The organism is Rhizobium sp. RU36D (genome assembly GCF_900176345.1).
In the GTDB taxonomy this organism is placed as follows: domain Bacteria; phylum Pseudomonadota; class Alphaproteobacteria; order Rhizobiales; family Rhizobiaceae; genus Allorhizobium.
The window spans coordinates 55,401-113,071 of record NZ_FWXU01000014.1 but is presented as its reverse complement, the minus strand read 5'-3'; the positions used below and the strand labels follow the sequence as shown (position 1 = coordinate 113,071).

The following is a 57,671-nucleotide window of genomic DNA, read 5'->3' as shown; positions in this document are numbered from 1 at the left end:
CGGCCGCGATCACTGTGCCCCATGCGCGGCGAATACGCATCGCATGATGCCGCTTAGGTTTTGTCCGGTACTGCATTATTCGCCTCCAGCCCCGCCGCCTGTGCAGGCAGAGGCCTGGACCAATGCGCCGAAGCAGGGGGCGCCGAACAGCCACACGTCGGCGGAGGCAAAGACTGGAGCTTGTCCGCCAGCAGATGCGTCGTTGCCGCCCGTGGCGTTGGTTACCACTCCAGGTCCACCCTGCGTTACCGACTGGCGCCAGACCGGCAGGCTCGCCAGCGGCACATTGATACCATCCACCAGCGCGCTTGCCGGGATACCGGGGTCGATCGCAGGTGCCGGATTGGGGGTTGGCTGGGGATTGACCGTGGGTTGAGGGGTGACCGTAGGACTGGGGGCAGCCTGGACCATCAGCACTCCGCCGAGATAGCGGATCGCGTAATTGCGTGCGGTAAGGCCGGAGACCGTGAGGTCATAGGTGCCAGCAGCCACGGCACCCTGGGCAGAGCCGCCATAAACCAGAGAGCCGTCCAGCACCGCTGATGTCTCGCCATTGACGAAACCGGAATAAGCGACCCCATTGCCGCCGGAATAGGCAAGGCCATCATAGATCTTGCTGGCATCATTGGCGGTGATCGTCAAAGATGCCGCGTTGACGGTCAGACCGTTGGCGAGAACCTGATAGGTAATCGCATAGTTCGAGGCCGCACCGCTGGTGAAGACAGCGTTGGAGGCCGTGATGTCATAGGTGCCCACTGCCGCGCTGGCGGCCGCACCGCCACTGGTCAGAGACACCGAGCCGATCGTGTCGCCGCTGATCAATGAGCCGGCGACGGAGTAGCTGTTCAGAACAAGCGTCTGGCCATAGGTCTTGCTGGCCGTACCAGGCGTGATCGTCAAGGTGACAAGCGCGGGGGAAATGGTCAGCGTTCCCGGTGCATAGCTGATGTCATAATTGCCGGAGGTCAGACCCGATGCGGTGATGCTGTAGGACCCTGCCGCCGATGCACCCTGCGCGGTGCCGCCATAGGCCAGCGTGCCAGCGAGAACAGACGCCGTCTCGCCATTGACGAAGCCGGAATAGGTCACGCCATTGCCGCCGGAGTAGCTCACGCCGTCATAGACCTTGCTGGCGCTGTTGGCGGTCACTGTCAAAGCTGCGGCGGAAACGGTCAGCGATCCCGGTGCATAGGTGATGTTGTAATTGCCGGAGGTCAGGCCAGAACCCGTGATGGCATAGGTCCCCGCATTCACCGCACCTTGCGCAGTGCCGCCATAAGCCAGCGTGCCGCCGAGAACAGACGCCGTCTCGCCATTGACGAAGCCGGAATACGAAACCCCATTGCCGCCGGAATAGGCCACACCATTATAGACCTTGCTCGCGTTGTTGGCGGTGACTGTCAGAGCTGCGGCAGAAACGGTCAGCGCTCCCGGTGCATAGGTGATGTTGTAATTGCCGGAGGTTAGGCCAGAACCTGTGATGGAATAGGTGCCGGCATTCACCGCGCCCTGTGACGTGCCGCCATAGGCCAGCGTGCCGCCGAGGACAGAGGCCGTCTCGCCATTGACCAAGCCGGAATAAGTGACGCCGTTGCCACCGGAATAGGCCACGCCGTTATACACCTTGCTGGCATTGTTGGCCGTGACCGTCAGAGTTGCGGCGGACACCGTCAGCGTTCCCGGTGCATAGGTGATGTCGTAATTGCCCGAGGTCAGGCCGGAGCCTGTGATGGAATAGGTGCCGGCATTTACCGCGCCCTGCGAGGTGCCGCCATAGGCCAGTGTGCCGCCCAGCACCGCGGACGTCTCGCCATTGACGAAGCCGGAATATGAAACCCCATTGCCGCCGGAATAGGCCAGGCCATCATAAACCTTGCTGGCATCATTGGCGGTGATCGTCAGAGCTGCCTTGTTGACGGTCAGGCCGTTGGCCAGCATTTGATAGGTGATGGTGTAGTTCGAGGCCGAACCGCTGGAGAACACTGCGTTGGAAGCCGTGATGTCATAGGTGCCGGCACCAGCGCTGGCCGCGGTCCCGGCACTGGCCAGCGATACCGAGCCGATCGCGTCGCTGCCGATCAATGAGCCAGCGACGGAATAGCTGTTCAGCACGAGCGCCTGGCCATAGGTCTTGCTGGCGGCGTCGGGCGTGATCGTCAGCGTCACGTTTGCCGGGGATATGGTCAGCGTTCCCGGTGCGTAGGTGATTGCGTAATTACCGGAAGTCAGGCCGGATGCTGTAATACCATAGGACCCCGCGGCCGAAGCACCCTGGGATGTTCCGCCATAGGTCAGGGTGCCTCCGAGGACAGAGGCGGTTTCGCCATTGACGAAGCCGGAATAGGAGACACCATTGCCGCCGGAATAGGCCACGCCGTCATAGACCTTGCTGGCATTGTTGGCCGTGACCGACAAGGCGGCCCTGTTGATGGTCAGGCTGCCGGCATTGAGCGTGAGGTCGTAACCGAGCTGCGTGGAGTAGAGGCCGCCCAGCGTCAGCGCCGCGCCGGAGTAGCTGCCGGCATTGGCACTGGAGGCGATGTAGCCGGCCGTGCCCAGAACCTGTGCGCTGTTGTAACTAGTCGGGCTGTAGGTCAGCGTGCCGACGTTTGTGCTGGTCGCAAGGCCGTCATAGGTCTTTGTCACGGCTGCGGTCGTCGTCACGGTGAGCCCGGTCATGAAACCACGCAGCAGTGGAGCCGTCAGCCCGTCGTAGATGCGCCAGACCTTGCCGGTGCCGCCGGTGTCATCAATATCCCAACCGGCATTCGTGAACGTGGATAGACTGCTCATCTGTGCGGTGGTGAGACCCGTCACGCCGGTAGACGAACCGCGGCCCAGGCCAAGTGTTGTGCCCGAGGAGGTGGTATTCCAGAAGCTGCTGGTGAGTGTCGCGCCCGGGGTATGACTGCCGATCAGCCCGCCGACATATGAGCCTCCGGACACTTGGCCTGTCGCGTAAGAATTGCTGATCGCACCACTGGAAGCCTGGGTGCCGACCAAACCACCAGCGTCGGAATTTGCAGCTGAGACAGAACCTGTTGCATAGGAATTGCTGATCGTGCCGTACTGGTAACCAACCAGACCACCGGCGTCGGCATTGGAGGCTGTGACGGCGCCTGTCGCGAAGGAATTGCTGATCGTTCCACCGTCCTGCTGGCCGACCAAGCCACCAACCGACAGACCGCCAGAAACGGTCACAGCTGCATAGGAGTTTGTGATTGTGCCGGCTTGAGAGCCGACCAGCCCTCCGACGGCCGTACTCGCGCTCGTGACGGTGCCTGTTGCGTAAGAGTTCGTGATCGTGCCGGAAGCTTGGTGGCCTACCAGGGCTCCTACCCTTGCGCCCCCGCTGACAGATGCCCCTACGAGACCCACGCTGCGGATGGTGCCACTGGTCCGCGCGAACAGGCCGGAGTAACTGGCAGATGTCGCGATTTTCAGGTTCGAGATGGTGTGCCCCGCCCCGTCGAAACTTCCGGCAAACCCGTTGGAGGAATCACCGATCGGGTCAAAGCCGGCGCCAGAGTTCCAGTTTGCCGTTCCGCTGGCATCTATATCTGCCGTGAGAATGAAATGCCGCGACAGCAGGCTGTTCGAGCCTATTCCCTGAAGCCCATAGATATCCTCGATCTCGTAGGGCGTCGCGGCGGTGCCATCGCCACCCGTCGCCCGCAGGAAGGTGGAGCCGGTCGCCAGCACGAAATTCGTGGCCGAGAAGGTTAGCAATGTGGAGGAAAGCTGGTTCCAGGTGCCGCCAGCAAGGCGGAAAGTGCCGACATTGACGGCGTTGGATGTGGTTGCGGTGCCACTGGCATTCACGATCAGCGTGCCGTTGGTGCCCGTGACTGCGCCACCAAGGTTGATGTTGCCGCTTGATGTGGTGGCGAGGGTCACGCTCGATGCATCTGTCCACGATATGGCGTCGGCGAGGGTGAGCGCGCCCGCTGCCGAGAGGGTAGCGGTGCCGCTGACGCCCAAGGTGCCGCCACTGTCGACGGTGAGAAGGCCGGAAGAGCCGAGATTGCCGTTCAGCGTATAGTTGCCCGTGCTGTTCAGATAAACGCCGTAGCCTGCCGATGTCGTCAGCGGCGCAAAGCCGCTGGACGAGAGGAAGGACAGATCGGTATCTGCATAGCTGCCGCGCGCGGCAAGATAATTGGCCCGTGTTGCCCCCAGGGTCGACTGGCCGGTGATTACATGGGCGGCCGTGCCATAGATGGACATATTCTGGATGCCATTGGTGCCGGCGACATCGGAGAAGGCCGCGCCTTTTGCGGTCACCCCGTCGAAATATGTGAGGGCACCGGTGGCGGCCAGTTTGTCTGCGGCCGCCAGGACATAGTAATAGCCGTTCGCACCCGTGTTGGTGCTGCCGATGGCGCTGCCGCCGGATACGGCGGTGACGCCTTGTCCAGCCGCAACCGTGGTGCCGGCATCGCTATAGGCAATACCCGATACCGCCACAGGTGCCGTTGGATAGAGCCAGTTGAAGTATGGATAAAGGCCGGCGCCGGTGCCCCAGATGGACGGAGAAAAGCCCGAAGGCAATGTGCCCTGCAACTGCGTGGTGGTGAGTCCAGTCGCACCCGTTCCAGCATAAACACCGATTGACTTACCGCTGGTCTCGGTGTCCCAATAGACGTTGGATACCACCGCATTGAAGTCGAAATTCGCACCGACGAAGCCTCCGGCCCTTCCGCTTGCGACGTTGACATAGCCTGTGGAATAGGAGTTGGAGATTGAGCTAAGAGACCCATTCACACCGGCAAATCCGCCGAGCCAGTCCAGAAGGCTCAGACCGGTCACATTGCCTGTTGCATAAGAATCGGTAATCGTTGATTGAGCATTTACTCCAACGAAGCCGCCGAAGCCAATCTGGCCGCTACTGGAGGAGCCTTGGATGGTCACGTTTCCTGTTGCAAACGACTGACTGATGTTGCTCTGAACCGATTCACCCACCAGCCCGCCGACGCTTCCCAAGCCCACACTGAGATTGCTTCGGATATTTCCTGTGGCAAAGGATTGCGTGATGGTACCATTGTCCAGCTTGCCGACCAGGCCGCCGACGATGCCATCATCGGTGGTGATGGAAACACCCGAGGATGAAAGGGTCACGCTGCCGCCATAGGCAGCGCCGATCAACCCACCGACATAACGACTGCCGCGAATGCTACCGCCAGACAGCGCCACATTGCTGATGGTCGCGCCATTGGTAGCGCCGAACAGGCCGATATAGTCCGATCCGAGCCGATCGATCACGAGGCCGGTGATGGTGTGGCTCTGACCGTCAAATATGCCGGTGAAGCGCTGGCTTTGGCTGCCGATGGAAACAAAGCCGGATGCGCCCCACAGGCCGCCGTAATAGCCGTTGCTGCCGACCGCTTGGGCGCTCGTCATGTTGATATTTGCACCCAGCTTGTAGCTGGCGGTGAGATCCTGCGACATCAGTTGCAATGCTGCCGGCGTTGCAATGACGGTCGAATACTCATTGCGCAGCATCGGCCGGGTTTCCCCGTCGATCATCACCCAAGTGTTGGTGAAATCGAGGCCGGAATAGGTGGCCTGGGTCCGGGGCGCGCCGGAGACGTCGACGGCCGTGCCGGTAATGGTGGAGCTGGGGGCGGTGCCGATCGCAACGGTCTGCCCCGTTGAACTGGCGTCCCAATAGGCATTGTTGAGGAAGAACGAGGCCGGAGACGTACTATCTGCGTCCACGCCGATCAGTCCGCCGGTGCCGCTGGCCCCTGTGACCCTGCCGCTGGCATAGACATTGGTCAGGATGAGCGGACCACCCAGGGCCTGCCCCACGAGGCCGCCAGCGTTGCTGGCGGCCGTCACTGCTCCGGTGGCGTAGGAATCGGAGATCGTGACGGTGTAAATGGCATGGCCCACAAGGCCGCCGGCCCCGTTCCCCGAGACCGTGACGGACGCCGCCGAGGAGGTATTGGACAATACTGACTCAGCCAACCAACCCGCGATTCCCCCGGCTTCCTGAAATCCGGTCACACTGCCCATGACGTGGATGTTGCTCAGGTTGGAGTTGCTCACTTGGCCCACCAGCCCTCCCACTCGGCCGTTGCCGGTCACCGAGATATTGGAGAGCGTCATATCCCGCAACGTCGCGGAATCCGCCTGAGCAAAAAGGCCGATAAAGGTCGTACCGGGTCGATTGATGGTCAAACCATCAATATTATGGCCGAGGCCGGAGAAGGTGCCGGAGAAGGCTGTGGAGCGTCCGATCGGGTCGAAACCCGCACCGCCGTTCCAGCTTGCCGTCGCCGAGGCGTCGATGTCGTTGGCCACCGCATAGAAGCCCGTGCTGCCCATGGCCTGCAGAGAGGACACATCATGGATCAGCGTGTAGGATTGGCCGTTGACGGCGAGACTTGCCGACGAACCTGAGAGGGTAACCCGAGCCCCATTGTTCAGGCTATAATCCGTACCATAGGTCAGCACGAGACCGGCGCCTGCACCCGTCGCGCTGATGTCCTTGTTGATGAAGATACTGCCCGCTGCCGACAGAGTTAGCGTCGTCCCCGCCGACCAGGCAATGGGTGCTGCCACCGTGATATTGCCGGCTTCAGCGCCGCCGGAGCCCGTCGTTACGGTGACATTGGCGCCGGCGAGCGCGGTCGTCAGCGTGTTGACATTGAGGATACTGCCGCTGCCGGACGCGTCAAAGCCGCTGACATTGCTGCTGGTGGCACTCGATATCGTGATATTGTAGGGGTCGAGCAGCAGCGAACCAAAACGCCCGTTCTGGGCACTTAGATCGGAAAAGCCGGCGTAATCCAGCGCGGCCTTGCCGGAGACTTCCGCATCTCCGCCATGACCGGAACCCGCGCCGCGCGCGGTAATCAGCCCCGAAAAGCGCGTGAGGTCGTCAGACCATACAACCACAGTTCCGCCAGAGCCTGACTCGGTGGCATCAGCGCGGATAATGCTGGTCGTATCGACGCTGGTGGTGGAGGCACGCTGCGTGCCGCTCGCCCCCTGCCAATCCCCCCCGATCTTCACCTTGCCGCCGCCTGCCGCGCCCGAGGCATCGATTTCAGCGCCGTTCAGAGCCACCTGGCGGCCGGTCACTTCCACCTTGCCGCCCTTGCCGGCCGCGGCGGTGGCTCTGACCTTGCCGGACACCTTGACCGAACCGCCCGCGCCGCCACCGATGACAATGGCGCCATTGCGACCAGACACGGTTTTTGCCTCGACCACGCCGGACATGTTGATGGCCTGCCGAGACGCTTCACGCGCCGTCGCAGCACGCATAACGACCGCACCGCCGTCTGCTGAAATCGTCCCGCCGTTCTCGACCAGTGCACCCTCGCCTTCGGCGCCTTCGCGTGTTGGCACAGCCACCTGCAGGAAGCCATCGCCCGAGAGGTCGAGCGTCGCTTGCTCGCCCGAGCCCAGACCCACTTTGCCCATCGGCACGGCGATCAACCCGTCATTCCTGACGGTACCGCCGAGCAAGGCGGCATAACCGCCGCGCCCGACCGTGATGACGCCTTCATTGCGCACGCCTGCGGATGCGCCATTGCCATGAAAAGCCAGATTGCCCTCAAGGAAATCCCGATCATCGATGTCCAGCGTCGACGCCACGAAGCCGCCACCGACCTTCACCGTGCCTGTCGGCGTGATGGCGATCCCGTTTGGATTGACCAGATACACCTGGCCGTTGGCCGACAGAGAGCCGGCAATCGTGGTCGATGTGCCACCGGTCACGCGGTTGAGGATGGCCGACCCCGCATTAGGCTGGACAAAATTGACCGAATTTCCGGATCCGATCGAAAATCCGTTCCAGTTGACGATAGCCTTCTCGGAGCCCTGCATGACGGTCATCGTGGAACCGGCCGAATCGAACGTCACCGATCCCTCCAGCACCTGGCCACCGGTGGGCAGCGCTTCACCGCCAAAGGCCATCCGCACAAGCAAGGGCTGCGTCATCAAGGCCGTGGAGGTCACGAGCGCGACGTAAAGCCTCCCTTTCCGTCTGGAGTTCCGACGCGGAGACGTTAGGGTAATCGTCGAAATAAACATTGAAAATCCGATGCGTCATTCAGTTTTGCTGCGGCCCGCGCATCGGCGATCAATGCGCGACGTATGTCCCGTCGCCAAAGGTCGATCACGTTCCAAGCATGCGACAGGCACGCTACGATGGCGCCTTCGCCGTAGGGTCGACGAGACATCCCGCTGGTCTTTACATAGCTGTCCATTGAGTAACCCCATCTGTACCGCTGCTCGGGCAGTCCTTGGTAGACGGGACATCGATAGGGTGAAGCGGCAGCAAGGCGCCAGCTTTCAAATGTAACGAATGTTTCACATGTTACCAATGTTGCAGAAATACGTGGCATTTCCGCATCATCCACGATCTTTCGTGGCATCGGCCGGCCGTTGCAGGCGTACCTGCCCGCCGAACGAATAACTTCTCAACCGCTCTGCTGGCAGGTCCTTGGTCGCGTCGCACCGGAGCTCTGCCGAATAACTCCAGCGTGATCCGCACCGGACACCTGGTCACTCCCTATCGACCCGCAGGCATAAACAAAAGTGCACTTTGTTAGTTTTTTATGTGACTTAACGCACACTTCATGTCATTCCTATAATGCCTGATAATCTTGCATTATCAATCCTATTAGAATTTCGCTATCACGCTACGTGAAAATGGCGGTTTTCGCCTCCTGCGCCTCAGGATAACGCGACGCGCCGTACGCACCGCCCCGCCAGCCGCACCGGGCTGACAAGGGCAAACCACTCACGACGCTGAGCAGGTTGCGTTTACGCAGCACAAGACGGGCGCCATCTCGATTGGCGCCCGTCCGTCGTGATGCATTAGCCCCGCGTCAGCAGGCGGCTTTGCGAACATCCGCAACAGACGCCGCTTGCCGCATGTCGGTCCATTGCAGCCCGCCTGTATATCGCCAGGCCATCTGCCCCTGCTCATCAAGGGTAAACAGGCTGAGCCAGCCATTGTCGAACAGCGCCCGCACCTGGGCGTGCCGCTTGAGGATATCAGTGATCGCCTCCTTCGGTGCCTCGATGGCGACGGTGAGGCGCAGCGGCTCGTGCACGAAGCCTTCGCCGTCATGCACCGATTGCCAGGGAAGCCCGGCGCGCAGGTTGCCGCCATTGCCTTCGACAACGCCGATACCGCCGACGACATTGTGCAGCAGCTTGTTGCCCGCCCCGAACAGCGATGGCGCGACCGAGGAGCCGAAATATTGCAGGCTGATCCAGCTCGCGACCACAACAGGCGCGGTCAGGATGAGCTCGAGCACCTTGAAGCCCTCGTCCTTCTTCCAGGCATAGTCGTGCAGGAAGGCCTGGCCCTCCAGGGAGCGGCCTGACGTCCGCGTCCTTGGCGCCGCGATGAAGGCGCGGCAGCCGGCAAGCCCCAGTTCCGGCCTCACTTCCGACCAGTCCCGGCTGCGCGCGATCACGCTCTCGGCCGTCGCGCGCGGCAGGCGCAGAGCCCGCTCGGCCCGGGTCAGGCTGCCCGCCTGGGCAAGCCATTGCCGGATGCGGACGATATCCTGGGCGGCGATCTCGCTCTCAAGATCATCATCGAACAGCGTCACCGCATCGGTCGTGGTGTCGTGCAGGCCGCCGAGGAACACCGTATCGGCGGGGATGCTGATGCCCCTTGCAGCGAGCTTCTCCCGCACCGCGCGATCGTTCAACAGTGCGGCCAGCAGCCGCGCATTGACGTCGCCGGCATAGCCGCCGCAGGCGCCGCAATGCAGCGCGCTGGCATAGGGGTTGTTGACGACATTGGCGCCATGGCCGGCAATCAGCACGAAGCGGCCGAAGCCTTCCGTCAACGACATCGCCTTCAGCACGGTTTCGGCGGCCGCGGCGCGGGTCTCGAGATCGAGATGCGGCGCAAAGCGCGGCTTGGCCGCGTCAGGCCCCCTGCCCTTGCCGAAGCCGAGACCATCGCGCAGCAGCTTGCCGGCATAGACAGGCCCCATGGCCTCGACGAAGGCAAAGGACGAGACCGCCGCCAGCTTGAACCGGCCCCAGGCCCGAACGGCCCGTGCACCAAACCGCGCCTGCTGGTCGGCATCCGGGTCATGATCGACAGCGCTGCAGCTGAAGATCGAGGGCTTCAGCAGGACCGGCAGGCGATGCTCCGAAACGTCAGAGGCAAAACCCCTGTGGCTAGCGCCAAGGCCGAAGAAGCCGGCAAAACCCAGCGTGCGAACACCCGGATCCACGCGTTCAAGCGCCCGCCGGAAGACCTCGGAGCGCACATCGATGCAAAATGCCGCCTGCAGCACCGGCCGCAGCTCGGCGACCTTCACCGTCGAGGGTGCGGCCAGCGTCGCCGCCAGCCGCCGCTGTGCCGCCCGCTCGGCTGCGATCTGCAACAGCCCGTCGATGACTGTGTCAAAATCGGCTGCCACCGGCTCGGCATGCTTGCGCCTCACCTGCTGCCATTCGCTTTCGATGGCCTGTTTGTGGCGTGCATAAAGCGCCTCTTCAAAGACCAGCCGGATCGCCAAGAGTTCGAGCGCCGTCATATCCGTGCGCCCCTCGACCTCGGCCTTGAACTGGATATGGCGCGAAAATTGCGCCCAGCCACCGAGAGAAAGCAGAAGCTGGTGGAAATAGGTGCCGGGTTCGGCGCCGAGACCGAGCGAGACGGCCACCCGTTCAATGGCCCCTTGCGGCGTTTCCGGCGTTTCATCCACGTGGATGCCAAAACCCTTCAAGCCGAGGATCTCCGGCGTCAGGTCATGGGTGGCAAAGGCCCTCCAGGCGGCATAGAGCCCGTTGCGCCGGGAGGCGGCCCAGAGCGCCTGTCCCTGGTCGAAGAACCCGGCCGCAAAACTGCCGATCCGCTCGGAAACGAGGGCCGGCCAGTCCCGGCCCGTTGCCCGCGCGGCGAGATCCGCGACGGTCGGAAGTGCTGCAACGGGCTGCGGCTCCTCCGTGGCGGCGGCCTTCAGCGCCGGAAGGTCGATGCGGTTGAACACGGCGCTCGATTGCAGCGCGGCGATCAGGTCCTCGTCGGTGATCTCGCCGCGAGCGATCTTGTCGGCATAGTGCTTGCGCGGCATGGCCAGCCGCACACCGGCGATCCGGGCGAGCCGGGCCGCTGTCTGGTTCAGCGTGTCGCTGACCTGGCCAAGGAAGGGATTGACGGCGACGGTTGCCGTCAGCGGCCAGGCGGGCGGGATGGCCCGCACCGCCTGGTCTGCGGCTAACGCCAGCGCTTCACCATGCAGGGTGTCGATTGTGGTCATCTCGGTCATCGGTTCACTCCTTGATGGATGCAGGCGTTGCAGAGGCGGTCCGGGGCAGCGTCCAGCCGCCGAGCAGGCGATCGAACAGGGCATTGACATAGAGGCCGTTGGCCAGATGGACCCTCAGGCCCGCCGCCGCGGGATGATAGGCCCAGAGCGGGAAGAGCGACTGGGCTACCGCCACCACGCCGAAGGTGACGACGCCAAGCAGCATCAGCGTCCATTCCAGCGGCCCGGGCTGCGGAGTCGGCGGCAGGGTGCCGAGCATCAGCTTGTCGGAGATGCGCTGCAGGGCGAAATAGGCCGTCGCGGCGGAGGCCGAATAAAGCGAGGTCCGCCAGGTGAGCGCCCAGGGCGCGGCATCCGCCAGTCCTTGAGCGATCAGATAGGCGACGCCGAAGATCAGGATGGCGCCCAGCGCCAGCGCCTGCGGCGGCTTGTCGCCAAAGCCGAACAGCACGCCGATCACGGCATAGATGGCCAGCGCCAGCAGGAAGGCGCGGCCGACCGCCTTGGCATTGGGGATCGCGACCGGGCCGGGCCTGCGGATCGCGGCAACCGTCTCGATCGCCGAGCCGGAGGCCAGGAAGGCATGGGCCTTGTAAAGCGAGTGGGCAACGATGTGCAAAAGCGCGATCGGGAAGAGCGCGAGGCCGCATTGCAGGATCATGAAGCCCATCTGCGCCACCGTCGACCAGGCAAGCGAGGTCTTCACCGCGGACTGGGTGAGCATGACAAGGCTACCGAACACCGCCGTGAAGCCGCCGACCATCACCAGCACCGCCAGAACCACGGGCGCCTGCAGCATGACATCGGCAAAGCGGATCAACAGGAAGCCGCCGGCATTGACGACGCCGGCATGCAGCAGCGCCGAAACGGGCGTCGGCGTTTCCATCACCTCCGTCAGCCAGCCATGGGTGGGAAACTGCGCGGACTTGAGCAGGGCTGCGACCGCCAGCAGGGCTGCGGCAACAATCGTCAGCGGCAGGCCCTTACCTTCCCGTGCCGCGGCAAGGATGGTGGCGATATCGCCCGTGCCGAATGAGATGGCGATCAGGATGACGGCGCCGATCAGTGCGGCATCACCGGTGCGCGAGACGATGAACTTCTTGCGCGCGGCCCGCCGGGCGGCGATCCGCTCGGGATAGAAGAGCAGCAACTGGTGCAGCAAGAGACTGGTCGCAACCCAGCCGATGACGAGCTGCAGCAGCGTGCCGGACTGGACGAGTAGCAGGACAGCCGCAAGCGTCGCCGTCATCCAGCCGGTAAACGGCCCCTGCCGCGCTTCGCCATCGAGGAAAGTGCCGGCATAGCGCAGCACCACCCAGCCGATGAAGGAGACCAGCAGCAGCATGACCAGGCTGACGAGGTCGAGCCGCGAGGCGAGCGCGACATAGCCATAGCCGATCGCGGGGCTGGTGCCGGGCCCTTGCAGATAAAGCACGACGCCCGAGAGAATGGCAACGAGGATCGAGCCGAGCGCGGCAAATTCCGCCAGGCGGATCGCATGGCGTGGGCGAAAGGCCGGCGCCTGGAAGGCATAGAACGAGGCACCGGCCAGCAGCAGCGGTGCGAGAAGCGGCAGCATGTGGATCACGTGAGGTCTCCGGGCTTGGCCGCTGCTTGGGAGGAGGCAGCGGCGATCTCAAAGATCTGTTACCAGCCACGTGATCACAATAAAAATTCATTGTTTCTGCAAACTCGTTCTATAAAATAGAACCATGTCGGACCTGAACTATCACCACCTGCGCTATTTTCGCGCCGTCGCCCATGACGGCAACCTGACGCGAACCGCAGAGCGGCTGAACCTGTCGCAATCGGCGCTGTCGATCCAGATCAAGCAGTTGGAGGAGCGGCTCGGCCATGCGCTGTTCGAGCGCCGCGGGCGACAGTTGCATCTCACAGAGGCCGGCCGCATCGCGCTCGACCATGCCGATACGATCTTTTCCGCCGGCGAAGAGCTGGTGGAAACGCTGAAGGAGACCGGAAAAACCCGCCGCGCCATCCGCATCGGTGCGCTGGCCACATTGTCGCGCAACTTCCAGATCGAGTTTCTCCGGCCGATCCTCGGTCGACAGGACGTCGACATGATCCTGCGCTCGGGCAGCACCAGCGAATTGCTGGGCGCGCTTGAAGACCTGAACCTCGACATCGTCCTTCTCAACCAGGCGCCGATGGCCGACTCCGTCACGCCATTCATCGCCCAGCACATCTACCAGCAGCGCGTCAGCCTCGTCGGCCGGCCGTCCTATGGCAAACCGGGCGCAAGGCTTGGCGATCTCCTGGCCGAGCATCCGGTCATCCTGCCGACGCTGGAAAGCGGCGTGCGCTCGCAATTCGAGGCGCTGGTGGCACGGCTTGGACTGACACCGCAAATCGCCGCAGAGGTGGATGACATGGCGATGATGCGTCTCTTGGCGCGCGAGGGGGCAGGCCTTGCGGTCCTGCCGCCGATCGTCGTCAAGGGAGAGCTCGAGGCCGGCACGCTCCTGGAATTCGACGCGCTGCCCGGCATCACCGAATCCTTCTATGCGGTGACCGTGAAGCGGCGTTTCCCAAACGCGCTCATCGAACCCATCCTGAAAAGCGTCTCGCTGCGGTAAAGCATGTCTCCCAAAAGTGGGCACCGGTTTTGGGACAAAGACATGCGAAAACAGAAGTCTACAGCAGGGCGCATGAATCCGGATCAATGCGACCTGCTGTAGAATACGCGCGGGAGGCAATGCCGGTATCCATTGCAAATCACGCGGCAAGCGTGAATGATCTGGCCAGCCGCGACAGCGTCGCTGCGCCCAAATCAGGCATGCCACACCCACATGAAACACTATCTCGGAAAACTGGCGGCACGGGATCGCGATGAGGCGAGCGACCGGCACCTTGCCTATTACCTCACCTTCATCGCTGGCGCAGCCAATGCCGGTGGTTTCATGGCGGTGCACCAGTACACATCGCATATGTCCGGCATCGTCTCCGCCATGGCCGATAACGCTGTTCTGGGTGACGGGGCGGCCGTCGCCGCCGGTTTTCTCGCACTCATCGCCTTCATTCTTGGCGCTGCGGCATCCGCCATCATGATCAACTGGGGCCGGCGTCGCGGTCTTCATGCCCAATATGCCTTGCCATTGTTGACCGAGGCGATGTTGTTCGTCGGCTTTGCCGTGACGGGCGTATGGGATGCGAGCGGCCCACCGACAGGCGTCGCCGTCATCGCCACCGTTTCCCTGCTCTGCTTCATCATGGGTTTCCAGAACGCCATCATCACCAAACTCTCGGGAGCACGCATCCGCACCACCCACATAACAGGCCTTGTCACCGATGCCGGGATCGAGCTGGGCAAGGGCCTATATTGGAACCGTGCCGCCACCTCGCGGCATCAACCGCCCGTGCGGGCTGATCTTCCCAAGCTCCGGCTGCTTTCCTCCCTGATCGCGCTGTTCTTCATCGGCGGCGTCATCGGCGCGGTTCTGTTCAAGCACATCGGTTTTACCGCAGCCCTCACGCTTGCTGTGCCCTTGGCTATCCTTGCGGCGGCTCCCGTGATCCGGGATTTGCAGGAAAGCCGAAACAGGGGCTGAGGCAGCTCCGCAGTAATTTCGAAACCAAACCCGGCTAGGATCACGATATCAAGCCAATGGAGTGCAGCGTGTCGAACGTCATCGAATTCAAGAAACCGCCGAAGCCACCGGAACCAAAGAAACCACGTCCGGGACAGCGCAAGCTCTTGATCATCCTTGGCGTCATCGTCGCCTTCCTGGCAGCCTGGGCCTATTTCTACCTCACGGGAAGCGGCGCACCCGCCGTGTGAAACCACGCCCTTGTCGCCATCGCGCTACTCCCGAGACCGCTCCAGCGCCTGGATCATCGGATAGATGCTGAAGGCGCCGTTTTCAGCCTTTTGCGTCAGGTTCCTGAGATAGCCTCCGGGCGAGCGGATCGTGTCTGCCCGTTCCAGCATGATGGCAATCACGACAGCCGCCGCCTGGTCTCCCATGGCCTCGCGCGCCTTTCGCCAGGCATCGGGTGAAACCCCCAGCATCGAGCGCACCAGATCGGCCGTACTGACCAGATCCGCCCAGCCCGATATCCCGCCCTTGGCATAATCCAGGATTTGCGGGCAGAGTTTGCGGAATTGGCTGAGGCTGAGCGCCATCTTCCGTTCCGGGGCTGCAATAGCCGAAACTGCCGCCCGCTCTGTATTATGGTCATAGCCGTTAGATTCAGATGTCTGTTCAGTGTTTGAATTCTGATGATGGCGCTCGAAATGATGATCACTGGCGCTCATTTCTGCTTCTTCGAGAGAATTGAGATAGGCCGTTTCCACCATTGCCCGCAGTTCCATCAGGCCATCGCGCACGGGTGCAAGCTTGGCGGCATCCGCCCGGCGCGGAAGCGTTTGGCTAAGCGCTGCAAGCTGTGCGGCATAGTCCATCCAGTCGCCGACCCTTCCCTCTTCCAGGGCGATCTCGATGATCTTGGAGATATCCCGCTGGTGCAGGGTCACCTCGCTGCGCAGCAGGCTGGCAGCCTTGGCCTCGGCACGGGCGCGCTCGGCCGCGGCATAAATCTCGCCAGCCTTCAGCGCCAGTGGTGCCAGATCGAAACCAAAGGCATCCTCGACAAGGCCGCGATCATCGCGTCGGCAGAAGCGCTTGCCATTGGCGCTGTCGCGGCGAAAGATCAGCCCGGCCTCGACCAGCGCCGCCAAATGCCGCCTGATCGTCGCCGGCGCCATGCCCCGGGCCCGCAGCGACAATTCGCGGTTGGATGGGAAAACGATGATCGGCTGTTTGCCGTCGAGCACACGCTCGGCCGTAAAGCTCACCAATGCCTCAAGGAGGCACAGCGTGCGGTCGCCAAGACCATATTCGGCGCTGGCCTCGGTCAGGGCTCGCAGCAACTGCCACTTGTCGGCCTCGCCGCTGTCATTGCCGCCGTCACCGGCGCGCAGTTTCTCCTGCCTATCGGCCACCGCAACCTGACGGGCAAAAAGCCGCGCAGACATCCGGCCGCCGCCGAAAGGCGTCGTTCCAAGTCTCTCAATCATGTCCAGGTCCTCTGTCGAAGAGGCAAGAAGGACCCGATCACGCCTGTTCAAGGCACAAAATTAGCGGCTCGGACCGGCAATGCTGCCGCCGACTCTTGACTTTGATGCCGGGAAGTGATTCTCTTGAATTGCTACATTGAAGAGGGCTTCCGGAACGGGAACGTTTTGGGGGCCTTTTTTCTTGTCTCAGCGCTTCCTTTCTTCGCTTCGATTGTGGTGCGGGCCGCCACGAAAGACGGATGCGGCCTGTTCTCATTATTTGTCACGCAGTGCCCCAGGCACTGCCGACGTCTTTAGCTAGTCATCGCCGCTCTGCAAGAAAGCAGCGTAATCATCCTGCAGCCGAGCCGTCAGCGCTTCCACGAAGTCCGGCCGGGCCTTGGCGTCGAATTCGATCCGCACCGCCTTGCCCTTGCGACTGACGCGGGCGAATACCTGCCCGTCCGGCGCCTTCAGTTCCGCCGGATGCGGCTTCTGCTCCTTCATCCGCCGCGTCAGCCGATCGAAGACGATCTGGAAGCGCGTGTCGGTGTCGGAAGAGCGGAAGCGTTGCGAAAACACCTCGGCATCCGCCTTTGCCCGGTCGGCTTCCGTCTGCAGCAGCGCGCCGAGCGCCATCCAGCGATCGCGACCGGCCTTCGGTGCCGGACCGATCTGCCGGGCGACATGCTCAGGCACGGCCTCCGCCACCTGCAGCAGGCGCGACAACTCGCTCTTCTGCACCGCCAGCGCCTCCCCCACCAGCTTGCGGTCAAAGCCGCGCTCGGTCAGCGTGCGGGCAAAGAGAGCCCGCTCGATGAAGCTCAAGTTGCGGCGCTCGGCATTTTCCTTTCCCTGCGCCAGCACCAACTCGTCGTCGGTCAGCGCACGAACGATCGCCTTGACCTGTTGGCCGAGACGTTTGGCGGCCTTCAGCCGGCGATGGCCATAGGCCACCTGATAGCGTCCCGCCCCATCCGGATGCGGACGCACGAGGATCGGCACCTGCTGGCCGCTGTCGCGGATGCTTTCCACCAGGGTCTCGAAATCAGGATCGTCGCGATCCTCATCGCTCAGACGATCCGAAATGAAGGAGGCGTCGATCCGGTCGGTCTCGATGGCAACGATCCGCTCGCCCTCCTCCAGCGCCTGGCGCAGCACGCGCGCCTCTTCCGCCTCGCGGGTGATGGAGGAGAGCGACAGGCCCATGGCCTTGACGGCTCCGGATGCAGCGCGTGGCACGGGATCGGGCTTCGGTGCCGGCATGTCGTCACCCTCAGGCATCGACTTCACCTCCGGTGCCACCGGAATGGCATCACCGAACAGGGCCTTCAGCGAGTTCTTGCGATCGCGTCCCGCCATCATCCGCGTCTCCATGCCTGGTGGATTAGCCGCTCGATCTCGGCATTGACCGCATCGAGCGATTCCATCGCCCGGTCATAGGTGCCGCGGGAGAAGTTTTCGCGACCGACCTCGTAGAGCGTCTGCTTGGTGAGCCCGGCATCCGAAACCGCGGTGGATTTCAGCATCGGCGAGGTCAGCACCCGCTCGCCGAACAGCGAACGCAGGAAACCGACGATCTGGGTCTGCGGCCCGTCATGGGGCTCGAAGCGGGTGACGAGATAGCGCAGGAAATCGAAGTTCAGCGAGCCGCCCGCCTCGCGCACCACGCTGAGCAGATCCGAGGTCATGAACAGGAACTGGCTCATGGAGGCCACATCCAGCATCTGCGGATGCACGGTCACCACCACAGAGGTTGACGCACAGAGCGCCGACAGCGTGAGATAGCCGAGCTGCGGCGGGCAGTCGATCACCACGACATCGTAATTGTCGGCCACACTCGCAAGCGCATCCTGCACCCTCGTGAAAAACAGGCCCTGCGTATCGCCCGGCTGGCGCTGCGCCAGCGCGCGGGGCGTGGCATGTTCGAATTCCTGCAGTTCGAGATTGCCCGGCAGCAGGTCGAGGTTGTGGAAATAGGTCTTGCGGATGATCTCCTGGAGCGGCCGCACCTCGCCGTCATAGCGGATGGCGCCATAAAGCGTGTCATTGCCGACGAGATCGAGTTCAGGCTGGTAGCCGAACAGCGCCGACAGCGAGGCCTGCGGATCGAGATCGACGGCCAGCACCCGGTGGCCCGTCATGGCGAGATATTGCGCCAGATGCACCGAGGATGTGGTCTTGCCCGAGCCACCCTTGAAATTGGTGACCGAGATCACCTGGAGATGTTCGCCGCGGGCCGGATCGCGCCACTTCACATAGGAGCGCGCCTTGGCGGCATTGCCCTTGGCCAACGCCTGCTCGGCGAGAAAATGCCTGATGGCATCGATATCGGCAAGCGAGTAATAGCGCCGCCCGCCGGCGCCGACATCGGGTTGCGGTCCCTCCCCTGCCAACGAGAGCTGACGCAGATAACCATCGGACACGCCAATCAGCTTGGCGGCCTCGCCCGAGGTGAAGGAACGCAGGGTCTTCTGGGATGCGGGCGGAAACAGCCGCTCGCGCATCGCCTTCAATTGCGCGGAGAGCGCCTGGGCATCATCCGCAATGGTCTCATCGGCCGGTCGCAAGCGATCCACCTCTTTCAGGGTTGCCGTGCTGGTGGCGTTTGCCATCCATCGTCTCCATGTCATCAGCGTCGCGCGGCAAGGCAATGAACCCTCATGGCAGGCCTTGCGCGCCTCGCGCTGTCATTGTCGAGTGGACTATCCCGATTCTCTCGGTCGAGCATATACGCGACGGAGATAAACTAACAGGCAAGCCCCTCAGATACGGCGAACGGCATCATTTTCGTCCGGTGCCGTAACAGCGTGTTGGAAGACACGAGTCGCGTCAAGGCATTTTTGGTTAACAAAATCATAACAGAAGCTCCCTTCGGCATCACTTTCTTCAAAACCATGCCACAGCCTGAAGCGGCGGGGATGAAAGGTCGCTCTTCCTGCGGAGTTTCAGGGCATCGTGAGCACGATCGTCCCCGGGGGAATACACGCTGGTCAGGATGGCCTGGCCGTGTTGACAGCTGTCAACCGACACCTCAAGCGTCGATGTCCACATAGCCGCGCCGCCGCTTCGCCTGGGCCAAACGGAGCAGGCGCAGCTGCGCATCTAACTCGTGCAGGCATGGTTCCGTCAGCCTTTGCCCACGCGTGCCGATCCGGCCCCATTCCCGCAGCACAATGACGCCGCCGAACAGGTCGCGCTCGATCGACAGGCGATAGAAGCGCGCCATGTTGCGGGCGAGGTCGCAGCGATGCAGGTGCAGCAGGCGGTCTGGAGTGGGGTGGAGGTTATCGCGGCTCATGCCAGGAAGTCTGGCGAAAACGCTGGAAGGGGTCCAACGAAAGATATGAATCGGTTGAGCCCTACCGATTCATTGGGCTGATGGAACGGGCCCTGTGGCCCGCTCCAAGCGACGAAACTTGTTTCAGAGAGACTGGCCGATCCGCGCCGTGCCGGTCTGACCGTTGTCGCGGATCCACTTCAGCTGGTTGTCGCCGGTCTTATAGAGCTCAAAGCACATGGGCGCGCCCTTGTACCAATTGGTAAACTGCTGGCACAGCCGGTCACCATCGATCCACCAGCGGCCGGTATCCTTCGGGCGCGCCAGACGACCGAGCCCAAGTGCCTCTCCGTCACCATCAACTCGGCCATTGCTGCGATAGTTCAGCGGGAACTCGCCACCCATCGGCGCGGCCAGATAGACGCGCTTGCCGATGATCGACTGGCGGATTTCTCCGCTGTCGTAACGGTCGGAATTTGCCAGCGCCGGCGAAGCCACGGCCGCAACCGCCAAGCCGGCGCAGAGAAGAGTAGAGAGCAGGGGTCTAGTCATCGTCATTGTCAGCTCCTTGCACGGAAACTTAGATGGCTTGCATAACGCGGCAAGGCGACATTCGGTTTGATCTCGGGATAAAATTTTTGAGCCGCAACCACCGACATGATCCATGCCGGGCACCCCATCGTAGGACAGTGCAAAGTCACTCGAAGACTGAAGCTTGTCACGGAACGGGAGAGAGCTATGACCGATGGCCCACAGACGATCGCGTTTTCCGGAATGTCGTCCCTGCCCCAGGGCTATCGGGCGCTGGTGATCGGCGCCAGCGGCGGCATCGGCGGCGCCCTGGCCGAGACCTTGCGCGGCGATGCCGGCTGCGGCGAAGTGCTGACCCTGTCGCGCAGCGGCGATGGTTTTGACATCACCCATGAGGCGAGCATCGCCGCCGCCGCTGAGCGGCTCTCTGCCGACCGCGACACCTTCGATCTCGTGCTCTGCGCCACCGGCGGCCTGACGATCAATGGCAAGGGCCCGGAAAAATCGCTGAAGGCCATCGCGCCGGATGCCATGGCCATGCAGTTCGCCGTCAACGCCATTGGCCCAGCTTTGGTGCTGAAACATTTCTCCCCGCTGATGCCGCGCCAGCGCCGGGGGATCTTCGCCGCCCTCTCCGCCCGGGTCGGCTCGATCGGCGACAACAAGCTCGGCGGCTGGATTTCCTATCGCTCGGCCAAGGCGGCGCTCAACCAGATCATCCGCACTGCCTCGATCGAAATCGCCCGCACCTCCCCCCAATCTGTGGTCGTGGGCCTGCATCCCGGCACAGTCCAAACCCGCCTCAGTGCCGCCTTCTCCGGCGGCCATGCCGCCATGCCACCGGCTGAAAGCGCCGCCCGCCTGCTGACAGTCCTGGATACGCTCACCCCCCAGCAAAGCGGCGGCTTCTTTGCCTATGATGGCAGCGCGGTGGAGTGGTAGCCGGGAGCAAGTTGACAGCTGTCAACACGGTTTTTTCTCGTCGCGCCCGCACTGGCCTCGGGCGCGATCGTAGCTCTTCCCGCCGCTTGACGCGCCCCTTCGCGCAACCCTAAGATTTGCCGCGCTTTAACGGATTGGCGATCTGACGGTGGCTGGCTCCCATTCGCATTATTTCAGAAACGCGGCCGATCGGAGTCGCCGACGGCGTCGGCTTTGTGCAGGCGCAATGCTTGCGATTGCCCTCGCCATGGCGTCTCCGGCGCTTGCCGGCAAATGGGATGGCCTGCTGTCGAACAGCCATTGGTATGTGCCGGTTCCCGGTCTGCTTGGCTATGCTGCCCCGCGCGGCAATTTCTCCAATCCGGTGCCACTCGGCGACCAGACCCTGTGGTCGCTCGGTGTCGCCACGGGAGGCACATTTTCCGGCAGCAGCGAGGCGACCCTCCAGCTCGGACCTGTCTTGCTGTCCGACCGATCGACGATCAACGGCCGCGTAGACGACAACGGTACGATCCTGATGATTTTCACGCCAGATACAGGCGGGCAAACCACTGTTGGCCTCGGCCAGATGCGCGTGATCGGCGGCACCACGGCCATGGAAATGCAGATGATCACGGGAACTCAGCTGATGGTCACGCACTGGGCCTCGATGCTGCCCTATGATCCCGCTCGCTTCAACCCGCCGCCAGCCCAGACCATACCGATCACGCTCGCCTCCGGACAATGGTCCTGGACCAGCGGCACGCCATGGCGTGTCAGGAGCGCAAGCCTGTTCGGCGGAACGGGCGCCGGCCGGCTGGCCATCAGCGGCTTTACCAATGGCTATTTCTGGGGCGTTGCATCAGGGCCGGGCGGCACCCGGCCGATAACAGTGCTCGGCTCGATCACGCCAGGCGGCAAGGTTCTGCTGGCCACCACCGATGGCAGGAATGTCTCGACACTCTATGGCGGAATATCCGGCGACCAAACCAACGGGGTGATGGATCTCGAAACCTATAACTACGTCACCGGCGCCTTCTCCGGCCAGGGCTCGATCTTCACCGTCGTCGCACCGTTTGATCGCACGGTTGCCGAAAGAGGAAGGCCGGAAGCGATCGGCGCTGCGCAGACCCTTTACGCGCTGTCCGCAAGTGAACTGAGCTTCAACCCAGCGATCGCGCCGGCCTTCGACCTGCTCACTTCTGTTGATGGTCAGGTATTGGCGGATTACATTGCCCAGACCCTGCCTGCCCTGTCCGGTTCGGCAGCGGCCATTTCCTACGAGCCACAGCAGAATTTTTCCGGCCGGCTCCGAGACCGCCTCCTGGACGCTACGAAGCCGTTCGACATCGCCGCCTGGGTCGAGCCATACGGCACGTTCGCCGATCAGGCCTCGGGTCACCAGCCAGGCTACCATTGGGATTCCCAAGGCGTCGCAACCGGGTTCGAAGGCTGGGTGAGCGACCGGCTGCTGCTGGGCCTCGGCTTCAACGCTGGCAGCCTCTCCGCCCGCGGCGACCATCAGGATCGCCTCGCGGTCGAAAGCCAGCATCTTGGCCTCTACGGTTCCTATGATCTTGAGCGTACCGGCCGGGTGGACTTTGTACTTGATGGTGGCCTCACCCAGAATTCCGTCAGCCGCAGTCTGTCCTTTGCCGGTCTTTCGACCGGTGGCGTCTATGCTGGCCAGAGCTATCATGCTGGTCTCGGCTGGAGCCGCGATATCGCCATGACACCCGATCTGACCCTGACCCCACGGCTATCGGTTGACTACGGCCATGCGCACACCGACGATTATGCCGAGCAGGGTGGCAACGGGCTCGGACTGGTGGTTGAAGACCAGGTGTTCGATACCCTGCGCTTCGGTGCCGATCTCGACAGCCGTATGGCGCTCGGCAATGGCCTGGAGATGTCAGGCCGTTTCGGCGCCCGCTATGACGCAATCAACGATAGCCGCACCGTTTCGGCTCGTTATGCCATGAGCGACATTCGCTTCGACACTTCGTCCGGCAGCGCTTCGCCCTGGCTTTTCACCGCCGGGCTCGGCCTGTACGGCAAGCTCAGCGAGCGCACATCTGTCGGCGTCAACTACAATCTTGAAGCAAGTCCTGCCGGCTATGTCGAACAGACCGCCGAACTGAGACTGCGGATCTCGTTCTAGGGTCATGCAGAAGCCAACTGACCGTCTGGTGCGGTGGTTGGCTGATCAAGTTGACAGCTGTCAACACCGCGGCCCAGTTCCTATTAACCACCTTGGCTGGTTGCGCCTGGGAAACACTGGCAGCAGGCACGAACATCGCTAGACTGCCCCGAGAGCAGAAGCGGAAGAAAACATGGTTGGCTGGCCCTTTGAAAACGATGTCTACCCGCAGGGCTATCTGCTGGCGGGGGAGGAGGCGGAGAGGGCGTTGCAGGTGGATACACATGTGCGCGGGCTGACGTCGTGGGGATGTAACCGGGGACCAACCGTGATACATTATTTTGGGCGTCATCCCTACGCCGCCGATAACGTCCTACTGCCGGATGGCTCTCGAGGCAAAATTCGCGCGATCGAAATTGCGAGCCTCCCTGCTACATGGCGCCGCCCCCTCAACGATCCCGGCGGCAGATGGCTCGCCAACTCGATCAATGTCCCCGTTCTATGGCGTTGGGGCACGCTTACTATCCTGGACGACGATCTTGTATTCGTAGATGCTCAAAAGCCGCTGTGCCACGCGTTCAGCGCACACTCAGAGCCGCTGGAGCGGGATCTGTTGGCAGACGCGGAAATCCAGAAATTTGTGATGGATCCATTGGCAGCGCACGCCACCCTATGGATGATTTTTAAGGGCGACTGGCTCCATCCCGAACGAAAAGCCGAAGCATTTTTCACCATTGACGAAGCAGCTTATATTATCTGCAGTTTGCGGGGATTGGGAGAACATTTTCGCGACTGGCTGACCTACTGTCTGCATGACAAGCGTGACTACTCGCACTATTATGAACCAGCCAGAGAACACCTCATGCGACTAGGCTGGATCGACGAGCGGCGCTGACTTAGGATGAGTTGACAGCTGTCAACACTCGGGCACCCCCTGACATGCTCCTGTCAAGGAAGGCGGCTAGCGTCGGCAATCATTCGAATGACCGCCCTCTCGCCTCACCCTTTCCAGGAGTACCCCCATGACCACCCTCCCCGTCATTGGCGCCGCCATGACGCTTGCCGATCTCGACGTGCACCGCAACTGGCTCATCGATCACCAGCGCGATCTGGAATTGCAGGATTTCATCAATGCCGAGGTGCTGAACGGCGACTGGCAGCCGCTGGTCGACAGGGCCAGGCAGTTGCTGGATGGCCATACCGGCCGGGTCGGGATCCATGGTCCGTTCTGGGGCTGGGTGCTCGGCACGCCGGATCCCGATGTCGCCGCCATCGTCACGAAGCGGCTCGCCCAGGGGCTGGATGTCTGCGCCGCCCTTAGCGCCACCCACATGGTGATCCACAGCCCCTTCACCACCTGGTCCTACAACAATCTCGCCGCCAATCCCGGTGAACTGGAGCGCATGATGGAGCGCTGTGTCCAGCAGATGGCGGATGCGGTGAAGCGCGCCGAGGAGATCGGCTGCGTGCTTGTCATCGAAAACATCGAGGACAAGGATCCGGCGCTGCGCGGCGTGCTGGCCGATCGTTTCAATTCACCTGCTGTCGCTGTCTCCATCGATACCGGCCATGCCCATTATGCCCATGGCTCCACCGGCGCGCCGCCGGTCGATTTCTATGTCCGCGAGGCCGGCAACCGGCTCCAGCATGTCCACCTGCAGGATGCCGACGGCTATGCCGACCGCCACTGGAGCCTGGGGGAGGGCAGCATCCACTGGCACAGCGTCTTCGCGGCGCTGAACGCGCTCACCAGCAATCCGCGGCTGATCATCGAGATCAAGGACAAGGCCAAGATCCCCGCCTCCGCCGCCTATCTGGCGAGCCTGGGACTGGCGATCTAAGCGGGGTGGCTGGGCGCCAAGTCTAGACCTTGCCGCGTTCCAGCGCGGCGGTGATCTTCAGGCTGAAGCGTTCCAGCCCGTCGCTGAGGAATTGCGCCATGGCATCGGCGGCGTGGGTGAGCTTGCGTTGGCGCGGCACCACCACGCCGACCTTCAGGTCGCGCAGCCGTGATCCGGAAATATGCAGCGCCACCACCTCCCCGGCCTCGAGTTCCTGCAGCAGGCCAAGCGGGGTGAAGAAGGCGACGCCGACGCCGGAGAGGATCAGCGGCTTCAGCATCATCTGGCTGTTGGTGGAGATGAAGTTGCGGCCGTTGCGCTCCAGCGCGCCGAGTTCGATTGAAATCATCGAACTCATCACATCGTTGTTGAGCTGGAGCAGTAGGTTGAACTGGGCGCATTCCTGCAGGCTGACGCTCTTTTGCCGCGCCAGCGGATGATGCCGCGCGACGATTGCCATCAGCGGCATGCTCACCCCGCGGATCATCGCGATGTCGGGCGGCCTGTCGACATCGAAGGTGATGCCGATATCGACATCACCTTCCGCCAGCCGTTGATAGATATTGTAGCTTTCCGCGCGGATGCGGAAATCGACCGCCGGGTGCCGCCGGTGGAACTCCGCCACCTGTTCCGGCAGGAACTGCACGGCAAGGCTATCAAGGCAAGCGATGTGCACGCGGCCGGTCTTCTTGCCCTTGAGGTCGCCGAGATCCCCCTTCATCACCTCATAGCGCTGCAGCGTCTCGCGCGCATGGCGCAGCACGATCTCGCCGGCGGATGTCAGCCGCAGGCCATCGGAGAAGCGCTCGAAGACGGGCGTACCCAGCTCGTCCTCCAGCTTCTTGATCTGCCGGCTCAGCGCCGATGTGGCGACATGCAGTTCTTCCGAGGCCTTGCGGATCGAGCCGGTGCGGGCGATCGCGGCAAAATATTTGAGAATGCTGGCGTGCATCGGGCCTCCGGCAGGTGTGACGGCCTCAGTTTATACCATCTCACCGTCCCCGCCAGACCGGCGCCCGCTTCTCCTGGAAGGCCAGCACGCCCTCCTCGGCATCCTCGCTCTGCAGAGCCCTGACCAGGGCAGGCGTGCGCAGCGCCTGCGCTTCCGCCGGCGTGAGATGCCCCGTGCGATTGACGGTCTGCTTGATTGCCTTGAGCGACAGCGGCGAGCAGGCGAGCAGGTCCGCGACCCAGCGCTCGACCGCCTCATCCAGACCGTCGCGGGTCGTCACCTCGTTGACGATGCCGAAGCGGGCCATGTCCTCGGCGGAAAAATGCCGGCCGCTCAGCATCACGCCCATGGCCTGGTTAAACGGGATCTTGCGTTGCAGGAGGATCATGCCGCCATCGAGCGGCATGCGCCCGACCCGCGCTTCCGGCAGGCCGAATTTCGCATTGTCGGAGGCAATGACGATGTCGCAGCCCAGCACCATCTCGAAGCCGCCGCCCAGCGCATAGCCCTGGACCCGGGCGATGACGGGCACGTCGAGCGAGCGGCGAAAGGCAATGCCGCCGAAGCCGGAGGGCCGCGCATGGGCCCAATAGTCAATGCCCGACTTGCCCGAGCCACCCTTCAGGTCCGCGCCGGCGGAAAAGGCCTTCTCGCCCGCGCCTGTCAGCACCACGCAACTGATATCGTCGCGGGACTCGATTTCCCGCCAGATCGCCTCGATCGCGTCTTCGGCCGATGCGTCAAGGGCGTTCATCCGCTCCGGCCGGTTGATCGTGACGCGGGCGACCCGGTCCTTGACCTCGAACAGCACGCTCATGCCGCATCGCCCGTCAATGACAATTCTGAACTAGGAAAATATTCCTCGTTGTGTTGTCCGAGCGTCGGCGGGGGAATGCGCACCGTGACCGGCGCCGCAGACAGCTGGATCGGCGACCCGACGAGCCGCACGGGGCCTGCCGGGGTTTCTCCCGCCTCCAGCAGCATGCCGTTGATGCGGGTCTGCTCGTCCTCCAGCGCCTCGTCCAGCGTGCGCACCGGCGCGCAGAGAATATCGACACCCTCCAGCCGCTTCAACCAATGTCCATTGGAATTCCTGGCAAAATTCTCGCGGAATATCTCCTGGAGCAGGGGGCGGTTTGCCATCTGCTTGTCGAAATCGGCAAATTCCGGCTTCAGCGACAGGTCTTCGATCTCAAGCGCCTCGCAGATGTCGCGCAACGGGTTCTGCTTGAAGGCGCCGACCATGACGATCTCGCCGTCTGTCGTGGCAAAGCAGCCGGTCAGCGGGAAGGCGCCCCAGTTGAGCTTCTTCTCGCGCATCATCCAGGCCGCACCCTCCTGCATTTGCAGGGCCAGCATCGACGAATAGAGGCTGACGGAGACCTGCTGGCCTTCGCCGGTTTTCGCCCGGTGCAAGAGCGCCAGCAACACGCCCTGGACCAGATGCATGCCGGCGGCATAGTCGGCAAGCGGCGTGGCATAGATCGCGGTCGGGTGGCTCTCGTCAGTCTTGCGTTTCATCAGCCCGGTCAGCGCCTGGGCCAGGATGTCCTGGCCGCCCTTGTGCTTGTAGGGACCCTCCAGCCCGAAACCGGTTCCGACGGCATAGATCAGCTTGGGGTTCAGCGCCTTCAGCGTCTCATAGCCCAGCCCCATGCGCTCCATCACCCCAGGACGGAAATTGTTAACCACGACATCGGCGCCCTTGATCAGGTCGAGAATGCCGTCCAGCACCGCCTTCTGCTTCAGGTCCAGCGCCAGGCTCTTCTTGTTGCGATTGAGCGAGCAGAAGACCGGGTTGTTCAGCCCGTCAGGATCAGACCCAAGCGACCAGCGCGAGAGGTCGCCGATCTTGGCCTTTTCGATCTTGATGACCTCGGCGCCGTAGTCGGCCAGCGTCTGCGTGCAGCAGGGGCCAAGCATGACCTGGGTGAAATCGATCACGCGGACGCCATCGAGGGGAAGGGGGGTCATTCGGCAGCCTCCAGGAATGATGCATTGGCAGATGGCGTGTCGCCGGGGTCTGCCCCTTGCGCGCGCATCCTCTTTTGGATTTCGGTGATATCGGCCTTGCGGACCGTGGTTCCGGCATTAAGCGCCACGACGGCAGCAACGCCCGCGGCCTCGCCCATGGCCATGCAGGGCGGGATTTCGCGGCTCGACTTCTGCGCCTGCGGCGTTGCGGAATAGTGGCGGCCGGCCACCAGGATCTGGTCGATCTCGCGCGGCAGCATGGCGCGGTAGGGGGTGTAGTAGTCGCGCCCGCGGCAGACCGTATCGGCAAAGTGCCGGCGGCTCGCCACATCGTCCTTGGTCACCACATATTCGCCCTGAAGCAGGCGTGTCTGGCGCACACCGGTCTGCGGCGCAAAATCCACCACATAGGCCTTCTCGAAGCCCGGCAGCTGTTCCCGGGCGAAATCCAGCAGCTTGCCGATGCGGCTGCGGCCTTCCATTTCCGCCGTGGTCAGGTCCTCGACGCTGAGGCCGGAAAGCTTGGGCATATGCGGGCAGTTGAGCCAGACCACGCCCGGCAGCGGGGTCTTCAGCCACCAGAAGGACCAGCAGCCGCCGATCAGGCGCTTGGCCTCATGGTCCAGCCGCTTGAAGCGTTCCGGCTCCTCATGCTCGAAGCGCTCGGCGGCATCGGTATCGACCCCGCCCCAGCGCGAGACGGTGGTCAGGATGAAATTGTCCTCGATATGGGCAGCCCCGGCGCTGGCCGCTACATCGAGATCGCCTGTGGTGTCGATGATCACGTCGCCCATGATCGCCTGCAAGCCGGCCTTGGTCTGGCAGACCACGCCCTTGACCACGCCGCCCTCAACGATGGTGTGGGAGAACCAGCTATGGGTCCGAAGCTTCACGCCGGATTCGCGGATCAGGTCATAGGACACACCCTTGAAGGCATCGGGATCGAAGGCCGCGGAAAAGCAGACCGGATGCGGCATGGTCTGGGTGTGGAAGTCGAACAGGCCCCAGCGCGACCAGCGGCGCCAGGCCTCCGGCGTTGCCCTGATATGGTCCATCATGTCCTTGGGATCCGGCGTGACGCACAGCCCCTTCTTCTGCATGCGCTCGATCATTTCGAGGCACAGCCCGCGCACGGTCACCTCGTGGTCATTGGTCATGTCGTCCAGCACCAGCACCATGCCGCCGGAGGCAAGGCCGCCGAGATAGGGATAGCGCTCGATCAGCGTGACGCTGGCGCCGTTGCGGGCAGCCGAGACGGCGGCGGATATGCCGGCCGGGCCGCCGCCGACCACGACGACATTGGAGGTATCGACGACCGGAACCTCGGCCGCGGGGCGGTGGATGGTGATTGTCATGGTGATATCCTGTCGTTTCTCAGGCCTGTCCGGCAGAAGCGATTGCGCTTGCCGCCCGGACTGGTACGGGGTCAGTGGTCGCTGGTCTTCCAGCGGACGATCTTCTTTTCCGCGATGGAGACGATGGAAAAGAGCGCGACGGCAAGGGCGGCCGCGATCACGACGGTGGCGTAGAGCAGGGGCGAGCGGAAATTATAGGTCGCCTCGATGATCAGCGCGCCGAGCCCGAAGCTGGAGCCGATCCATTCCGCGACGATGGCGCCCATCACGCAGCTGGTGGCGGCGATGCGAAGCGCGGCGAAGAGGAACGGCATGGAGGCGGGCAGGCGCACCTTCCAGAGGATTTCCATCTTGCTGGCGGAAAGCACCCGCATCAGATCCAGCATGGCGGGGCTCGCCGAGCGCAAACCCTGGACCATGTTGACCAGTGTCGGGAAGAAGCAGATCAGCCCCGCGATGATGATCTTGGGCGCCACGCCATTGCCGAAGATCAAGACCAGGATCGGTGCGAGCGCGATGATCGGGATGGATTTGATGAAGACCGCGAGGGGATAGAAGGCCTTTTCCGCATTGTCATTGTGCACGAACCACACGGCCAGCAAAATGGCGGCGAGATTGCCGAAGAAGAAGCCGGCCAGCGCCTCCATCAGCGTCGGCAGCAGGTTGATCCACAGCACGCCGGCATTGTCGCGGAAGGCGCCGAGCACATCGAGCGGGGCCGGGGCCATGAAGGTGGGCACCGCGAAGATGGTGACCACGGCCTGCCACAGCACGATGCAGCCGATCGCGGCGGTGATGGTCGGCCAGCGGCCGGCAATCCAGTTCATCAGGCCCTTCTGCAGCTTGATGGTGAAGGGCAGGGGACCATCGGCCTCGCCTGCCTTTGTCGCTCTAATTACGTCGCTCATCAGCATTCCTCCAGCAGGGCGCGCAGATGCGCGGTGATCTGCACGAATTCCAGCGTGTCACGGATCTTGAGGGAGCGCGGATAGGGCAGCTCCACCTTGAGGAATTCCTTCACCCGGCCCGGATGGGACTGCAGCATCAGCACATGCTGGCCTAGGAACACCGCTTCGGGAATGGAATGGGTGACGAACAGGATGGTCGTGCCCGTCTCCTGCCACAGCCGCAGCAATTCCTCGTTCAGCTTGTCGCGGGTGATCTCATCAAGCGCGCCGAAGGGCTCGTCCATCAGCAGGATGCGCGGGCGGGTGACGAGCGCTCGGGCAATAGCCACGCGCTGGCGCTGGCCGCCGGAAAGCTCCTCCGGCAGGGCGTTTTCGCGTCCCTTGAGGCCGACCAGTTCCAGCAATTGTTCCGGATCGGCATAGGTCATGCCCGGCTCGCGCCGGCCCACCTCAAGCGGCAGGCGCACGTTTTCAATCGCCGTCCGCCAGGGCAAAAGCGTCGCCTCCTGGAAGACGAAGGCGAAGTCGCGGCCCTCGCGGGCCTGCTTCGGCGTGCGACCGTTCACCGAGACCGAGCCGCCGCTGATCGGCACGAGATCGGCGACGCAACGGAGCAGCGTCGATTTTCCGCAGCCGGATGGTCCGAGCATGGTGACGAACCCACCCTGCGGGATATCGACCGACACCTTCGACAGCGCCGTGAATTGCGAGGCGCCGCTGCCGAAGCGGATATCGAGATTGCGGATCGAGACGGCGGGCTCGGAAAAAGCCGCATCCGTGGGGGTGTGCTGTTTCGCGAGCCCTGCCGCCATGACCATCACCCCACCTGTTTGCGGATTTCGGTCGTGGCCTCCAGGATCGCGAGGCTCATGACGTCGTTGACACCAGGCACCGTGCCCTTGAACTGGCCGAGATCGGCATAGGACTTGAGCTGGGCTTCCCAGTTTGCCGGGGCCATCGCGCCCCAGCCGTTCGTAGCGGTCACCTCGTTGAAGGCGAATTTCATCAGCGGGCCGATGGCTTCCAGCTCGCTCGCCTTGTCCATGTTGGGATAGGCCTCGACGAGGATATTGACGGCCTCTTCCTGGTTGTCGCGGGCATAGCCCCAGCCCTTGGCCGTGGCGCCCATGAAGCGGGTCAGCTCGTCCGAATGGTTCGCCAGCTGGTCGTCTGTCGTGTAGTAGACGTTGGCATAGAGCTGCAGGCCGCCATCCCAGAGCATCAGGTCGACGCGGTCATCCCCCAGCGCCTTCAGCGCATTGGTGTTGGTGACCCAGCCGGTGACGGCATCCGCCTGGCCCGTAATCAACTGGTTCATGTCGGAGCCCATATTGACCATCTTCACCTGGTCTTCGGCGATGCCGTTCTTGGCGAGCAGCGCGCGCAACAGGATGAAGGCGGTCGGCTGGGTGGCGATGGTCTTGCCGATCATATCCTTGGGCGAGGCGATCGGATTGCCCTTGCGGGAGAAATAGGCGAAGGGATGCTTCTGGTAGCCGGCGGCAATCGCCTTGATCGGCATGCCGGCCGAGCGGGCGAGCATGACCGAAGGGCTGGAGGAGATCTGGCCGAGCGTGGACTGGCCCGACGCTACGCCGGCGACACCATCGACATTCGGGCCGCCGGGCACGATTTCCAGCGCCACGCCGGCTTCCTTGTAGAAGCCCTTCTTGATGGCGACCACTTCGCCGAGGATGCCGTTGGAGGCGAGCCAGCCGAGCTGCATGCGAATTGTGGCTTCGGCGCCATAGGCGGACTTGATGCTGAGCAGGCTGGAGGTGGCGGCAAGCGAACCCGCAGCCGCGGCCCCGGCGAGGAAGCCACGCCGGTTCATCGAGAAATTGGACATTTGGTTCCCCTGTTTTTTGGGCATCCGATGGAAGCAGATGCCGTTTGCCTTGTGGCAATGGGGAAATGATGTGCGAAGGCAGCGTTCTAATAAAGAAGAATTTTTAGTTTTTGTCATTGCCAGGAAGGCAACGCAGACGCCGCGCTTCGGATTGCAGGAGAGATCCAGCCGCATGGATCGATAGCCGTGCCTGATGATCTGCAGTTGTGCGGCGTGTTTCTAAGCAGGTTTAAAGGCTTTTCGACTGCATTTCGCGGGAGCCGTTGCGCGCCAATATCGGCTGTGGGTTTGCCCCTGAAACCCGTGACATTGGGTGTCACTCTGCTTGCCTTGGCGAAGGCAGATGAGTACAAGCGGAAAATTTCTTATTGCATTACTTTTTTGGGACATCCGTCAGCACCATTATCCGTGCTGCAGATCGGGTGTGGGGTGTGTCAGGTTACTTTGGGGGGCGACCATGGCCATGGCGGCGCAGGACATTCTGGGCAATCCGCAGTTTTTGCCCATTATCAAGATCTATGCCGGCACCATGCTGGAGGCCTATAACAGAAATCCCCGGCTATCCTCGGTCTTTGCGACCCAGCAGCGCTGGCTGCTTGCCCACGCATCGGCCGCCCTGTTCTATCGCCACATGCGGGGGCTGGAGCCTGCGCCGACGCTGTCGAGGCTTTTCGACGTCGTGGCCAAGTATCAATTATCGAGCCGCAACACCGCCGATGCCTTCATCAAGGAAATGCTGCACTACGGCGTCATGGTGCAGATCACCCTGCCCACAGACAAGCGCGCGCGCCCCTTGGCAGGGTCGCCGGAAGCGCTGGACGCCATCCGATCCTGGGCGATGAGCCATTTGGCGACGCTTGACCGGCTGGATGGCGGCAATCGGCTGGAAATCTTCCTGGCAGAGGAGGACTCCATGGCGCGGCTTCATCCCGAAATTGCCGATCGCTTGATGATGGATCCGGCGATCCGCCAGCCGCAAAAGACCTTCTCGCTGTTCACCTGGCTCAACAATGGCGGCAATATCATGGACTGGCTGATCGCCGGACTGGGAGAATTGAGCGAAGACGGCCAGCGCTATCCGACTGAGGTCAAATCCATCGCCGATCTGGCCGGCTGGCTGCCCCTGTCGCGCAGCCATCTCGCCCGAAAGCTTCGGGAAGCGGAATCCATGGGCAGCCTGGGCTGGGATGGCGAAAACAGCAAAAGCGCCATGTGGGTTTCCATAGGCTTCGTCAACGAAATGCTGGAGGCACAGGCGACCAAGCTCGCCCTGATCGACGACGCCTTTGACAGCGTTTTTCCCGAGCGCCGTAGCCCCGGGAAAAGCGAAGAGAGCGTGCCGGCAGAACCGGCCATTCCGACGCCGGCATGAGAGGCGCCGAGGCGAGGCCTCAGTCCTCGATGGGCCGTCGAAAAGGCGTGGCACTCCTTGTTCCGTCATGGTCGGGCTTGACCCTGATATCCATAACCATTTGAAATTTATGGATCCTCGGCTTAGGGCCGAGGATGACCCGAGCAGAGCGGATGCCTTGTTGGCACGCTGGCTTGGCCTCAGGCCTCGATTTCGATGTCACCCCTGGGCCGCGAACAGCAGGCCAGGATATAGCCCTCGTCGATCTCGTCATCGAGAATGCCGCCATTGTGGTCCATCTCGACCTCGCCCGAGAGCTTCATGACCTTGCAGGTGCCGCAAAGGCCTGACTCGCAGGCGGCGGCTATGCGCACGCCGGCAGCGCGGGCAGCCTGGAGCACGGTGTGGCCGGGGGCGCAGAGGCCGTCCTTGCCCGACATCGCAAAGGTGACCTTCGTGGCCTGTTCGCCATCGGCATGATCGGCGACGACGACCATCGGTTCCGGCTTGACCGGCTGAAAAGCCTCCTCATGATACTGCTTCATATCGAAGCCCGCACCTTCCAACGCCTCGCGCACGGTCGCCATGAAGGGGGCCGGGCCGCAGCAGAAGACGGTGCGCTCAAGGAAGTCGGGCGCCAGAAGCGCGATCTTCGCCTTGTCGATGCGGCCCTTGAGGCCCGACCAGAGCTGGCCGCGCGAGACCTGCTCGACGATGAAGCCCAGCGTCAGATGCGGCATCTCGCGAGCCTTGGCCTCAAGCTCCCAGCGGAAGATGATGTCGTCGGGCGAGCGCGCACAGTTTAGGAAGGTGATGTCGCTGTCGGGGGCCCGGTCGCTCATGTCGCGGGTCATCGAGACCATCGGCGTGATGCCGGAGCCGGCGGAGATGAAGAGATACTTCTTGCCCGGATATTTGGCATAGGAGAAATCGCCGAGCGGACCGAAGGCCTTCAGCGCCATGCCAGGCTTCAGATGATCGAACATCCAGCGCGTGCCAATCGAGTCCTTCTGCGCCTTCACCGTCACCGCGACCGTGTAGGGCCGGGAGGGGCTGGAGGAGAGCGTGTAGGTGCGCATGACCGGCTCAGGCCCTACGGGGATCTCCAGCGTGACGAACTGGCCCGGCATGTAGCGGAACCAGAGGCCCGGCTTGTTGGGCTTGAAGGTGAAGGTCATCACGTCGGCCGCCTCAGGCGTGACGGCGACGCATTCGAGCAGATGCTCCCGGTCGGACCAGGGGCGCATCTCGTCGACATGGCGGTATTGGGTGACGGCGATGTTCATGGTCACGCCACCGCCGACAGACGGGCCTTGTCGCCCTGCAGGCGGCTCGTCATGAAATTGCTATACCATTCTACGAATTGCATGACGCCACCTTCGTGATCGACGGAGTAGGGACCGGGCTCATAGGCCGGCGAGCGGATGCCAAAGGCGTTTTCCTCGACGATCGAGCGGTCCTGATCGTTGGTCATGTTCCAGACATGGGTCAGTTCTTCCAGGTCGTAATCGACGCCTTCGACCGCATCCTTGTTGACCAGCCAGGTGGTGGTCACCGCTGTTTCCTCTGCCGAGAGCGGCAGCACGCGGAAGGAGATCGCGTGGTCGCCGAGGATATGGTTCCAGGTCGTCGGATAGTGGAACAGCAGCATGGTGCCGATATGGCTGATCGGCACCTCGGCGGAGAGCAGCTTCTTCACGGCGCGCTTGCCGGACATGGTGTAGCTCTCGGCATCCTGGATCAGCGGCATGCGGGCGGTGCGGAACTGGCCCGACGGGTCCATCTTGAAGGTGGACGGCAGGCCGGCGGCCTCGCAGCGCTGCCAGTGTTCGGCAATGAAGGGATCGTCGCCCGCACCCTGGACGCCGGTCGCGGTCGGGGCCTCAGGATAGGTGCGGCAAAGCTCCGGATGGTTGCCGGCGCAGTGGTAGCATTCGCGGTTGTTTTCCCAGACGAGCTTCCAGTTGCCCTTTTCGATGATGGTGTTCTTGTGGGCGACCTTGGCCTCCCACAGGCGGTGCGGCGCAAGATAAGGCTCGATCGAGGCGCGCATCGGCGCGAAATCCGGCGCCTCATTGGCCAGGCAGACGAAGATATAGCCGCCGACGCTTTCGCAATGCACTGATTTCAGGCCGAAATCGGCCTTGTCGAAATTTTCGCCCATCTGGCGGGCGAAGACGAGCGAGCCGTCGAGATCATAGGTCCAGTTGTGATAGGGGCAGACGAGCTTGGCAGCCGCCCCCTTGTCCTTGGTGCAGACGCGGTGGCCGCGATGGCGACAGGTGTTGTGGAAGGCGCGAATGACCTGATCCTTGCCGCGGACGATGACGACGGGATAATCGCCGATCTGGGCGGTGAAATAATTGCCGGCGCGCGGGATCTCGCAGTCATGGCCGATGAACAGCCAGTCGCGATACCAGATCATCTCCATATCGAGCTTGAAATAGTCCTGGTCGATATAGAAGGGCTGCTCAAGGCTGAAGCCCTGCCTGCGATTCTTCAACTGCCGCAACACACTGGTCTGAAAATCCATCGTCGCCCTCGCTTTTTTCTCTGCAACGGACGCGCGAACAGGCAACCAGTGCTTGGGGTAAGCACGGCAGACTGACGCGGTCGCCCGCCGCGACCGTTCATATATTCGGATCCAGGCTGGTTTCCGGGCTCCGGAGCCGTCCCTTTCGGGACCGTTCGACACCTTCCCAGGCCGTCAAGCCCAGTGGTCTCCCGTCGAACACGAACTCCGCTACCGTTGCGGGGGCAGCGCCGGATTTCGACCGGCTTCCCAATTCTCCATCCTGTCCTCCCGACAGGTGGCACCTTGGAACTACCGGGATGCTAGCCGTTTGCACCTTGTCGCAACAGGCGGTTTGCGACATCGGCGAACCGCAATTTGGATAGTCGCCTTTCGTCCAGGGGATTTCGTGCGGGGAGTGCCGGGGAAGCCCGCCGATGCGCTTGACCGCCTGCGTGCAGTGATCCTAGAGTTCGACGGCGAGGAGGGCTTCACCCCTTCAAAAAATGCAAACGAAAACAAAAAGCTAAAGAGCCACGGGCTTCCATGGGCAGCCACTTGGCGAAAACCATAACACAACCACTGGAAACACCTGATGCTGATCGATATCGACCCCTTGCTTTCGCCCGATCTTCTGCACACGCTGCGCGCCATGGGCCATGGCGACGAGATTGCGCTTGTGGACGCCAATTTTCCCGGCACGACCAATGCCAAGCGCCTGATCCGCCTTGACGGCGTGTCGATAACGGATGCGACGCGTGCGGTGCTGTCGGTCCTGCCGCTCGATGATTTCGTCGATGTGCAGGCTCACACCATGGAAGTGGTGGGCAACCCGACCGAAGTGCCGCCCGCGGTGGCCGAGCTGCGCGCCCTCGTAGGCGATCGCGGCACCTGCGGCACGGTCGAGCGCCACGCCTTCTACGCCCGCGCCCGCGACTGCTTCGCCATCGTCCAAACCGGCGAAACCCGGCTCTACGGCAATATCATCCTGAAGAAGGGTGTGGTGCGTCCGAAGGGGTGAGGGGTATTTCGGCGGGGCGGGGTGGGTTGGCTTAGATCTCATCTCGCCGGCAGGTGCTTGTCCATGACCATCTGCGGTCGTGACTGGGTACCCCCCTCTGCCCTCTTTCGATTACATCGAAAAGCGGGCATCTCCCCCTCAAGGGGGGAGATCGACCCGCGGCCAATGCCGCGCCATAAGCTATCGTCGGACAGTTTGCTTTGAGAGGGAGCGGGCGATGCCGCCCAGCCGATCTCCCCCCTTGAGGGGGAGATGTCCGGCAGGACAGAGGGGGGTACCCCCGGTCACCATCGCTGACCTTGATCCGCTTTACGACTGCAATGGGTGTGTTCAAAGCCGCGAGGCAGCAACAACTCTTTAGCCAGGACCAGACGCAAACACGTCAGAGAGAGCCTGAGGCGCTGCCGCGAGTCGATCTCCCCCCTTGAGGGGGAGATGCCTGGCAAGGCAGAGGGGGGTACCCGGTTTCCATCGCGGACCTTGATCACACCTCGCCCAACCCCAACGCGAATACTCAGACCGCCCTATCCTAATACGCCGAGCCCTTGCCTCCCGCCACCGCCACGCCCAAGGACTCGTCGCGTTCGCGGGCGGCGTCGCGGGCGGCGTTGACGATCAGGGAGACGTCATTGGGGCCGATGGCGAGGCGGTAGCCGAGGGCTTTCAGATCGCTCCAGCTGCGGCCGGCGCCGACGATGGTGGCCAGCATGCGGCCCTGTTTGGCGCATTCGGCCTCGACCTTCTTGATCAGCGCCTGCGGCTCGGGCTCCAGCATGCGCTCCAGGTGATGGGCGGAGCCGGCGAGATCGTTCGGACCGATGAAGATGGCATCGATGCCCGGAACGGCGGCGATCTCGGCGATATTGGCAACCGCATCGACATGCTCGCACTGGATCATCAGCAGCAATTCGCCATGGGCTTCCTGAAGCGCATAGCCGGGACGCTGGCCGAAGCCGGAGGCGCGCACGATCGGGGCGGCATAGCCGCGGCTGCCATGGGGCGGATAGCGGCAGAAATCGGCAATGGCGCGGGCTTCTTCCACGGTGTTGACGCGCGGCACCAGGATGGAACGGAAGCCGCGGTCGAGCGCTCGGTTCAGCATCCATTGCGCCGCATGGGGGACGCGCAGGATCACCTCGCCGCCGGCGGCCTCGACCGCGCGGGCGACGGCCACCCATTGCTCGAGATCGCCGATGCCGTGCTCGCCATCGATCAGGATGACCGGCCAGCCATGGCGCACCATGGCCTCGGCATTGTCGGGAGAGCCCATCTCGGCCCAGGCGGCGGTGACGAACTCGCCATCCAGCATGCGTTGTTTCAAAGGTTTCACGGGGTGCCTCCCTTCAGGCTTGTTTCGGTGATCCGCGAATCGGGACCATCTAGTCTTTGCTTCATAAGATGCGCCTCAATTCCCCGGCGCAAGGGCGATCGTCAGGCGGTGGATGCCTGATGGCAGCAATAGGCTTTTGCCCGCCTTGGTTTGTCCCCCGTCAACCCATCGGGCATTCGATGGGAGTTCGATCAGCCCCTCGCAATTGGGCGGGATCTCGATCTCCCAACGGACCGTCTCCGCCTCCATGCTCCAATGGCTGCGGAACAGGCCGGTCTGGGCCTGGTAATCCGCCTTGCACCAACCAATGCGGGCGTCAAACAGCGGCCGCATGCGGCAGCGGCGAAAACCGGGGGTGCTTTCGTCCCAGTCGATGCCTGCGATCCGCGACCAGATCCATTCGCCGACCGAGCCATAAGCATAGTGGTTGAAGGAATTCATGTTGGCGGATTGGAAGCCGCGCTCGCGGGTCCAGCCATCCCAGCGTTCCCAGATGGTCGTGGCGCCCTCAGCGATAGAAAATCCCCAGCTGGGATAGGTTTCGTTGAGCAGCAGCTGGAAGGCCAGATCGGTCTCGCCGATATCGCTGAGAACGGGGCAGAGATGTTTCACACCGAGAAAACCCGTCTGCAGGTGGTTGCCGGCGGCGCGGATATTGTCGACCAGGCGACGGGCGGCGAGCGGCCGCAGCTCGGCCGGCAAGATATCGAAATCGAGGCTCAGCAGATAGGCGGTCTGGGTATCGCCGCGCACCAGCCCGTCGGCGGTCACGAATTCGGCTTGGAAGGCGGCGCGGATGCGCGTGGCCAGTTGGGCGTAGCGGGCGCGGTCCTGCTCCAGCCCCAAGACCGCGGCGATCCGCTCCATCAAATCGGCAACGAAGACCCAATAGGCCGTGGCGACCACCGTGCGGTCGGAAGATGGGCCGATGCTCAGCCAGTCACCATAGTTGTTGTAGACCGCGTTGCGCCTGATGCCATCGGGGTTGGCGGTTTCGATATGCTGCATCCAGCGCTGGAAGGCGGGATAGAAACGCTCCAGCAAGGCCCGGTCGCCATAGCGCAGGTAGTGTTGCCAGCCCATGATGACAGGCGCATCGCCCCAGCCGGGCGCGCCGGGCTGCGGGGTCAGCCGATAGGGGTTGAGCGGCTTGGTCGGCGCGACATCGGGAAAGGCGCCATCCGGCGACTGGCCGTCCTCGATATCGAGCATCCACTTGGTCAGGAAGGCAGCGACATCCATGGTGTAACCCGCCGTGCGCCAGAAGACCTGGGCATCCGCCGTCCAGCCATAGCGCTCGTCGCGCTGCGGGCAATCGGTCGGCACGGAGAGGAAATTGTCCCTCTGGCTCCATTCGATGTTGGAGAGCAGCTGGTTGACCAAGGCATTGCCGGTCTCGATCCGGCCGGTGACCGGCGCATCAGTGTGGATGGCTATCCCCGTCAGCGTCACATCGGCGAGATCGAAGCCGTCGGGAACGGACAGCTCCACATAGCGAAAGCCATGGAAGGTGAAACGGGGCTTGAAGCTTTCCCGTCCCTTGCCGGCGGCAATGAAGATATCCGTGGCGACCGCGTGGCGCAGGTTGGCGGTGTAGAGTTCGCCGTCACCGTCAAGGATTTCCGCGTGGCGCAGCGTGAAGCGATCGCCTTCGCGGGCCGTCACCTCAAGCTTCATATAGCCGGATATATTCTGCCCCAAATCGTAAATCGCAGCACCAGACGCGGATCGATGCAGGAAGCGTGCGGCGAATTCCGCCTGTTCGCGCGCGGGCTGGATGCGCGCGGCATTCAGCTCCGGCGGGCGCGGGTCCGGCAAGAATGCCTCGACCGGCTGCCAGCTGCCGGGCGGGTTTGCCGCCTCGCTCCAGCCGTCGATCGCCAGCCGCGCATCATATTGTTCGCCCATCAGGAAATCGCTGTAGCAGATCGGGCCCTGGCGCGTCTGCCAGCTATCGTCGGACGCGATGACTTCGACAGAACCATCCTGGTGATGCAGGTGCAACTCGCAGAGCAGGGCAGGACGGCCACCATAGTGATTGCCCGCGCGGCGCTGATTGTGGCCGACGCGGCCGCTATACCAGCCTTCGCCCAGGATTGCGCCGATGACATTGTCGCCGTCGCGCAGGGTCTCGGTGACATCATGGACCTGGTATTCGACGCGGCGGTGATAATCCGTCCAGCCCGGCGCCATCACGTCGTCGCCGATCTTCACGCCGTTGATATAGGCCTCGTAGAGCCCGAGTGCCGTGACATAGAGCAGCGCCTGCCTCGGCTTGGCGGCGGTGAAATGCTTGCGCAGATAGTCCGCGGGGCGGGCCTGCCACTTGTTGTCATAGATATTGTCCGAGGGCACTTCCCGACCGGCCGGCAGAACAAAATAGCGGGCAATCCATTGCGCCCGCCAGCGATCGGCCGCAAGGCCGGTGAAGAGGGTGGCCGGGGCAGAGACAGACGAGCGATCCGCCTCGTCCCAGACCGCGACGCTCCAGAACAGCTTGGCGCCATCAGGCAGCACGGGACCGCCATAGGGGATGAGCGAGGTGCGGTCTGAGACGATCTTGCCGCTATCCCAGATATAGCCGGAGCCTTTAGCGACTGCACCCTCATCCGTCCCGACAACAAGACGATAGGCCGTCTGCCGCTGGCCTCCGCCACCGCTGCGAAGCGCCCAGGAAAACCGCGGTACCGGCGTGTTCAGGCCACGCGCGACAGCAAGATGCTCGCACTTCAGGTCATATGGCTGCAATGTCGTGTTTCCTCGAACATGATTTTACGGGGTCGTTTTGGATGACGGGGCAGATCATGGCGTCGTTTCCGGTGAACCCCCCTCTGTCCTGCCGGACATCTCCCCCTCAAGGGGGGAGATCGGCTAGTGGCGCCGACGCTTCGCCCGTGGGAGGCAAAGCCTTAGCGGTAGCTGCTGGGCAGAGCGCCGCCGCGATTCGATCTCCCCCCTTGTGGGGGAGATGCCTGGCAAGGCAGAGGGGGGTTCACCAGCATTCCATGCCGTCCTGTCTTTCGATCCGAACCAGAAAACTCCCCATCCCTTGCTATTCCGGCCTAAATTTCCGTCGCCCGTTTGCGGGCGTTCATGATGTGCGTGTCGATGGCGTCGCTGGCCTTGTGGATATCGCGGGAGAGGATAGCCTCGATGACAGCGAGGTGATCTCCGAAGGCCGATGGCAGGACGTGCTGGGTCAACGTGATCCGGTCCCGCTTGATCAGCCGCATGCGGATCGCATTCACCGCATAGGCCTGGATCAACAGGTCGTTCTGGGTCGCGTTGATCAGCAGGTTGTGGAAGCCATCATCGATCTGCTGGCCGCGCTGGAAGACTTCCGGGGCCGGGGCCACCTTGACTTCCTCCAGGATCGCGCGATGCAGCGCCTCCTGCTCCCGCAGCACCTCATCCGGCATCGACCGCACCGCGCTGATGACTGCCTCGCGCTCCAGCGCCATGCGCATCTGGAAGGCCTGGCGGATCATCGGCAGGTCGATCTGGGTGATCTGGATGCCCCGCTGCGGCATGACGAGCAGCAGCCCCTCATATTGCAGGCGCGGCAGCAGCTCCCGCAGCGCACCGATGGACAAACCGAGCAGCGCCACCAGCTCCCGCTGCGAGACGAAGGCACCGGCCTTGAGCCGGCCGTCGAACAGCGCCTCGCGGAACCGGTCATAGGCAGCCTGCTTCACCGACCGAAGCTCGGTCGGTTCAGGCTCGGTCGTTGCGCTGTCCTCGGTCATGTCTTTCCTCTCCGCCGCCGGCTCGTGGCCGCCCGGATCAGGCGGCGGCGCGGAAGCCGGTATCCTCGAACAAAGCAATCAAGCTGGCCCGCTGCTTTGCGTCAAGCGCCTGCAACGGCGGCAGGGCCCGCGCCAGATCTTCATCCCCGCCATAATGCGCCAGCGCCGCCTTCAGCGCGACCAGCGAACCGTGATTGTCGACGGCGACGATGCGTTTTGCCTGCTTGTCCAGGATCTCGCGATTGCCGGGATTGTCGTAGAGCGCCTTGAGATCGCTGGCAAAGACATTGGGCATGCCGCCGATCATGCCGGCGCCGCCCTTGGAAACCAGCGTCGGCAGCACCCGGTCATCGCCGGTAAAGATCGCGAGGTTGCGGAAGCTTTCCACCAGCATCAGCCCGTTCTCGATGTCGCCGGTCGAATCCTTGATGCCGACGATGCGCGAGCCATGGCGGGAGAGGATCGTCTCGACCAGTGACTTGGTGAACTTCACGCGGCTCAACTGCGGGATGTTGTAGAGCAGGAGATCGATATCGCTGGCACCTGACGTGCGCTCGATCAGCGCGTCGTAGAAGCCGGCGATCCCGGCCTCGGTCGCGCCGTAATAGAAGGGCGGAAGCACCAGGACGGCACGGCAGCCAAGCTCGCGATAGGCGACCAGGCTGCGCACCGCATCATCCAGCACCGGCGTCATGATCGCCGGCACCTGGCGCCCCATGTCCACGCCCATCGCCTTCAGCGCCTGCAGTGCCGCTACCTTCTGTCCCGTGGCGAAAGAGGCGCCTTCGCCCGTGGTGCCGAAGGTCGAAACATGGCTGCAACCCTTGGCGAGCAACTGCCCGATATGGGCGGCAAGACGCGGAACGTCGATCTGGTGGTCCGGGGTGACGGGGGTGATGGAAGCGGCGATCACGCCTTGAAGTCTGGACTGCGACACGGGTCTCTCCTGATTGGTCAACTGATATAATCAGTTCAACAATCAAACGTCAAATGACTATTTACATCAGTTCGGACTTGTTGCAGTGTGCAGCCACGAACGGTCGCCAAGGCCGTCTTCGTCCGTCGAGATGACGTCTTTGAAACCCTGGAGGAGGGACCATGAGGACCTTGAAATCGCTCGCGCTCGCTGCGCTGTCGTTCACCGCTTTCGTTTCCGTTGCTGCCGCGCAAGAGAAGATCGAGCTAAAATACACGGTGCCCAGCGTACCGACCGACCTGCACACCCAGGCCATGAAGGTGTTCAAGGACAAGCTGGAAGAGCTCGCGCCCGGCCGCTTCGACACGCAGCTCTATGATTCCGGCTCGCTGTTTGCGCAGGGCGCCGACCTTGACGCGCTGCAGCGCGGCAATGCCGAGATGACCTATGTCTCGTTTCAGCTGATCGCCGATGCCATTCCGGAATACGGCCTGTTTACCGCCGGCTATCTGTTCCAGAGCCCGGCGCATTACCGCGCTGTGCTGCAGAGCGATATCGGCAAGGAATTCAAGCAGAAGGTATCGGACGAGATGGGCATTCAGCTGCTCGACGTCTGCTATCTCGGCACCCGCCAGATCAATCTGCGCACCGCCAAGGATGTGAAGACCCCGGCCGATCTCGCCGGTGTGAAGCTGCGCATGCCAAGCTCGGATGCGTGGCTGTTCCTCGGCCAGGCGCTCGGTGCCAACCCGACCCCGCTGCCGTTCGGCGAAGTCTATCTCGGCCTGCAGACCGGCACGATCGACGCCCAGGACAATCCGCTGCCGACGGTCGAAGCTGCGAAGTTCTATGAAGTTACCAAGCAGATCGTGCTGACCAGCCACCTGGTCGACGGCATCAACGTGACCGTCAACAACCAGACCTGGGAAAAGCTCGACGACGCCGGCAAGGATGCCATGACCAAGGCGGCCCAGGCCTCCTGCGACTGGAACAACCAGAAGCGCGTTGAAAACGAAGAGCGCCTGATCGGCTTCTTTAAGGAAAAGGGCCTTGAGGTGACCACGCCTGACGTCGACGCCTTCCGCAAGCACGTGCAAGACTTCTACCTGAAGTCGGATCGTGCAGCCTCGTGGCCGCAGGGTTGGATCGAGAAGATCAACGCGCTCGCCACGAAGTAGTGGCAGGGTCTGTAGCAAGATGAACGCATCTACCGAACCCGGCAGCATGATGCCAGCCTGGCTGCGGACACTCAAAGGGGGCGCCGACACCGTCGGCGTTCTCCTGTTCGTGGTCGCCTTCAGCGGCTTCATCGTCCAGATCTTCTTCCGCTATGTGCTGGGCAGCCCTGCGCTCTGGACGGAAGAGGTGACGATGATCGCCTTCGTCTGGACGGTTTTCTGGGCGGCTGCCTTTATGGTGAATATTCGTGAGCACGTGACCTTCGACGTGCTTTATGAGGTCGTCTCGCCGGAGACGAAGCGCCTGATGGCCATCTTTTCCATGGTCGTGCTGGTGATCGGATTTGCCCTGCTGATCCCGGCGACCTGGGATTATCTCACCTTTGTCCTGCGTAAGAAGAGCCCTGTCCTGCGCATCCAGATGACGTGGATCTACGGCTGCTACCTGCTGTTTGTCGTCAATTTCACGATCCAGGCGCTCTGGCGCCTGTGGAAGCTCTTCTCTGCCAACTGGCGCGCTCACGTCTGAGCCGCCCGACAGGTTATTGAACAATGGCCGAATACGCCCTTCTCATCATGCTCGTCATTCTGGTCGCCACAACGCTGGCAGGCCTGCCGATGGGCATTTCCATGATCGTCTCCAGCATCATCTACCTGTTGATCTCGGGCCGGGACATCGGTCTCGGTGCCGAAATGGTGCTGAACGGCGTGTTCGGCAATTTCGCAGCGCTTGCCGTGCCGCTGTTCATCTTCGCCGCCAATATCATGGATGCCGGCAAGATCTCCGACCGATTGCTCACCTTCTGCCTGGCGGTGGTGGGGCGCATGCCGGGCGGCATGGCGCAGGTCAACATCCTCACCAGCCTGATCTTTTCCGGCATGAGCGGCAGCGCCGTCTCCGATGCCGCAGGCGTCGGCAAGGTCGTGACCGACATGATGCTGAAGGACAACCGCTATCCGCCCGGCTATGCCGGCGCGCTGACGGCAGCCACCGCCGTGGTCGGGCCGATCTTCCCGCCCTCCATCCCTATGGTCTATTACGCCCTGGTGTCCTCGGCCTCGATCGGCGCCCTGTTCCTGGGCGGTGTCGTTCCCGCGCTGCTGATCGTGCTGCTGCAGGGCATTGCGGCCTATATCACCGCCAAGCGACGCGGCTTCCCGGTGGAAGATGCGATCCCCTTCCGCATGTTCCCGCTGATCATCCTGCGGGCGCTGCCGGCCCTGTTCATGCCGATCGTCCTGCTCGGCGGCATCTATACGGGTATTTTCACGCCCACCGAAGCGGCTGCCGTTTCGGCCTTCTACGCGCTGCTGCTCGCCGTCTTCGCCTATCGCTCGCTGAGCCTCAAGGAATTCGCGGCCGTGGTGCTGAGCACGGTCAAGACCACCGCCGTGGTGACGGTCGTGCTCTGCGGCGCCTTCATCTTCAACTATGTGATCGCCATCGAGCGCATTCCGCAGATGGTCTACGAGGTGTTTTCCTACTACGAGATGGAGCCCTGGGTTTTCCTGCTGGTGCTCAACATCCTCTACCTGATCCTGGGCTGCATTCTCGACGTATCAACCATCCAGCTGGTCATCACGCCTCTGTTCATTCCCACCGCCATGGCACTCGGCATCGACTTGGTGCATCTGGGCGTGGTGCTGGTGTTCAACATGATGATCGGCCTGATCACGCCGCCTTATGGGGTGCTGCTGTTCATCATCAAGGCGCTGAATGGCATCCCCTTGCGCGACATGATCCGTGAAATCTGGTCCCATATCGCATTGCTGGTCGGGCTGCTGTTCCTGATCACCTATGTGCCGGAACTGGTTCTATGGCTGCCGAGGCTTGCCGGCGCCATGCAATGATTGCGTGGTGAGGGGCAGTTGATATCCGCTGCCGGCGTCAAGGCCGCGAGCGGCAAGACCCGCCCCTGGAACCCGCGGCTGGATGGGCCGCGGTTTCTCCGGTAGGGGCGGACGTCTCATCCACCGGCGCCGCTAGGTGAATACTGCGGCAATGGCGGCCGCACCGCCGAAGACCAGTCCGACCGAGGTGCCAAGGCTGAGCGTGGCAAGGATGATGCCGATCAGCGTCGCCAGGCCGTCCCGTTCCAAGAGGCCGGCGCCGATCACCGTCAAAGAGAGCACCGGCAGGATGTTGCCGAAAGGAATGGGCAACGCCACGGCCACCGCCAGCAGAAACACCGGCAGGCCGATCAGCATCAGCGCCGTGCGTCCGGTCAGCGCCTTCAGCCGGCCCGGCCGCATCCAGCCCTCGACCCGCGAGACCAGCGGTGCGGTATGGCGGATCATCACATCAATGGTCGATGCCGAAAGGCGGCGGCGGCGCAGGAAGCGGGGCAGCCAGATCGAACGGCTACCGGCCATGATCTGCAGCGCCACCAGCGCCAGCATCGAGCCGAACACCATGCCGAACGGACCGGGGATGGGGATCATTGCCGGCAGCGCCAGGAAGACGATGGCGAATGCAAGGCTGGTTGGGCCCAGGGCTTCCAGCACTTCCTCGATGGATATGCTGCCCTGTCCGCGGGCAAGTTCCGCCACGCCAGCCAGATGGGCGGAAGCCACGCCGCCTTCGCTCTGCTGATTGTCTTCCTCGCCGGCTTTTTCGTCTGTCAACGATCCATCTTTCGCTTGCTGATTACTCGGTACAACTGGTTTCGCGCAGGGCCTGTCGATGGCCGTCACGCAGAACGCGGAGGATTTCGTCATGTTCCACCACGACCGAGTTCTGCTCGAAATCCTGCTTCAACTTGGCGATGACGTCACCGTCACCGGTCGTCACATGATCGCTGATGTGGAGCGCATGGGCATAGTGAGCAAGGGCCTCATCGCGCAGTCCCAGAAGGCCGCCGGCCCAATGACCGACGAGCAGGTTGCGCCGGGCGCGCACGCTGGTCAGGCCATCCTCTTTTGCCGACCGGACTTCCGGGGCAAACTCCACATGGATAACACGTTTAAGGGTGGCTTGGGTCATGATGTCACTCCTTTGGCTGCTGGCTTCGGGTAGCAGGCGCTTGCCTGCCACCCGCATTAAGCCTTTGATCTGCAGCATATTTTTGGTCTGATGGCGTCAATATTGCGGCGCTGGGCCTTTTACAGCAGGTCGCGTTGATTCGGATTCATGCGGCCTGCTGTAGACTTTTGTTTTCGCATGTCTTTGTCCCAAAACCGGTGCCCACTTTTGGGAGACATGCTTTAGCCCTGGGCTTCCGCCGTCGTCAGAAACTGCACGATGGGCTGGCAGGCGGGACCGCCCGAGGCCAGAAGCTCTGAGGGCTGCTGGTAGCCGATGGTCATGCCGACGATTGTGGTGGTCGCCCACCAGGGATCGTCGACCGCCTGGCGCACCAGCACGGGGCCGGCGGTGCTGAGGCAGTCCGTGGACTGCTGCACCACCTCGATCGAGGCGCCGGCGCGTTCCAGTGTCTGGCGCACCTCGGCCTGGACGGGATCAAGCACGAGGGCGGAAAAGACGGAGGCAAGAAAATCAGAGAGCATGATTGGTCTCCATGGATATCAAGATGGCTGCGGGGGAGTGTCGAGGCCTTTTAGGCCTCGAGTTTCTCGTCGTTGCGGGTCTTGATCAGGCTCCAGACCACGCCCGAGCCAATGATGGCGAAGGTGATGCCAAGCGAGAGCATCGCGGGGAACTTTTCGAGCCCCATGAGATCGGCAACGAACACCTTGGAACCAATGAAGATCAGCACCACGGCCAGCGCCGGCTTCAGGTAGCGGAAGCGATGGATCATGGCGGCCAGGGCGAAATAGAGCGCACGAAGGCCAAGGATCGCGAAGATGTTCGAGGTGTAGACGATGAAGGGGTCGGTCGTGATCGCGAAGATCGCGGGGACGGAGTCGACGGCGAAGATCACGTCGGCCACTTCGACCAGCACCAGCGCCATGAAGAGGGGCGTGATGAACCACACCATCTTGCCGGTCTTCGGATGCGGCTGCTTGACGAAGAAATGCTCGCCGTGGTGGCCTTCGGTCACGTTGAACCGGCGGCGCATGAAGGCGACGAGCGGGTTCTTGGCAATGTCAGGGTCGGCTTCCTTCATGACCAGCATCTTGATGCCGGTGAAGACCAGGAAAGCGGCGAAGACATAGAGCAACCAGGAGAATTCAGCCACGAGGGTCGCACCCACGCCGATCATGATCGCGCGCAGCACGATGACGCCCAGGATACCCCAGAACAGCACGCGGTGCTGATAGATGCGCGGCACGGCAAAGAAGGAGAAGATCAGCGCGATGACGAAGACGTTGTCGAGCGCAAGGGTCTTTTCGACCACGAAGCCGGTCATGTAGGCCATGCCGGAGTCAGCACCCAGATACCACCAGACCCAGCCACCGAAGGCGACGCCGAGTGAGATATAGAGAGCTGAAAGCTTGAGGCTTTCGTTCACCTCGATTTCCTTGTTCTCCTTGTGGAGAACGCCGAGGTCGAAAGCAAGAATGGCGATGACCAGACCGATAAAGGTCAACCACATCCAGACGGGCTTGCCCATCCAGTCAATAAACAGGAACGCCAGATCCAAGGCGGAGTCCTCCACCGGCATACGTTGTCGAAACGGTCCGACATCGCAAGAGAGCCGGTGGCTCTTGCCAGAGGGGCCCGGACCAGCGGGTTGGCGAAGAATTGGGAATTGCTGTGGGGTGGTTCAAGAGGGGTCGCCCCAATTTTTTCACAGGTTGCGCATCAATCGCCAACGCACGTATCCTTTGGCGGCGGCTGCCGTTGCCGGACGGCCAAACGACAGCGAAACTTGCCAATCATTATATCTTTAAGTATATAAGGAGGGGAGATGCCGTATAAAGTGCAATTCCATCCCGCCTTCGTTGCCGAATGGAAAATGCTGTCGATGGCACTGAAGGAATTGGTTGGCGAAGTGCTGGACCACCTTGAGGATGATGGACCATTTTTAGGCCGGCCAGAGGTCGACACGCTTTCGGGCTCCCTACATGCAAACATGAAGGAAATCAGGATCAGGTTCGGGAGACAAATCTGGCGTTTTGCCTTCGCTTTCGACCCGAGCCAAAGCGCAATCATTCTGTGCGGTGGTGAAAAACAGGGCAGAAGCCAGGACCTGTTTTACAGGCAGTTGATCAGCAAAGCTGACGCTCGGTTTGATGCCTGGCTTAAGGAGAAGAAGTATGAGCACTGAATGGAAGACGCTGCGTGCGGAACTGCCTGAAGACGTGCGCCGGCGGCTGGACGCCAAGCGGGAGGAGCGCCGTCTGGGCCGCGCCTTGGCGGAAGTCAGGAAGGCGATGCAGGCCACGCAACAGGACGTCGCTTTGGGGGCAGCGATGACCCAGAACACCGTGTCGAAAATCGAGAACGCCGACGATGTGCTGCTGTCCTCCGTGGTGCGTTATATGCACGCCATCGGCGGCGGCGTTGAACTGATACTCAAAATGCCCGATGGAAGAGCAAAGCGGGTCGATTTCGATCCCGATATTACAACAACAGAACCTGCCTGAGCGACGAGAGAGGTCCGCCTTTCCGGGCGATCAAAGGCCGTCAGCTTCAGGCCGACTGAAGTTCCCGCAATATCACAACCACCGCCCAAAAAACCCCAGCACCGCTTCACGCATCTCAGCCGTCTCCGAATGCCCGACGCCGTCCTGCTCCAGGAAGCTCAGCGCCTCGCCCGCACCAGCCCGCGCATAGGCAGCCACCGTTTCCGCCTTTGCCCGCTCGATTGCCAAAGGTGGCGTCAGGGGGTCGTCCAGTCCCAGGCAGATCAGTTGTGGGCGGGGTGCCACCAGGCCGGCGATCTCGCCGGTGGAGGTCTCGGCCAGGAGGCCGGGGATGGTGAGATAGTGGCCGTGCAGGTCGTGGGCGGCTGTGTCGATCAGCGTCGCGAAGTCGGCATAGCAGCAGAGATGGGCCGATGCCTTGATCCTCTCGTCGATCGCGGCAAGGAAATAGGTGAGGGTTGCGCCCATGGAAATGCCTGTCATGCCGATGCGGCCGGGATCGACTTGGGGAAGGGCGGCGAGCCAGGTGAGGGCTGCGGCGTTTTCGGCGAGCATCCGGCCGAACAGGGTTTCGCCTTTCCACAGCGCTGCCTTTGCGGCGGCACTTTCCGTCACGGTGGAACGCTCGCCGAAGGTCGGCATGTCGATGCAGAGCGTGACATAGCCTGCGCGGGCGAAGGCGGGTCCCGGCGCGTCGAGCAGGGCGGGGCGGCCTTCCACCAGTTCGGCGGCGCCGATATCGTAGCGGCCGCCATGGGCATGGGCGTAGAGGATGGCAGGACCAGGGCTGGTTGCCCCCTTCGGCCGGGTGAGGAAGCCGCGCACCGGTGTTCCATCGCCAAGGACGAAGCGCAGCCGCTCCAGCAGGTAGTCGCCGCGGTCCTCGGTCTCTCTGCCCGTCAGCGTCAGCGTCACCTCGCGCATGCGGTAGAGGTCGCGAAGGCGGTCCACCGAGATTGTCATGTCACGCCTCCGTTCCGGTTCTTAGGCCCGGTCGAGCCTCCTGCCCTTTTCATCGAACAGGTAGAGCGGGGCCGATGCCACCGACATCCTGATATCGCTGCGTGGCGCCAGATGGTGCTGGCCGGGCGCCACCAGCAGCGCCTTCTGGCCGGAGATATCGGCATGCACGACGGTTTCGGAGCCCAGCGCTTCGATCATGGTGATGGTGGCCGGCAGTTCGCCATCGGCGCCGGTGCCGATCGCAATATGCTGCGGGCGGATGCCCACCACCACACGCGTGCCGGACTGAACCGAGCCGCCCTTCAGCGGCACCGAGAGCCTGTGCCCGCCGGCAAATTCGACCACGGCGGTGCCAGCATCGCCCGAGGCGACGGAACCATTGAGGAAGTTCATATGCGGCGCGCCGATGAAGCCGGCGACGAAGCGGTTGGCCGGCTCGTTGTAGAGTTCCAGCGGCGTTCCGACCTGCTCGATGCGACCGGCGCGCAGCACCACGATGCGGTCCGCCAGCGTCATTGCCTCGATCTGGTCGTGGGTAACGTAGATCATCGTTGCCTTGAGCCGCGCATGGAGCGCTGCGAGCTCGGCACGGGTGGAGCCGCGCAGTTCCGCATCGAGGTTCGACAGCGGCTCGTCCAGCAGGAAGGCGGTGGGGCGGCGCACGATGGCGCGGCCGATGGCGACGCGCTGGCGCTGGCCGCCGGAGAGCTGGCCCGGGCGACGATCGAGATAGGCCTCGATTTCCAGCATGCGCGCGGCTTCCGCAATGCGGGTATCGATTTCCGCCTTAGGCATCTTGGTGTTCTCAAGGCCGAAGGCGAGGTTCTGGCGCACGCTCATATGCGGGTAGAGCGCATAGGACTGGAACACCATGGCAAGCCCGCGATCGGCGGCGGAGACGTCGTTGACCCTTTGCCCGGCGATCTCGATATCGCCGCCCGTCACCTTTTCCAGCCCGGCGATGGTGCGCAGCAGGGTGGACTTGCCGCAGCCGGAGGGGCCGACAAAGACGATGAATTCCCCATCGGCGATGTCGAGGTTGATCCCGTGCAGCACATCGACTGAGCCGAAGGATTTCGTCACATTGGTTAGCTTGATCTGGCCCATGAAAGCCCCCTGATTTCGGTCCGTTTTCACTTCAATCCGGTTCCGGCAATGCCGGCCGTGATGAAGCGCTGCAGGAAAATGAAGACGAGCACGACGGGGATCATCGTCACCACGGTCATTGCCAGGATGAAATGCCACTGCACGTTCAGCTCGCCGGAATAGATGCTGAGGCCCACCTGCAGCGTGTAGAGTTCCTTGCGTGACAGCACGATCAGCGGCCAGAGGAAGTCGTTCCAGCGCCAGACCACGGAGAAGATGGCGAGAACGGCGAGCGCCGGCGCCGTCAGCGGCAGGATGATGCGCCAATAGATCTGCCATTCCGAGGCCTTGTCCATGCGCGCAGCATCGATCAACTCGTCGGGAATGGTCAGCATATACTGGCGCAGGATGAACACGCCGGTGGGCGTCGCCACCGTCGGCAGGATGACGCCCCAGAGGCTGTTGAACAGCCCCAGCGCCGAGACGATGGAATAAAGCGGCACCATGATGACCGAGAGCGGCACCATCAAGGTGGCCAGGATCAGCAGCATGGCGAAGGAGCGGCCGCGGAACTCGTATTTGGACAGCGCGAAGGCCGCCATGGAATTGACCACCAGCGTGATCAGCGTTGCCACCACGGTGACGAAAACCGAATTCCAGAGATAGCGCACGAAATCGAAATGCACGAAGGGTTCGGTATAGTTCTCGGTGGCGAAGGACAGCGTCCGCGCCGGCTGGCGGTCTTTGATGTTGACCTTGATGATCTCACCGGGCGCCTGGGGATCGACCATCTGCGCCACAGTGCCGATGCGCCGCACCTCGGCCAATACCTTGGTGGTGCCATCCGGCAGGGTCGCCTCGTAGAGCGAGAGCGGCTTGTCATAGCCTTCCACGGTCGCCTGCTGGGTGACATAGGGCAGGATCGACGGCGGGAACTCGGCAAGCGCCGCGGGCGTCTTGAAGGAGGAGAAGACGAGCCAGACGGCCGGGCCGAACATGATGATCAATCCGCCGATCAGCCACAGCCAGGTGACGATATCCGTCCAGTGCCAGCCTTTGCCGCTCCCGTGAGCGCCGCGGCGACGGAGAATGAAACGCGCAGCCGCACCCATCAGCGTTTCCCCTTGCTTTCGTTCTTTCGGCCTATGCCGAGCTGGATCAGCGTGAAGACCACGAGCACCAGTCCCATCAGGATGGAGGCCGCTGCCGCCAGACCCGGATTGCGCAGCTGCGAGGCAAAGCCGGTCTCGTAGATATATTGTGTGAGGTAGAGCGTGCTGGTGCCCGGTCCGCCGCCGGTCAGCACGTAGACCTCGTCGAAGATCTGCACGGCGCGGATCAGCGCCAGCACGATGACCACGAGCAGGTTGGGGAACAGCAGCGGCATGGTGATGCGCCAGAACACGCGGGCCGGCTTGGTGCCGTCCATTTCGGCGGCCTCGTAGAGATCGCGCGGAATGGCCTGGAGACCGGCCAGCAGGATCAGCGTGTAGAAGCCCATATGCGCCCACAGCGACACGCCAATGGTGGCGGCAAAGGTCCAGGTGCGATCGGTCAGCCAGTTATAGGGCTCGAAACCGAGTTCATAGAGGCCGAAATTCAGGAGACCCTGGCGCTGCAGGATCCATTTCCAGATGAGGCCGACGACGACGGGCGACAACAGAACCGGAAAGAAGAACACGGCGCGCCAGAAGGAGCGGCCGATGATCTCCCGGTTCAGGATCAGCGCCGTGATCAGGGCTGCCAGGATCATCAAGGATACCTGCAGCACCACGAACCAGAAGGTATTGCCGACGGCGGTCCAGAAGGCGTCCTCCTGGCAGGACATCGGGTCGAGGAAATTCTGGCAGGTGAACAGGCGCTGATATTGCTCGGTACCGACAAACGACCGCTCGGCCAGGAACAGCGCCGTGCCGCCGGTCATGGAATAGACGAAGTTGATGACGAGCGGCAGCAGCACGAAGATGCCGAAGATCAGCATATTCGGCGCCAGGAAGAACGTCGCCATGCCGCCGATGCCGGTCGCCTTCTGCCACAGGCGCAAGGGCGCGTCGATCAGGCGCATGGCCAGGTTTACGGGCGCCATGAGGATGGAGGCGACGGATGTCGGTGAACTCATCGTTTTGCTCCCTCTTTTGTGGCAGAGATGCCCATTGCGGACCCCCTCATCCCCCTGCCGGGACCTTCTCCCCGCTGGGTAGAAGAGAATTGCCGCTCGCCTTCGCCTGGACGTCGAGCGGTAGTTTGAACGCGCCGTTGGGTAGTGGAGAGATCGAAGTGCGTGGTCATCGTCTTGCTCCCTCTTCTCCCCAGCGGGGAGAAGGTGGTCCGAAGGACCGGATGAGGGGGGCGGAGCCAAATCGCATGTCGAGCAAGTCCTGTTCAAGACCCCCTCATCTGCCCCAAGGGCATCTTCTCCCGGCTAGGGAGAAGAGGGAGATCGCGGTTATCGGCTTCAGTCCAAGGCAGCGTGCTCCCCCCAAGGAGGGGGAGAGCGTTTGCCTTGTCGGAAAGGCAGACCCTTACTGGCCGGCGTCCTTCACCTTCTGGGCAATGTCGGCGTCGATGCGGGTGAAGGCGTCTTCGAGCTTCAGCTCGCCGGCGAGCGTCTGGCCGATGCGGGTGACGACGGCGGCATAGACCGTGTCGGACCAGCGCCAGGCCGGCATCTTCAGGGCGCTTTCAGAGGCAGCCTTGGAGGCTTCGACGAAGGCGGTCAGGGCTGCCTTGGCCTGGGCGTTGTCGGTCTTGAAATCCAGGCCGCCCTTTTCGATCACGCCCTTATGGGCCGGCAGGAACAGCGTGCGCTCGGAGAATTCCTTGACGATCGCTTCCTGGGAGATCCAGTCCATGAAGGTTGCGACTTCCTTCGGGTTCTTGGTGTACTTCACCGCAACGAGCGCGGCACCACCCGGCATACCGGTGCAGGCGGCCGAACCGCAGGGGCTGCCGGTGGCGACCCAATCGAAATTCGTGCCGATCTTGGTGGCGAGGTTGGCGACCTGCCAGGAGCCCGAATAGTAATAGGCGAGCTGGCCGTTGATGAAGTCATCGGCAGCCGGGCGATAGGTGTTGCCTGCGGCCGACACCCAAACATCCTTGTCGAACTTGCCATTGGTGGACCAGTCGACCACCTTTGTCAGGAATTCCTTGGCGCCGGCATCGATAGGCGCCGGCTTGCCGTCAGCACCGATGAAGTTTGCGCCGTAGGACAGCATCGGCCCCATGACGCGGTGGCCGGAGCGGTCGATGGCGACAGAGAAGGGCACCTGCTGGCTGGCGGCAACCTTTTCGGCAGCAGCAGCCCAGTCATCCCAGGTAGCCTTGGGGCCGGGGATTTCCACGCCGGCCTGCTCGAACAGGGTCTTGTTGGCAAAGCCGCCGGTGAGCGTTAGCTGCGTCATGAAGCCGGAAATCTGGTTGGAGCCGTCGGGGCGCATCCAGTCGGCCTTGTCGCCGAAATTGTCATCCCAGTACTTGGCATCCTTCACCAGCGGGCGCAGGTCGAGCCAGTGCTTGGACAGGTCCTTGATGGCGGTGACGCGGGCGATGTCAGGGCCGTTGCCGGCTTCGAGCTGCACCGGCAGCTGTTCCTTGATGACGCTATAGGCAACGTTGTCGAGGATGACGTTGATGCCTGGGTTTTCCTTCATGAAGCGACCGACGAGATCCTTCATGACCTCGCCTTCAACGCCGTCGGAATACCACATGATGCGCACGTCGCCGGCCAGAGCCGAGGTCGACGCCATAAGTCCGACGGCCAGTGCCGCCAGAAGAGTCCTGGTCTTGGTCATGTCTTCTCCTCCGTTTTTGACGAGCCTTCTCCTGCCCGTCGATCTTTTGTCGGCGGCGCGGAGCCTCCCCCCGCGCTCAATCCGTTATTTTGCTGCCAGCATGGCAACCTCGCCGGCTACCGTAAAGCTTGCAGGCGAAATCACCCGGCCCTCAGCGCTGGCGGTGCCATCTGCACCAAAGACGACCGTACCATATTCGGGATCGTCGATAATGAAAGCACCATTTTCACCTTCGCGAACCGAAAGATGGGTAAAACGCGCCTCAACCGAAGCCAAATCGCTACTTTCGGTAAGCCTTACGATCCAGCGCGTCTTGCGGCCGTATTGGCGCAGTTCCGCATGGGCCGATGGTCCCTGGGTCACGGCTACGAAATCCGTGCTGCCGCGGATCAGCGCCGCACCCTTGCCGCTGCGGGCCAGCGCCAGGCTGCCGGAGACGCGGCTTTCATCGAAAGCCTCCTTCGGGAACCACACATGGGTGAAATCCGGCTGCTCCTCGAAAGTGGAGAATTCGAGTACGGCAAGACCGCGATACTGGTGCGCGCGGGGCAGGGTGCCCGAACCGCCCCAGAAGGACGGGCGGCCATAGCCGAACTGGATGGTTTCGCCGGGATGGTTGATCCACAGGCTCGCCTCGGGATGGTCGCCAAGCCGTGCATGCAGCACGGTTTCCTGATAACCCCATTCGTTCCAGCGGTAATGAGCGGCGGAACCCATGGCGAAGTTGCGACCCTTGTAGTGGTAGAGCGCCGCGAACTTGTTTTCGCCCTGGGCGAAGCGCCATTCCTGGTGCTCATCCGCCTTGTGAATGGCGACATCGGCGAGGCTTTCCGGCACGACGAGGCCATGATCGCGCAGGCAGACGGCCAGTTGCGGCACGCAATGCACGCGGCGGCCATACCAGCCGCGGCCCCAGAGCAGCCGGGCAACGGCCGAAAGCTCCAGCGAGCGACCGGCGCACAGGGTGTGCTCGTAGGAACGGCCCTGGGCAGCGGTGACCATGCCGTGATGGGCGGAGCGGGCGATGACTTCGCAAAGCCGCACAATGCCTTTCTTGGCGCGCTCGGCGATATCGGCATCCGGCGACAGCGCCGCCAGCGCCGTGAGGCCCTTGAGGTCGATCGGGAAATACGGCGCGGAGTTGAACTCGGCCATTTCCCACTTTTCGAAGTGATCGAGCCAAGCGCGCACGCGGGCAGCACCAACGGCGCTCTGTTCTGCGCCCGTGCGGCCGGAGCGGACGAAATGCTGATCCTTCAGAAGCGCGCCGGCGAGATAGGCCGAGGTGTGGAAAAGCAGCGCGTGGTTTTCGGAGAAATACCACTGCACGTCATTGCCGGGCTCGTCCATCCAGTAGCGATAGTTGAGGATGGCGCCATCGATGCGCTTGCGGGTCGCCTCGCCGATATCCGCACCCCAGACCCAGCGCGACCAGATCAGCGGCACCAGCGAGAAGTCGGCGCAGTCATGGCAATCCTCGATCGTCGGCAGGATTTCCTCGATCATGGCATCGGTATCCGCACCGCCCTTGCCATTGGCAAGCCGGGCGAAGGCGCGGACCGTATCGCGCTCGGAGAATTCCGAGATCTCGTCAAGGGTTTCCTGGATACGGGCCGCAAGCGTCCCCGCCGCCTGACCCTGTCGGGTGGCGTGGCAGATTTCGACGCCGAGCGACCGGGTGGCAACGAAGCCGCCGGCATTGAGCGTAATGCGGAAATGGCGGAAATCGGCAGGCGCATCTTCCGACGGCCCGATCAGCAGCTTGCCGGCACCCGCCGGCAGGTCGAAATCGAGGTCGAAGCGCTCGCGGGACATGAAGTCGCCTTCGACAGCGACATTGACCTTCACGTCAAGCGGCAGCGGCTTGGCCAGCAGCAGCGTGATATCGCCGGAGAAATAGGCCGTGCGGTCGAAATGCATGCCCTCGAGTGCGGCCTCCAGCGTTGCTGCGGTCTCGCCGGCAACCGGGACAGGCAGGGCGACGCGGGCCTTGGGGCCTGAGACATAATCGCACTGGAAGAAATAGCGCGCATCGCGTTCGGCCAGATCGTCGAAGAAGATCGAGATCTCGTTCAGGCCCGCCTGCAGCAGCAGTTCGAAATCCTGCTTGGCTTCGAGGTTACGGCTATAGGGCGCCATCCAGCCCACTTCCGCGCCGTTCAGCCAGACCACGGCACCACCGCAGGTGCCGAGCCGGATCGTTGCGGTCCCGGCCTCGTCGGCCTCGATGACAGTCTGGGTCCAGGTCGCAAGCCGGGTCG

General features: G+C 62.7%; 46 protein-coding genes and 1 riboswitch (2 of these 47 cut by a window edge). Of the genes, 14 read left to right on the top strand and 32 right to left on the bottom strand.

From position 1 onward, the window contains the following. The 4 genes from B9A97_RS17580 to B9A97_RS17565 all read right to left on the bottom strand — a co-directional run. A protein-coding gene (locus tag B9A97_RS17580) for a ShlB/FhaC/HecB family hemolysin secretion/activation protein (RefSeq protein WP_210189715.1) crosses the window boundary here: on the bottom strand, positions 1 to 40 show its 5' portion. Its footprint begins 1,688 nt before the window's first position; only the first 40 of its 1,728 coding nucleotides appear in the window; its start codon is at positions 38 to 40; the stop codon falls past the left edge of the window. Positions 41 to 75: 35 nt separating this feature from the next. Continuing rightward, positions 76 to 7,950 carry a beta strand repeat-containing protein gene (locus tag B9A97_RS17575; RefSeq protein WP_179145322.1) on the bottom strand — a complete coding sequence of 2,625 codons (7,875 nt, stop codon included), beginning with the start codon at positions 7,948 to 7,950 and terminating at the stop codon, positions 76 to 78. 893 nt (positions 7,951 to 8,843) lie between these two features. After that, positions 8,844 to 11,258 carry a YbcC family protein gene (locus B9A97_RS17570; RefSeq protein WP_143530552.1) on the bottom strand — a complete coding sequence of 805 codons (2,415 nt, stop codon included), beginning with the start codon at positions 11,256 to 11,258 and terminating at the stop codon, positions 8,844 to 8,846. Between the two features lie 4 nt (positions 11,259 to 11,262). Next, the gene (locus B9A97_RS17565) at positions 11,263 to 12,837 is read right to left on the bottom strand and encodes a proton-conducting transporter transmembrane domain-containing protein (protein WP_179145327.1); all 1,575 of its coding nucleotides are present in this window, start codon (positions 12,835 to 12,837) and stop codon (positions 11,263 to 11,265) included. A 133-nt stretch (positions 12,838 to 12,970) separates the two neighbouring features. On the opposite strand from B9A97_RS17565, the gene B9A97_RS17560 reads away from it, so the two are divergent. The 3 genes from B9A97_RS17560 (at position 12,971) to B9A97_RS29810 (ending at position 15,054) form a co-directional block, all read left to right on the top strand. Further along, positions 12,971 to 13,852, top strand: coding sequence for a LysR family transcriptional regulator (locus B9A97_RS17560; protein ID WP_084366656.1), 882 nt, complete (start codon positions 12,971 to 12,973; stop codon positions 13,850 to 13,852). A 213-nt stretch (positions 13,853 to 14,065) separates the two neighbouring features. Then, positions 14,066 to 14,824: a YoaK family protein gene (locus tag B9A97_RS17555; RefSeq protein WP_084366681.1), complete on the top strand. Its 759-nt coding sequence runs from the start codon at positions 14,066 to 14,068 to the stop codon at positions 14,822 to 14,824. A gap of 68 nt (positions 14,825 to 14,892) precedes the next feature. Beyond that, complete coding sequence (locus B9A97_RS29810; protein ID WP_179145318.1) at positions 14,893 to 15,054, top strand: hypothetical protein; 162 nt, start codon at positions 14,893 to 14,895, stop codon at positions 15,052 to 15,054. Between the two features lie 24 nt (positions 15,055 to 15,078). On the opposite strand, the gene repC is transcribed toward B9A97_RS29810, so the two are convergent. From repC to B9A97_RS17530, 5 genes are all read right to left on the bottom strand, one after another. Further along, positions 15,079 to 16,293: a plasmid replication protein RepC gene (repC, locus tag B9A97_RS17550; protein ID WP_084366655.1), complete on the bottom strand. Its 1,215-nt coding sequence runs from the start codon at positions 16,291 to 16,293 to the stop codon at positions 15,079 to 15,081. A gap of 297 nt (positions 16,294 to 16,590) precedes the next feature. Continuing rightward, a complete protein-coding gene (gene repB, locus B9A97_RS17545; protein WP_084366680.1) occupies positions 16,591 to 17,634 on the bottom strand; it encodes a plasmid partitioning protein RepB in 1,044 nt (347 codons plus the stop codon). Then, positions 17,634 to 18,887, bottom strand: coding sequence for a plasmid partitioning protein RepA (repA, locus tag B9A97_RS17540; RefSeq protein WP_084366654.1), 1,254 nt, complete (start codon positions 18,885 to 18,887; stop codon positions 17,634 to 17,636). Before repA ends, repB begins: the two co-directional genes overlap by 1 nt. Before the next feature lie 419 nt (positions 18,888 to 19,306). Next, on the bottom strand, positions 19,307 to 19,573 hold the full coding sequence (locus B9A97_RS17535; RefSeq protein ID WP_084366653.1) for a WGR domain-containing protein: 267 nt from the start codon (positions 19,571 to 19,573) through the stop codon (positions 19,307 to 19,309). Between the two features lie 123 nt (positions 19,574 to 19,696). Continuing rightward, positions 19,697 to 20,104 carry a hypothetical protein gene (locus B9A97_RS17530; protein ID WP_084366679.1) on the bottom strand — a complete coding sequence of 136 codons (408 nt, stop codon included), beginning with the start codon at positions 20,102 to 20,104 and terminating at the stop codon, positions 19,697 to 19,699. A 186-nt stretch (positions 20,105 to 20,290) separates the two neighbouring features. Between B9A97_RS17530 and B9A97_RS17525 the strand changes: the two genes are divergently transcribed. From B9A97_RS17525 to B9A97_RS17510, 4 genes are all read left to right on the top strand, one after another. Then, the gene (locus B9A97_RS17525) at positions 20,291 to 21,025 is read left to right on the top strand and encodes an SDR family NAD(P)-dependent oxidoreductase (RefSeq protein ID WP_244564269.1); all 735 of its coding nucleotides are present in this window, start codon (positions 20,291 to 20,293) and stop codon (positions 21,023 to 21,025) included. Positions 21,026 to 21,251: 226 nt separating this feature from the next. Continuing rightward, the gene (locus B9A97_RS17520) at positions 21,252 to 23,165 is read left to right on the top strand and encodes an autotransporter family protein (RefSeq protein ID WP_084366652.1); all 1,914 of its coding nucleotides are present in this window, start codon (positions 21,252 to 21,254) and stop codon (positions 23,163 to 23,165) included. 172 nt (positions 23,166 to 23,337) lie between these two features. Then, entirely contained in the window at positions 23,338 to 24,039 is a 702-nt protein-coding gene (locus B9A97_RS17515) for a hypothetical protein (RefSeq protein WP_084366651.1), read from the top strand. Between the two features lie 127 nt (positions 24,040 to 24,166). After that, a complete protein-coding gene (locus B9A97_RS17510; RefSeq protein WP_084366650.1) occupies positions 24,167 to 24,985 on the top strand; it encodes a sugar phosphate isomerase/epimerase family protein in 819 nt (272 codons plus the stop codon). A 22-nt stretch (positions 24,986 to 25,007) separates the two neighbouring features. Here the strand turns inward: B9A97_RS17510 and B9A97_RS17505 are convergent, their stop codons facing one another. From B9A97_RS17505 to B9A97_RS17475, 7 genes are all read right to left on the bottom strand, one after another. Then, a complete protein-coding gene (locus tag B9A97_RS17505; RefSeq protein WP_084366649.1) occupies positions 25,008 to 25,937 on the bottom strand; it encodes a LysR family transcriptional regulator in 930 nt (309 codons plus the stop codon). Positions 25,938 to 25,977: 40 nt separating this feature from the next. Then, positions 25,978 to 26,754: an enoyl-CoA hydratase-related protein gene (locus B9A97_RS17500; protein ID WP_084366648.1), complete on the bottom strand. Its 777-nt coding sequence runs from the start codon at positions 26,752 to 26,754 to the stop codon at positions 25,978 to 25,980. Next, the gene (locus B9A97_RS17495) at positions 26,751 to 27,911 is read right to left on the bottom strand and encodes a CaiB/BaiF CoA transferase family protein (RefSeq protein WP_084366647.1); all 1,161 of its coding nucleotides are present in this window, start codon (positions 27,909 to 27,911) and stop codon (positions 26,751 to 26,753) included. Before B9A97_RS17495 ends, B9A97_RS17500 begins: the two co-directional genes overlap by 4 nt. Further along, complete coding sequence (locus tag B9A97_RS17490; RefSeq protein WP_084366646.1) at positions 27,908 to 29,266, bottom strand: FAD-dependent oxidoreductase; 1,359 nt, start codon at positions 29,264 to 29,266, stop codon at positions 27,908 to 27,910. The genes B9A97_RS17495 and B9A97_RS17490 overlap by 4 nt, the downstream gene beginning before the upstream one ends. Before the next feature lie 71 nt (positions 29,267 to 29,337). Continuing rightward, positions 29,338 to 30,174, bottom strand: a complete 837-nt coding sequence (locus tag B9A97_RS17485; protein WP_084366645.1) for an ABC transporter permease — start codon at positions 30,172 to 30,174, stop codon at positions 29,338 to 29,340. Further along, positions 30,174 to 30,986 (bottom strand): ABC transporter ATP-binding protein, encoded by an 813-nt coding sequence (locus B9A97_RS17480; RefSeq protein ID WP_143530550.1) that lies wholly within the window; start codon positions 30,984 to 30,986, stop codon positions 30,174 to 30,176. Before B9A97_RS17480 ends, B9A97_RS17485 begins: the two co-directional genes overlap by 1 nt. A gap of 5 nt (positions 30,987 to 30,991) precedes the next feature. Beyond that, entirely contained in the window at positions 30,992 to 32,023 is a 1,032-nt protein-coding gene (locus tag B9A97_RS17475) for an ABC transporter substrate-binding protein (protein WP_084366643.1), read from the bottom strand. Between the two features lie 457 nt (positions 32,024 to 32,480). On the opposite strand from B9A97_RS17475, the gene B9A97_RS17470 reads away from it, so the two are divergent. Then, complete coding sequence (locus B9A97_RS17470; RefSeq protein ID WP_084366642.1) at positions 32,481 to 33,395, top strand: hypothetical protein; 915 nt, start codon at positions 32,481 to 32,483, stop codon at positions 33,393 to 33,395. A gap of 179 nt (positions 33,396 to 33,574) precedes the next feature. On the opposite strand, the gene B9A97_RS17465 is transcribed toward B9A97_RS17470, so the two are convergent. Together B9A97_RS17465 and B9A97_RS17460 are read right to left on the bottom strand one after the other, a co-directional pair. Further along, positions 33,575 to 34,660 (bottom strand): FAD-binding oxidoreductase, encoded by a 1,086-nt coding sequence (locus tag B9A97_RS17465; RefSeq protein WP_084366641.1) that lies wholly within the window; start codon positions 34,658 to 34,660, stop codon positions 33,575 to 33,577. A gap of 2 nt (positions 34,661 to 34,662) precedes the next feature. Beyond that, positions 34,663 to 35,907: an aromatic ring-hydroxylating oxygenase subunit alpha gene (locus B9A97_RS17460; RefSeq protein WP_084366640.1), complete on the bottom strand. Its 1,245-nt coding sequence runs from the start codon at positions 35,905 to 35,907 to the stop codon at positions 34,663 to 34,665. A 96-nt stretch (positions 35,908 to 36,003) separates the two neighbouring features. After that, positions 36,004 to 36,210: riboswitch (cobalamin riboswitch) on the bottom strand. A 271-nt stretch (positions 36,211 to 36,481) separates the two neighbouring features. On the opposite strand from B9A97_RS17460, the gene B9A97_RS17455 reads away from it, so the two are divergent. Then, complete coding sequence (locus B9A97_RS17455; protein WP_084366639.1) at positions 36,482 to 36,907, top strand: RbsD/FucU family protein; 426 nt, start codon at positions 36,482 to 36,484, stop codon at positions 36,905 to 36,907. Between the two features lie 529 nt (positions 36,908 to 37,436). Here B9A97_RS17455 and B9A97_RS17450 read toward each other — a convergent pair. From B9A97_RS17450 to B9A97_RS17430, 4 genes are all read right to left on the bottom strand, one after another. Further along, on the bottom strand, positions 37,437 to 38,237 hold the full coding sequence (locus B9A97_RS17450) for an HpcH/HpaI aldolase family protein (RefSeq protein ID WP_143530548.1): 801 nt from the start codon (positions 38,235 to 38,237) through the stop codon (positions 37,437 to 37,439). Between the two features lie 75 nt (positions 38,238 to 38,312). Next, positions 38,313 to 40,985, bottom strand: a complete 2,673-nt coding sequence (locus B9A97_RS17445) for an alpha-L-rhamnosidase (protein ID WP_084366637.1) — start codon at positions 40,983 to 40,985, stop codon at positions 38,313 to 38,315. Positions 40,986 to 41,299: 314 nt separating this feature from the next. After that, positions 41,300 to 41,983 (bottom strand): GntR family transcriptional regulator, encoded by a 684-nt coding sequence (locus tag B9A97_RS17435; RefSeq protein WP_084366636.1) that lies wholly within the window; start codon positions 41,981 to 41,983, stop codon positions 41,300 to 41,302. A 37-nt stretch (positions 41,984 to 42,020) separates the two neighbouring features. Beyond that, positions 42,021 to 42,920, bottom strand: coding sequence for a dihydrodipicolinate synthase family protein (locus B9A97_RS17430; RefSeq protein ID WP_084366635.1), 900 nt, complete (start codon positions 42,918 to 42,920; stop codon positions 42,021 to 42,023). 161 nt (positions 42,921 to 43,081) lie between these two features. Here B9A97_RS17430 and B9A97_RS17425 point away from each other — a divergent pair, with 161 nt between their 5' ends. Genes B9A97_RS17425 through B9A97_RS17415 form a run of 3 tightly spaced genes read left to right on the top strand, consistent with a single transcriptional unit; the run spans position 43,082 to position 45,928 of the window. After that, positions 43,082 to 44,077, top strand: a complete 996-nt coding sequence (locus B9A97_RS17425) for a sialic acid TRAP transporter substrate-binding protein SiaP (protein ID WP_084366634.1) — start codon at positions 43,082 to 43,084, stop codon at positions 44,075 to 44,077. A gap of 19 nt (positions 44,078 to 44,096) precedes the next feature. Continuing rightward, positions 44,097 to 44,606, top strand: coding sequence for a TRAP transporter small permease (locus B9A97_RS17420; RefSeq protein WP_210189714.1), 510 nt, complete (start codon positions 44,097 to 44,099; stop codon positions 44,604 to 44,606). A 23-nt stretch (positions 44,607 to 44,629) separates the two neighbouring features. Beyond that, positions 44,630 to 45,928, top strand: coding sequence for a TRAP transporter large permease (locus B9A97_RS17415; RefSeq protein WP_084366632.1), 1,299 nt, complete (start codon positions 44,630 to 44,632; stop codon positions 45,926 to 45,928). Positions 45,929 to 46,060: 132 nt separating this feature from the next. Here B9A97_RS17415 and B9A97_RS17410 read toward each other — a convergent pair whose 3' ends face one another. The 4 genes from B9A97_RS17410 to B9A97_RS17395 form a co-directional block, all read right to left on the bottom strand. Continuing rightward, on the bottom strand, positions 46,061 to 46,702 hold the full coding sequence (locus B9A97_RS17410) for an exopolysaccharide biosynthesis protein (protein WP_084366631.1): 642 nt from the start codon (positions 46,700 to 46,702) through the stop codon (positions 46,061 to 46,063). Between the two features lie 22 nt (positions 46,703 to 46,724). Continuing rightward, positions 46,725 to 47,060, bottom strand: coding sequence for an ATPase inhibitor subunit zeta (locus tag B9A97_RS17405; protein WP_084366677.1), 336 nt, complete (start codon positions 47,058 to 47,060; stop codon positions 46,725 to 46,727). A gap of 221 nt (positions 47,061 to 47,281) precedes the next feature. Next, positions 47,282 to 47,584, bottom strand: a complete 303-nt coding sequence (locus B9A97_RS17400; protein WP_084366630.1) for a hypothetical protein — start codon at positions 47,582 to 47,584, stop codon at positions 47,282 to 47,284. 50 nt (positions 47,585 to 47,634) lie between these two features. Next, complete coding sequence (locus B9A97_RS17395) at positions 47,635 to 48,621, bottom strand: TerC family protein (protein ID WP_084366676.1); 987 nt, start codon at positions 48,619 to 48,621, stop codon at positions 47,635 to 47,637. 267 nt (positions 48,622 to 48,888) lie between these two features. Here B9A97_RS17395 and B9A97_RS17390 point away from each other — a divergent pair, with 267 nt between their 5' ends. Both B9A97_RS17390 and B9A97_RS17385 read left to right on the top strand, forming a co-directional pair. After that, positions 48,889 to 49,248 (top strand): type II toxin-antitoxin system RelE/ParE family toxin, encoded by a 360-nt coding sequence (locus B9A97_RS17390; RefSeq protein WP_084366629.1) that lies wholly within the window; start codon positions 48,889 to 48,891, stop codon positions 49,246 to 49,248. Next, positions 49,238 to 49,567 carry a helix-turn-helix domain-containing protein gene (locus B9A97_RS17385; RefSeq protein ID WP_084366628.1) on the top strand — a complete coding sequence of 110 codons (330 nt, stop codon included), beginning with the start codon at positions 49,238 to 49,240 and terminating at the stop codon, positions 49,565 to 49,567. Before B9A97_RS17390 ends, B9A97_RS17385 begins: the two co-directional genes overlap by 11 nt. A gap of 72 nt (positions 49,568 to 49,639) precedes the next feature. Here B9A97_RS17385 and B9A97_RS17380 read toward each other — a convergent pair whose 3' ends face one another. The 6 genes from B9A97_RS17380 to B9A97_RS17355 form a co-directional block, all read right to left on the bottom strand. Continuing rightward, complete coding sequence (locus tag B9A97_RS17380; protein ID WP_084366627.1) at positions 49,640 to 50,530, bottom strand: alpha/beta hydrolase family protein; 891 nt, start codon at positions 50,528 to 50,530, stop codon at positions 49,640 to 49,642. Between the two features lie 21 nt (positions 50,531 to 50,551). Continuing rightward, on the bottom strand, positions 50,552 to 51,637 hold the full coding sequence (gene ugpC, locus B9A97_RS17375) for an ABC transporter ATP-binding protein (RefSeq protein WP_084366626.1): 1,086 nt from the start codon (positions 51,635 to 51,637) through the stop codon (positions 50,552 to 50,554). Between the two features lie 26 nt (positions 51,638 to 51,663). Next, entirely contained in the window at positions 51,664 to 52,728 is a 1,065-nt protein-coding gene (locus B9A97_RS17370; RefSeq protein ID WP_084366625.1) for a carbohydrate ABC transporter permease, read from the bottom strand. After that, positions 52,728 to 53,735, bottom strand: a complete 1,008-nt coding sequence (locus tag B9A97_RS17365) for a carbohydrate ABC transporter permease (RefSeq protein WP_084366624.1) — start codon at positions 53,733 to 53,735, stop codon at positions 52,728 to 52,730. The genes B9A97_RS17370 and B9A97_RS17365 overlap by 1 nt, the downstream gene beginning before the upstream one ends. A 403-nt stretch (positions 53,736 to 54,138) precedes the next feature. Next, positions 54,139 to 55,410: an ABC transporter substrate-binding protein gene (locus B9A97_RS17360; protein ID WP_084366623.1), complete on the bottom strand. Its 1,272-nt coding sequence runs from the start codon at positions 55,408 to 55,410 to the stop codon at positions 54,139 to 54,141. Between the two features lie 84 nt (positions 55,411 to 55,494). After that, positions 55,495 to 57,671, bottom strand: partial view of a hypothetical protein gene (locus tag B9A97_RS17355; protein WP_084366622.1) — the 3' portion only. 301 nt of this gene lie beyond the right edge of the window; only the last 2,177 of its 2,478 coding nucleotides appear in the window; the start codon falls outside the window, past its right edge — the gene reads right to left on this strand; its stop codon occupies positions 55,495 to 55,497.

Excerpts from the sequence above, each read along its gene's own strand:
- B9A97_RS17400 (WP_084366630.1), bottom strand. The coding sequence starts at position 47,584 with ATGCTCTCTGATTTTCTTGCCTCCGTCTTTTCCGCCCTCGTGCTTGAT.
- B9A97_RS17560 (WP_084366656.1), top strand. The coding sequence starts at position 12,971 with ATGTCGGACCTGAACTATCACCACCTGCGCTATTTTCGCGCCGTCGCC.
- B9A97_RS17420 (WP_210189714.1), top strand. The coding sequence starts at position 44,097 with ATGAACGCATCTACCGAACCCGGCAGCATGATGCCAGCCTGGCTGCGG.
- B9A97_RS17515 (WP_084366651.1), top strand. The coding sequence starts at position 23,338 with ATGGTTGGCTGGCCCTTTGAAAACGATGTCTACCCGCAGGGCTATCTG.
- B9A97_RS17575 (WP_179145322.1), bottom strand. The coding sequence starts at position 7,950 with ATGACGCAGCCCTTGCTTGTGCGGATGGCCTTTGGCGGTGAAGCGCTG.
- B9A97_RS17415 (WP_084366632.1), top strand. The coding sequence starts at position 44,630 with ATGGCCGAATACGCCCTTCTCATCATGCTCGTCATTCTGGTCGCCACA.
- repA (WP_084366654.1), bottom strand. The coding sequence starts at position 18,887 with ATGGCAAACGCCACCAGCACGGCAACCCTGAAAGAGGTGGATCGCTTG.
- B9A97_RS17425 (WP_084366634.1), top strand. The coding sequence starts at position 43,082 with ATGAGGACCTTGAAATCGCTCGCGCTCGCTGCGCTGTCGTTCACCGCT.
- B9A97_RS17505 (WP_084366649.1), bottom strand. The coding sequence starts at position 25,937 with ATGCACGCCAGCATTCTCAAATATTTTGCCGCGATCGCCCGCACCGGC.
- B9A97_RS17555 (WP_084366681.1), top strand. The coding sequence starts at position 14,066 with ATGAAACACTATCTCGGAAAACTGGCGGCACGGGATCGCGATGAGGCG.
- B9A97_RS17470 (WP_084366642.1), top strand. The coding sequence starts at position 32,481 with ATGGCCATGGCGGCGCAGGACATTCTGGGCAATCCGCAGTTTTTGCCC.
- B9A97_RS17495 (WP_084366647.1), bottom strand. The coding sequence starts at position 27,911 with ATGACCCCCCTTCCCCTCGATGGCGTCCGCGTGATCGATTTCACCCAG.
- B9A97_RS17535 (WP_084366653.1), bottom strand. The coding sequence starts at position 19,573 with ATGAGCCGCGATAACCTCCACCCCACTCCAGACCGCCTGCTGCACCTG.
- B9A97_RS17530 (WP_084366679.1), bottom strand. The coding sequence starts at position 20,104 with ATGACTAGACCCCTGCTCTCTACTCTTCTCTGCGCCGGCTTGGCGGTT.
- B9A97_RS17490 (WP_084366646.1), bottom strand. The coding sequence starts at position 29,266 with ATGACAATCACCATCCACCGCCCCGCGGCCGAGGTTCCGGTCGTCGAT.
- B9A97_RS17365 (WP_084366624.1), bottom strand. The coding sequence starts at position 53,735 with ATGAGTTCACCGACATCCGTCGCCTCCATCCTCATGGCGCCCGTAAAC.
- B9A97_RS17405 (WP_084366677.1), bottom strand. The coding sequence starts at position 47,060 with ATGACCCAAGCCACCCTTAAACGTGTTATCCATGTGGAGTTTGCCCCG.
- B9A97_RS17485 (WP_084366645.1), bottom strand. The coding sequence starts at position 30,174 with ATGAGCGACGTAATTAGAGCGACAAAGGCAGGCGAGGCCGATGGTCCC.
- repC (WP_084366655.1), bottom strand. The coding sequence starts at position 16,293 with ATGATTGAGAGACTTGGAACGACGCCTTTCGGCGGCGGCCGGATGTCT.
- B9A97_RS17570 (WP_143530552.1), bottom strand. The coding sequence starts at position 11,258 with ATGACCGAGATGACCACAATCGACACCCTGCATGGTGAAGCGCTGGCG.
- B9A97_RS17460 (WP_084366640.1), bottom strand. The coding sequence starts at position 35,907 with ATGGATTTTCAGACCAGTGTGTTGCGGCAGTTGAAGAATCGCAGGCAG.
- B9A97_RS17480 (WP_143530550.1), bottom strand. The coding sequence starts at position 30,986 with ATGGCGGCAGGGCTCGCGAAACAGCACACCCCCACGGATGCGGCTTTT.
- B9A97_RS17380 (WP_084366627.1), bottom strand. The coding sequence starts at position 50,530 with ATGACAATCTCGGTGGACCGCCTTCGCGACCTCTACCGCATGCGCGAG.
- B9A97_RS17455 (WP_084366639.1), top strand. The coding sequence starts at position 36,482 with ATGCTGATCGATATCGACCCCTTGCTTTCGCCCGATCTTCTGCACACG.
- B9A97_RS17390 (WP_084366629.1), top strand. The coding sequence starts at position 48,889 with ATGCCGTATAAAGTGCAATTCCATCCCGCCTTCGTTGCCGAATGGAAA.
- B9A97_RS17370 (WP_084366625.1), bottom strand. The coding sequence starts at position 52,728 with ATGGGTGCGGCTGCGCGTTTCATTCTCCGTCGCCGCGGCGCTCACGGG.
- B9A97_RS17500 (WP_084366648.1), bottom strand. The coding sequence starts at position 26,754 with ATGAGCGTGCTGTTCGAGGTCAAGGACCGGGTCGCCCGCGTCACGATC.
- B9A97_RS17475 (WP_084366643.1), bottom strand. The coding sequence starts at position 32,023 with ATGTCCAATTTCTCGATGAACCGGCGTGGCTTCCTCGCCGGGGCCGCG.
- B9A97_RS17435 (WP_084366636.1), bottom strand. The coding sequence starts at position 41,983 with ATGACCGAGGACAGCGCAACGACCGAGCCTGAACCGACCGAGCTTCGG.
- repB (WP_084366680.1), bottom strand. The coding sequence starts at position 17,634 with ATGGCGGGACGCGATCGCAAGAACTCGCTGAAGGCCCTGTTCGGTGAT.
- B9A97_RS17385 (WP_084366628.1), top strand. The coding sequence starts at position 49,238 with ATGAGCACTGAATGGAAGACGCTGCGTGCGGAACTGCCTGAAGACGTG.
- B9A97_RS17465 (WP_084366641.1), bottom strand. The coding sequence starts at position 34,660 with ATGAACATCGCCGTCACCCAATACCGCCATGTCGACGAGATGCGCCCC.
- B9A97_RS17520 (WP_084366652.1), top strand. The coding sequence starts at position 21,252 with ATGCTTGCGATTGCCCTCGCCATGGCGTCTCCGGCGCTTGCCGGCAAA.
- B9A97_RS17510 (WP_084366650.1), top strand. The coding sequence starts at position 24,167 with ATGACCACCCTCCCCGTCATTGGCGCCGCCATGACGCTTGCCGATCTC.
- ugpC (WP_084366626.1), bottom strand. The coding sequence starts at position 51,637 with ATGGGCCAGATCAAGCTAACCAATGTGACGAAATCCTTCGGCTCAGTC.
- B9A97_RS17525 (WP_244564269.1), top strand. The coding sequence starts at position 20,291 with ATGACCGATGGCCCACAGACGATCGCGTTTTCCGGAATGTCGTCCCTG.
- B9A97_RS17565 (WP_179145327.1), bottom strand. The coding sequence starts at position 12,837 with ATGCTGCCGCTTCTCGCACCGCTGCTGCTGGCCGGTGCCTCGTTCTAT.
- B9A97_RS17360 (WP_084366623.1), bottom strand. The coding sequence starts at position 55,410 with ATGACCAAGACCAGGACTCTTCTGGCGGCACTGGCCGTCGGACTTATG.